The organism is Desulfovibrio sp. (assembly GCF_041907885.1).
In the GTDB taxonomy this organism is placed as follows: Bacteria; Desulfobacterota; Desulfovibrionia; order Desulfovibrionales; family Desulfovibrionaceae; genus Desulfovibrio.
On sequence record NZ_JAYRGM010000006.1, the window covers coordinates 57,672 to 115,342 of the forward strand.

Annotated in this window: 45 protein-coding genes (2 of these 45 cut by a window edge); 12 read left to right on the forward strand and 33 right to left on the reverse strand. The window is 56.6% G+C overall.

The window, feature by feature from the left end:
* From ACE3NW_RS05465 to ACE3NW_RS05525, 13 genes are all read right to left on the reverse strand, one after another.
* Positions 1 to 241: the 5' portion of a 3'-5' exonuclease gene (locus ACE3NW_RS05465; protein ID WP_374281195.1), read on the reverse strand. 290 nt of this gene lie to the left of the window's left edge; 241 of the gene's 531 nt are visible here — the first part of the coding sequence; its start codon is at positions 239 to 241; the stop codon falls past the left edge of the window.
* 2 nt (positions 242 to 243) lie between these two features.
* A complete protein-coding gene (locus ACE3NW_RS05470) occupies positions 244 to 666 on the reverse strand; it encodes a hypothetical protein (RefSeq protein ID WP_374281198.1) in 423 nt (140 codons plus the stop codon).
* A gap of 30 nt (positions 667 to 696) precedes the next feature.
* On the reverse strand, positions 697 to 1,185 hold the full coding sequence (locus tag ACE3NW_RS05475) for a thermonuclease family protein (protein ID WP_374281200.1): 489 nt from the start codon (positions 1,183 to 1,185) through the stop codon (positions 697 to 699).
* 124 nt (positions 1,186 to 1,309) lie between these two features.
* On the reverse strand, positions 1,310 to 3,541 hold the full coding sequence (gene feoB / locus ACE3NW_RS05480) for a ferrous iron transport protein B (protein ID WP_374281202.1): 2,232 nt from the start codon (positions 3,539 to 3,541) through the stop codon (positions 1,310 to 1,312).
* 488 nt (positions 3,542 to 4,029) lie between these two features.
* A complete protein-coding gene (locus ACE3NW_RS05485) occupies positions 4,030 to 4,305 on the reverse strand; it encodes a DUF2325 domain-containing protein (protein ID WP_374281204.1) in 276 nt (91 codons plus the stop codon).
* Positions 4,306 to 4,559: 254 nt separating this feature from the next.
* Positions 4,560 to 5,327 (reverse strand): tryptophan synthase subunit alpha, encoded by a 768-nt coding sequence (gene trpA, locus ACE3NW_RS05490; protein ID WP_374281206.1) that lies wholly within the window; start codon positions 5,325 to 5,327, stop codon positions 4,560 to 4,562.
* Between the two features lie 2 nt (positions 5,328 to 5,329).
* Entirely contained in the window at positions 5,330 to 6,523 is a 1,194-nt protein-coding gene (gene trpB, locus ACE3NW_RS05495; protein WP_374281208.1) for a tryptophan synthase subunit beta, read from the reverse strand.
* Positions 6,520 to 7,152 (reverse strand): phosphoribosylanthranilate isomerase, encoded by a 633-nt coding sequence (locus ACE3NW_RS05500; RefSeq protein WP_374281210.1) that lies wholly within the window; start codon positions 7,150 to 7,152, stop codon positions 6,520 to 6,522. The genes trpB and ACE3NW_RS05500 overlap by 4 nt, the downstream gene beginning before the upstream one ends.
* Positions 7,146 to 7,979 (reverse strand): indole-3-glycerol-phosphate synthase, encoded by an 834-nt coding sequence (locus ACE3NW_RS05505; RefSeq protein WP_374281212.1) that lies wholly within the window; start codon positions 7,977 to 7,979, stop codon positions 7,146 to 7,148. Before ACE3NW_RS05505 ends, ACE3NW_RS05500 begins: the two co-directional genes overlap by 7 nt.
* On the reverse strand, positions 7,969 to 9,561 hold the full coding sequence (trpD, locus tag ACE3NW_RS05510; protein ID WP_374281214.1) for an anthranilate phosphoribosyltransferase: 1,593 nt from the start codon (positions 9,559 to 9,561) through the stop codon (positions 7,969 to 7,971). The genes ACE3NW_RS05505 and trpD overlap by 11 nt, the downstream gene beginning before the upstream one ends.
* Positions 9,542 to 10,999: an anthranilate synthase component I family protein gene (locus ACE3NW_RS05515; RefSeq protein WP_374281216.1), complete on the reverse strand. Its 1,458-nt coding sequence runs from the start codon at positions 10,997 to 10,999 to the stop codon at positions 9,542 to 9,544. Before ACE3NW_RS05515 ends, trpD begins: the two co-directional genes overlap by 20 nt.
* Positions 11,000 to 11,356: 357 nt before the next feature.
* Positions 11,357 to 13,549 carry a glutamine synthetase III gene (locus ACE3NW_RS05520; protein WP_374281219.1) on the reverse strand — a complete coding sequence of 731 codons (2,193 nt, stop codon included), beginning with the start codon at positions 13,547 to 13,549 and terminating at the stop codon, positions 11,357 to 11,359.
* 321 nt (positions 13,550 to 13,870) lie between these two features.
* Positions 13,871 to 14,293, reverse strand: coding sequence for a peptidylprolyl isomerase (locus ACE3NW_RS05525; RefSeq protein ID WP_374281221.1), 423 nt, complete (start codon positions 14,291 to 14,293; stop codon positions 13,871 to 13,873).
* A gap of 408 nt (positions 14,294 to 14,701) precedes the next feature.
* On the opposite strand from ACE3NW_RS05525, the gene lysA reads away from it, so the two are divergent.
* The 3 genes from lysA to ACE3NW_RS05540 all read left to right on the forward strand — a co-directional run bounded on the left by lysA (position 14,702) and on the right by ACE3NW_RS05540 (position 18,365).
* Positions 14,702 to 15,970, forward strand: a complete 1,269-nt coding sequence (gene lysA, locus ACE3NW_RS05530; RefSeq protein ID WP_374281223.1) for a diaminopimelate decarboxylase — start codon at positions 14,702 to 14,704, stop codon at positions 15,968 to 15,970.
* A 1-nt stretch (position 15,971) separates the two neighbouring features.
* Positions 15,972 to 17,384 carry an MATE family efflux transporter gene (locus ACE3NW_RS05535; protein ID WP_374281225.1) on the forward strand — a complete coding sequence of 471 codons (1,413 nt, stop codon included), beginning with the start codon at positions 15,972 to 15,974 and terminating at the stop codon, positions 17,382 to 17,384.
* Positions 17,385 to 17,471: 87 nt separating this feature from the next.
* Positions 17,472 to 18,365, forward strand: coding sequence for a DUF2156 domain-containing protein (locus ACE3NW_RS05540; RefSeq protein ID WP_374281227.1), 894 nt, complete (start codon positions 17,472 to 17,474; stop codon positions 18,363 to 18,365).
* 88 nt (positions 18,366 to 18,453) lie between these two features.
* Here ACE3NW_RS05540 and ACE3NW_RS05545 read toward each other — a convergent pair whose 3' ends face one another.
* Together ACE3NW_RS05545 and ACE3NW_RS05550 are read right to left on the reverse strand one after the other, a co-directional pair.
* A complete protein-coding gene (locus tag ACE3NW_RS05545) occupies positions 18,454 to 19,473 on the reverse strand; it encodes a DUF563 domain-containing protein (RefSeq protein WP_374281229.1) in 1,020 nt (339 codons plus the stop codon).
* Between the two features lie 531 nt (positions 19,474 to 20,004).
* On the reverse strand, positions 20,005 to 23,511 hold the full coding sequence (locus tag ACE3NW_RS05550) for an alpha/beta fold hydrolase (protein ID WP_374281231.1): 3,507 nt from the start codon (positions 23,509 to 23,511) through the stop codon (positions 20,005 to 20,007).
* 819 nt (positions 23,512 to 24,330) lie between these two features.
* Between ACE3NW_RS05550 and ACE3NW_RS05555 the strand changes: the two genes are divergently transcribed.
* The 6 genes from ACE3NW_RS05555 to ACE3NW_RS05580 all read left to right on the forward strand — a co-directional run bounded on the left by ACE3NW_RS05555 (position 24,331) and on the right by ACE3NW_RS05580 (position 32,815).
* Positions 24,331 to 25,044, forward strand: a complete 714-nt coding sequence (locus ACE3NW_RS05555; protein ID WP_374281233.1) for a FadR/GntR family transcriptional regulator — start codon at positions 24,331 to 24,333, stop codon at positions 25,042 to 25,044.
* 81 nt (positions 25,045 to 25,125) lie between these two features.
* Positions 25,126 to 26,460 (forward strand): MFS transporter, encoded by a 1,335-nt coding sequence (locus tag ACE3NW_RS05560; RefSeq protein WP_374281235.1) that lies wholly within the window; start codon positions 25,126 to 25,128, stop codon positions 26,458 to 26,460.
* 86 nt (positions 26,461 to 26,546) lie between these two features.
* Positions 26,547 to 27,761 (forward strand): mandelate racemase/muconate lactonizing enzyme family protein, encoded by a 1,215-nt coding sequence (locus tag ACE3NW_RS05565; RefSeq protein WP_374281237.1) that lies wholly within the window; start codon positions 26,547 to 26,549, stop codon positions 27,759 to 27,761.
* A 203-nt stretch (positions 27,762 to 27,964) separates the two neighbouring features.
* A complete protein-coding gene (locus ACE3NW_RS05570; protein ID WP_374281239.1) occupies positions 27,965 to 29,254 on the forward strand; it encodes an MFS transporter in 1,290 nt (429 codons plus the stop codon).
* A 286-nt stretch (positions 29,255 to 29,540) separates the two neighbouring features.
* Positions 29,541 to 30,824: a gephyrin-like molybdotransferase Glp gene (gene glp, locus ACE3NW_RS05575; protein WP_374281241.1), complete on the forward strand. Its 1,284-nt coding sequence runs from the start codon at positions 29,541 to 29,543 to the stop codon at positions 30,822 to 30,824.
* Positions 30,825 to 30,856: 32 nt separating this feature from the next.
* Positions 30,857 to 32,815, forward strand: coding sequence for a molybdopterin biosynthesis protein (locus ACE3NW_RS05580; protein ID WP_374281243.1), 1,959 nt, complete (start codon positions 30,857 to 30,859; stop codon positions 32,813 to 32,815).
* Between the two features lie 22 nt (positions 32,816 to 32,837).
* Here the strand turns inward: ACE3NW_RS05580 and ACE3NW_RS05585 are convergent, their stop codons facing one another.
* The 7 genes from ACE3NW_RS05585 to ACE3NW_RS05615 form a co-directional block, all read right to left on the reverse strand.
* Complete coding sequence (locus tag ACE3NW_RS05585) at positions 32,838 to 33,713, reverse strand: ThiF family adenylyltransferase (RefSeq protein WP_374281245.1); 876 nt, start codon at positions 33,711 to 33,713, stop codon at positions 32,838 to 32,840.
* A gap of 11 nt (positions 33,714 to 33,724) precedes the next feature.
* Positions 33,725 to 33,964, reverse strand: a complete 240-nt coding sequence (locus tag ACE3NW_RS05590; RefSeq protein WP_374281247.1) for a MoaD/ThiS family protein — start codon at positions 33,962 to 33,964, stop codon at positions 33,725 to 33,727.
* 151 nt (positions 33,965 to 34,115) lie between these two features.
* Positions 34,116 to 35,864, reverse strand: a complete 1,749-nt coding sequence (locus ACE3NW_RS05595) for an aldehyde ferredoxin oxidoreductase C-terminal domain-containing protein (RefSeq protein ID WP_374281249.1) — start codon at positions 35,862 to 35,864, stop codon at positions 34,116 to 34,118.
* A gap of 332 nt (positions 35,865 to 36,196) precedes the next feature.
* Entirely contained in the window at positions 36,197 to 36,841 is a 645-nt protein-coding gene (locus ACE3NW_RS05600; RefSeq protein ID WP_374281251.1) for an ATP-binding cassette domain-containing protein, read from the reverse strand.
* The gene (locus ACE3NW_RS05605) at positions 36,838 to 37,533 is read right to left on the reverse strand and encodes an ABC transporter permease (RefSeq protein ID WP_374281253.1); all 696 of its coding nucleotides are present in this window, start codon (positions 37,531 to 37,533) and stop codon (positions 36,838 to 36,840) included. The genes ACE3NW_RS05600 and ACE3NW_RS05605 overlap by 4 nt, the downstream gene beginning before the upstream one ends.
* A 116-nt stretch (positions 37,534 to 37,649) precedes the next feature.
* Positions 37,650 to 38,477 carry a substrate-binding domain-containing protein gene (locus ACE3NW_RS05610; protein WP_374281255.1) on the reverse strand — a complete coding sequence of 276 codons (828 nt, stop codon included), beginning with the start codon at positions 38,475 to 38,477 and terminating at the stop codon, positions 37,650 to 37,652.
* A 169-nt stretch (positions 38,478 to 38,646) separates the two neighbouring features.
* On the reverse strand, positions 38,647 to 39,654 hold the full coding sequence (locus ACE3NW_RS05615) for a transporter (protein ID WP_374281257.1): 1,008 nt from the start codon (positions 39,652 to 39,654) through the stop codon (positions 38,647 to 38,649).
* 554 nt (positions 39,655 to 40,208) lie between these two features.
* On the opposite strand from ACE3NW_RS05615, the gene ACE3NW_RS05620 reads away from it, so the two are divergent.
* Positions 40,209 to 41,969: a methyl-accepting chemotaxis protein gene (locus tag ACE3NW_RS05620; protein ID WP_374281259.1), complete on the forward strand. Its 1,761-nt coding sequence runs from the start codon at positions 40,209 to 40,211 to the stop codon at positions 41,967 to 41,969.
* A gap of 230 nt (positions 41,970 to 42,199) precedes the next feature.
* Positions 42,200 to 42,682, forward strand: a complete 483-nt coding sequence (locus ACE3NW_RS05625; RefSeq protein ID WP_374281260.1) for a heme-binding protein — start codon at positions 42,200 to 42,202, stop codon at positions 42,680 to 42,682.
* A 177-nt stretch (positions 42,683 to 42,859) separates the two neighbouring features.
* Here the strand turns inward: ACE3NW_RS05625 and ACE3NW_RS05630 are convergent, their stop codons facing one another.
* The 9 genes from ACE3NW_RS05630 to ACE3NW_RS05670 all read right to left on the reverse strand — a co-directional run bounded on the left by ACE3NW_RS05630 (position 42,860) and on the right by ACE3NW_RS05670 (position 54,291).
* The gene (locus ACE3NW_RS05630) at positions 42,860 to 43,714 is read right to left on the reverse strand and encodes an NAD(P)-dependent oxidoreductase (protein WP_374281262.1); all 855 of its coding nucleotides are present in this window, start codon (positions 43,712 to 43,714) and stop codon (positions 42,860 to 42,862) included.
* A 2-nt stretch (positions 43,715 to 43,716) separates the two neighbouring features.
* Positions 43,717 to 44,310 carry a DUF4125 family protein gene (locus ACE3NW_RS05635; RefSeq protein ID WP_374281264.1) on the reverse strand — a complete coding sequence of 198 codons (594 nt, stop codon included), beginning with the start codon at positions 44,308 to 44,310 and terminating at the stop codon, positions 43,717 to 43,719.
* Positions 44,311 to 44,327: 17 nt separating this feature from the next.
* Positions 44,328 to 45,149, reverse strand: coding sequence for a tetratricopeptide repeat protein (locus ACE3NW_RS05640; protein WP_374281266.1), 822 nt, complete (start codon positions 45,147 to 45,149; stop codon positions 44,328 to 44,330).
* Between the two features lie 13 nt (positions 45,150 to 45,162).
* Entirely contained in the window at positions 45,163 to 46,098 is a 936-nt protein-coding gene (locus ACE3NW_RS05645; protein ID WP_374281268.1) for a DUF4037 domain-containing protein, read from the reverse strand.
* 153 nt (positions 46,099 to 46,251) lie between these two features.
* On the reverse strand, positions 46,252 to 47,649 hold the full coding sequence (locus ACE3NW_RS05650) for a sigma-54 interaction domain-containing protein (protein ID WP_374281270.1): 1,398 nt from the start codon (positions 47,647 to 47,649) through the stop codon (positions 46,252 to 46,254).
* A 102-nt stretch (positions 47,650 to 47,751) separates the two neighbouring features.
* Positions 47,752 to 49,134 carry an MFS transporter gene (locus ACE3NW_RS05655; RefSeq protein WP_374281272.1) on the reverse strand — a complete coding sequence of 461 codons (1,383 nt, stop codon included), beginning with the start codon at positions 49,132 to 49,134 and terminating at the stop codon, positions 47,752 to 47,754.
* A 172-nt stretch (positions 49,135 to 49,306) separates the two neighbouring features.
* Positions 49,307 to 50,137: an amidohydrolase family protein gene (locus ACE3NW_RS05660; protein ID WP_374281274.1), complete on the reverse strand. Its 831-nt coding sequence runs from the start codon at positions 50,135 to 50,137 to the stop codon at positions 49,307 to 49,309.
* 563 nt (positions 50,138 to 50,700) lie between these two features.
* Positions 50,701 to 51,597 carry a glycyl-radical enzyme activating protein gene (locus tag ACE3NW_RS05665; protein WP_374281276.1) on the reverse strand — a complete coding sequence of 299 codons (897 nt, stop codon included), beginning with the start codon at positions 51,595 to 51,597 and terminating at the stop codon, positions 50,701 to 50,703.
* 219 nt (positions 51,598 to 51,816) lie between these two features.
* Positions 51,817 to 54,291: a pyruvate formate lyase family protein gene (locus ACE3NW_RS05670; protein WP_374281278.1), complete on the reverse strand. Its 2,475-nt coding sequence runs from the start codon at positions 54,289 to 54,291 to the stop codon at positions 51,817 to 51,819.
* A gap of 596 nt (positions 54,292 to 54,887) precedes the next feature.
* On the opposite strand from ACE3NW_RS05670, the gene ACE3NW_RS05675 reads away from it, so the two are divergent.
* Entirely contained in the window at positions 54,888 to 56,087 is a 1,200-nt protein-coding gene (locus ACE3NW_RS05675) for a GGDEF domain-containing protein (protein ID WP_374281280.1), read from the forward strand.
* A 90-nt stretch (positions 56,088 to 56,177) separates the two neighbouring features.
* Here ACE3NW_RS05675 and ACE3NW_RS05680 read toward each other — a convergent pair whose 3' ends face one another.
* Both ACE3NW_RS05680 and ACE3NW_RS05685 read right to left on the reverse strand, forming a co-directional pair.
* On the reverse strand, positions 56,178 to 57,317 hold the full coding sequence (locus ACE3NW_RS05680) for a double-cubane-cluster-containing anaerobic reductase (RefSeq protein WP_374281282.1): 1,140 nt from the start codon (positions 57,315 to 57,317) through the stop codon (positions 56,178 to 56,180).
* Between the two features lie 41 nt (positions 57,318 to 57,358).
* On the reverse strand, positions 57,359 to 57,671 hold the final stretch of the coding sequence (locus ACE3NW_RS05685) for an acyl-CoA dehydratase activase (protein WP_374281284.1). Its footprint extends 575 nt past the window's final position; 313 of the gene's 888 nt are visible here — the last part of the coding sequence; its start codon lies beyond the right edge, outside the window; its stop codon occupies positions 57,359 to 57,361.

The following is a 57,671-nucleotide window of genomic DNA, read 5'->3' on the forward strand; positions in this document are numbered from 1 at the left end:
AGGCTTCCATCTGGGGCCACACCTCGGCAAAGGTTGGCGCGTCTTTAAGCATGGCCCAGGTGAGGCCGTGTATTTCTGTAAACATCACCCGCGACGAGGGCGGCCTGATAAGGCTGTAAAAAACATCGGTCACGCTACCCCGCTCAATACGAGCAAGGCCCACGGCGCAAGCGCTGTGGGCCGAATAGCCTGAAGTTTCAAAATCGATGGCTACACTGCGGCAAATATCTGAATAAACCACACTTACTCTTTTGCGGCTTTGCGGGCGGCCTCGGCCATACGCGCCTTGATATAGTCGCGCATGACGGCATCGTCGTCCTCAAGGTTAAAGCAGCGGGCGTCTTCGCCCATGAGGCCGCCGGGCACAAAATCGCCCTTGTCAGCCGGGTCGGACACCATGTCGTCGTAAAAGCACACAGAAAGCCAGCGGCTTGCGGGTTCATCGTCAACCACGTCGATCAGCACAAAAAGCACGCGCTGGGTCTGCACGCTGTGGCGGGCACGCAGTGAATAACTCACGCCGGGCCGGGCCTTGAACGTAAAGGACATATTGCTGTGCGCGGCCAAAAATTCCATGTATTCCGTAAATGATTTCTTGATATTCAGCGGGTCATCCTGCCAGGAATCAAGAAATTCGCGCAATTCTTCGGAACCTGTAACATCCATAAGTGCTCCTTTTGGGGTTACGGCGGCGTGTCAGCGGCCCCATTGCCAGGGGGGGGTGCTCATATTCAAGCTCCAAATACCGCGTCTGTCCACTACCGCCTGGTGTTCCTGAATAAGCCAACGCCGACAAAAAATGGCCCTGCACTTCTGCCTGTCTACCCATGCCAGGCCTTCCATCACCAGCTTGTAATTGACCGAATCGCCGCCCACCTGCACAAGGGCCGAAATGGGGCCAGCCTCAAGCTGCCCAACAGATTCCACGCCAACCTTTGAGCCCACGGGCATCATGCGCTGCAAATAGGCCATGGCTTCTCGTCCAAAGGGCTGGCTTTGGGTTGGGGCCTCAATGCCATAAAAAAGCAGCACATATTCTGGCTCTTTACTGCCATACTTGGTGCTGACCGTAACGGTATTGCCGTCCTCCACACTTACCACGTAGGCATCCCATACAGACTCTGCAAACGCAGAAACCGCCGAGAAAAGAACAAAAAAGATAAGTGCCGAAAAACGGATGAGCATACCAAATCTCCCGCAAAAGCCTACACTTTGCATAAACCAATAATGCCTGCGCCGCCCGACCTTTGTCAAGGCAGGCGGCACAGGCATAAAAAGGGGTAACTGTAATCAGCAAGCCGAATCGCTGCTAGCCCCAGACAACCCGCCCGATCTGGTAGGCTGCCGTGGCAACGGCATAGGCAAGGGCCGTATTGAACAGAATGCTGAAGGCCACCCAGCCCCAGCTGCCAGCCTCTTGCCGAATGACCACAAGGGCCACAAAGCAGGGAGAATACAGCAGAACAAAGAGCATAAGCGAGAGTGCGGTGGCCTTTGACCAGGCTTCGTCACCCTTGAGGCGCTCTGCCAGAGGGGCCGGGTCTTCGGCATCCTGCTCGCCCATGGCATAGGCAGTACCCATGGTGGCCACCACGGCCTCCTTGGCGGCCACACCGGCCAGCAGGGCTATATCTGTGCGCCAGTCAAAACCCATGGGACGGGTGGCGGGCTCCACGGCCTTGCCAAGACGCCCAGCCACAGAGTAGGCCAGCTGTTCTTCCTTAAGCTCGTTGCGCACATTGCCAAGTTCTTCTTCAATGGGGGCGCGGGCTTCGTCACCTTCGGCAAAGGCGGCCAGCTTTTCTTCGAGCTGAGAAATCTGGGTATCAAAGGGGGCAGACTTGTCTTCCGGCAGACCGGGAAAGGTCATGGCGGCCCAGATCAGCACCGATATGGCCACAAGCACCGTACCGGCCTTTTTAAGGTACATCCAGCCGCGTTCCCAGCAGTGCAGCAAGAGGCTCATGAGGGTAGGCATGCGGTAGGGGGGCAGCTCCATGACAAAGGGGGTGGATTCGCCCTTTACGATGGAGGACCGCAACAGCCGCGCCACCAGCAGGGCCATTACCCAGCCAACTACGGTAAGCAGGAACATGACCGTGGGGGCGTTGTCGGGAAAGAAAGCCCCGGCCAGCAGCAGAAATACGGGCAGCTTTGCGCCGCATGTCATGTAGGGCAGCGTGAGCAGGGTTGCCAGTTTTTCCTTGGGGCTGCGCAGGGTACGGGTGGCCATGACGCCGGGGATGGCGCAACCGCCCGCAATACCGCCAGCAATGATATAGGGCATGACCGAAGCGCCGTGCAGGCCAAAAAAGCGGAAGATACGGTCCATCATGTAGGCCACGCGGGCCATGTAGCCGCTGTCTTCCATAAAGGAGATAAGCACAAACATGATGAGAATCAGCGGCACAAAGCTGACCACGCCGCCAACGCCCGCAATGATGCCATCAACAATAAGCGATTGCGCGAGGCCTTCTGGCAACAGGCTTGTGCACACATCGCCAAGCAGTTTGAAGCCGTCTTCAACCAAGCCCTGCGGATACGCGCCAATCGTAAAGGTCACCTGAAACATCAGGTACAGCACGCCAATCATGATGATCGGCCCAAGCAGGGCATTGGTGAGCACCCGGTCGAGCTTGTCTGAAATGGCCAGACGGTCCTTGCCCGCATCCTGTGTGATAATGCCGTCGCGCAGCAGACTGCGGATAAAACCGTAACGGTAGTCTGTGATAATGGATTCAAGATTGGTGTTGAGCGTGCTGCGCACATGGTTCATGGCCTTTTTGCGCATGGCGTCCAGTTCTTCTGCCAGTTCGGCATTGGCGGCGCGCACTTCGCTCAAAATTTCGCTGTCGCCTTCAAGCATCTTGAGGGCCACCCAGTGGGGCATGTACTTGCTGGCAAGCAGACCTGCGTCTTCAATGCGTTTTTCCATGTCCAGCAGCACAGGGTCGATATCGCTGCCGTAAGAAATACGCAGGGCATTGCGCTTGCCCTCTCTGGCAAGCTGCACAGCCACCTTCATGGCCTCGTTGAGGCCCTCGCCAGTGCGGGCCACCATGGGCAGCACGGGAATACCCATCAGCGAGGTAAGGCGCTCCATATCAATATGGATGCCAGCGGCACGGGCTTCGTCCATCATGTTGCAGCACAGCACCACAGGTGCGCCCATTTCAAGCATCTGCACGGTAAGCAGCATGTTGCGCTCAAGTGCAGAGGCGTCCACAACATCAATAACGGCCTGCACATTGCCAGCCGCCAGTTCACGCCGGGCCACCAGCTCTTCCATGGAATAGGCGGTGAGCGAATACGTGCCGGGCAGATCAACCAGTGTCACCTGGGCATCGCCCACGGTGATGTTGCCTTCCTTGCGGTCTACCGTAACGCCGGGGTAGTTGCCCACGTGCTGGCGTGCTCCAGTATAGCCGTTAAACACCGTGGTCTTGCCACAGTTGGGATTGCCCGCAAGAGCTATCCGCAGTTTGCCGTCTGCATTAAAATTGGCATCATCGGTATTATTGAACTGCCGAACAGCGCTCATGCACGTACCTCCCCCAAGCTATGGACAGACTGACGCCGCATCTGCGACAAACCAGCCATTACCGTGAACAAAAATTCGCTCATATCAGCCTACCTAGAACATTTTGCAGCATGCCTGGCATGGCTGCGCCCAATCATCACAACACCCATAAGCTGGGCCGAGTGTGGCGCGCTGCTCAAAAAATTGAAATTCAATTCCAAAGTCCTGATTGATTTAGCCACCTGCCCTGCAAATGTCAAGCTATGGATAACAATTTTCCATAACTTTAAATATTTCCCTGCAATCCAATGTGTCCACAGGCACACATTGCAACATCAGCAACATCAGCAACACCAGCAGCGCCTGTTACGCCTGCAAATCACCCCACACCGCCACGGGCCTCAACCGCCCGCATACCGCAAAAAGCAGAAGGCCGCTGACACTGTCAACGGCCTTCATTCCCGTCACCGGGCTGGCAGTTCTGCATGTGAGAACGCTCCTTCAGCAATCTATGCGCCCTTGAGGCATTCACGCAGAGAAGAAACGCCGCACGAATGAACCATCTGCAAGGGAATGTTGCGCGAACGCGCCACCTGTACAGCCTTGCGCTTGGCCTCGTGAGAAATCTTGTTGGTGAACACAATCATGGCATCGGGGTTGCCGATCTTGTCGATAAAATTGCGCTCGTTCCGCGTGATGAACTTGAGGGAATGCCCGTCCTCTTCCGCCGCTGCCATGTAATCTTTTTTAAGTCGGTCCATGCCGCCAATGAGTGTTACGCACATACCTTGCTCCATGTTGCCTGCCGCATTTGCGGGTTTGGTGTTGCTCTGTGACCTCCTTATAATTGAAATCGGTTTTCAAAGTCAACAGGAATTGCCCAGTTTTTGAAAATAAATTTCATTCCAGATAACGAGGGCGCTCTCCCCTGCGGAAAAGCGCCCTCGTTTTGAACACAAGCGTAAAAATCGCCTTGTTTTCTTGCCGGTTATTTCCGGCTTCTGCTTCCGGCTTCTGCTTCCGGGCTGCGTCCAGCGCGCTACTTCCAGCGGGCCAAAAATTCAGCCGCGCTGTTGCCAGCATCAATATGTTTGAGCAAGGCACTGCCAAATACCACGGCATCGGGCTGTGCATCGGGCGAAAGAGCCTCAAGCTGCGAGGGTTCGCGCAGGCCAAAGCCAAGCGCCAGCGGCAGCTTGAATACCGAACGCGCCCGCCGCATGGTTACTGCCACCTGCGGGGCAATGTCGGTGCGCTCGCCGGTAATGCCCATGACAGAAACCACATACACATAGCCCTCGCCCACGCTGTTGTAGAGCGCCATGCGCTCCTCTGAGGTGTTGGGGCCCACCAGGGGTATCAGGGCAATACCCTCTTTTTTCAGCGCTTCACGCATTGGCCCGGCTTCTTCATAGGGCAGATCGGGCACGATAAAACCGTGTACGCCGCCACGGGCTGCGTCGCGGGCCAGCTTTTCGTAGCCGTACTGCAAGAAGGGGTTGAGGTAGCCCATAAGCACCACACCCGACTGAATAAGCCCCTTGCGCTCGATAAGTTCTTCAAGAATGCCGCGCAGGCTCACGCCGTCGCTCAGGGCACGGCGCGAGGCATCTTCCACCACCGGGCCGTCGGCCACCGGGTCGGAAAAAGGCACGCCGATTTCAATAATATCCGCCCCGCTCTCGTCCAGCTCCATCAGCGTGGGCCAGAAGGTGGACTGGTCGGGAAAGCCTGCGGTCAGAAAGGGGATGAGCGCCGGACGACCGGCGGCCTTGGCATCGCGTATTTTTTGTTCAAGAAAATTCATGATTACACCTCTTCCTGATCCTGCGCCGCAACGCCCAGCGCCTTGTTGACTATGCCCAGATCCTTGTCGCCACGGCCAGAGAGGTTCACCACCACCTGATCGCCTTCCTTGAATTCGTGCGGATGGTCAAACACCCAGGCCAGAGCGTGCGAGGATTCAAGCGCGGGCAAGATGCCCTCGGCGCGGCACAAACGCTGAAAAGCGTTGAGGGCGTTGGCGTCCCTGACCATGCCATAGTGGACGCGCCCTGTTTTTTGTAGCCACGAATGTTCCGGCCCCACACCGGGATAATCCAGCCCGGCAGAAATGGAATGCGAGGGTTCCACCTGACCATCGTCGTTTTGCAGCAGCATGCTGTACGCACCGTGCAGTACGCCGGGCGTGCCAAGATTGAGCGGGGCGGAATTGAAGCAGCCGGGTTCGCCCGTGCCTGCCGCCTCCACGCCGATAATGCGCACGCTGGCATCGTCCACAAAGGGGTGGAACATGCCAATGGCGTTGGAGCCGCCGCCCACGCAGGCCACCACCGCATCGGGCAGCCGCCCGGTTTTTTCCAGCATCTGGGCGCGGGTTTCGCGACCGATGACGCTTTGCAGCATGCGCACCAGCAAGGGGAAGGGGTGCGGCCCGGCAGCCGTGCCAAAGCAGTAGTGGGTTGTTTTCTGGCTGCCAATCCAGGCGCGCAGGGCCTCGTTGATGGCATCCTTGAGGGTACGGGTTCCGCTTTCCACCGCATGCACGGTGGCGCCCAGCAGCTTCATGCGCATGACGTTGGGAGCCTGGCGCTCAACATCTTCCGCACCCATATAAATGGTACATTCAAGCCCCAGGCGGGCCGCCGCCGCTGCCGTGGCCACGCCGTGCTGTCCCGCGCCGGTTTCGGCCACCAGGGCGGTTTTGCCCATGTACTTGGCAAGCAGGGCCTGACCAAGGGTGTTGTTGACCTTGTGCGCGCCGGTGTGCAGCAGATCCTCGCGCTTGAGCCACAGGTCAAAGCCCAGCTCACGCGAGAGCGTGGGGCAATGGGTCAGGGGCGTTTCGCGCCCGGCGTAGTTGAACAGCAGATCATGGAGCTCTGCCTGAAATTTCTCTGTGGGATAAATGTCGCGCATGGCCGCTTCCACTTCCATAAGGGGCGGCATAAGCAGTTCGGGAACAAAACAGCCGCCGAACTCACCAAAGTAACTGTCTTTCATGATGAATACCCATTGCCTTTGGAGTTTGCGGCCAAAAAGGCGGCCGCCATTTTTTCCCTGTTTTTACGCCCCGGCGCGTCTTCCACACCGGAATTGAAATCCACCCCGGCAGGCCCGCACATGCCCAGAGCCCTGGCCACGTTGGCGGCGCTCAACCCCCCGGCCAGCAGCCAGGGCTGCGGTGGACGCAGGCTGCCCAGATCAGACCAGTCGAGCTTGAAACCGCTGCCGCCGCCTTTCAGACCGGCATCCAGCAGATAATAGGCGCACGCCTGCCCGTGGCGCTGTAAATCATTGTACAATAAAGCACGGTGGGTGTAACGGTCGGGCCAGAGCACCCGAATGACGCGCTCTGCGCCGATGGCCTGCGCGCACTCCACACTCTGGTGGCCGTGCAGCTGGGCAAAATCAAGCCGGGCCTCATCCATGATGCGCCGTATCTCGTCCGCCCCCTGGTTCACAAACACGCCCACCCGCAGCAGCTTGCCGCTGTCGAGGGCGGCGGCCTGCTCCACCGTCAAGCCGCGCGGGCTGCGGGGATGAAAGATAAAACCGCACATGGCAGCACCCAGCCGGGCCGCCTGATCCACATCTTCCTGCCTGGTGAGGCCGCAAAACTTGATCAGCATGTGCAATCTCCCGCTGTTTTTGCCGTAGCGCAAAGCAGTGCCGCCAGTGCCTCGCCCGGAGTACCGTTTTCCATCAGTGCGCTGCCCACCAGGGCGGCGTGGTAGCCCGCCTCTGCCGCCGCCTTGAGGTGCTGCGGGCTGCTCATGCCGCTGGCCGCTATCCACTGCTCGTCCGGGGCGGGCGGGAAGGCCCGCACCAGTTGCTGGCAGGCATCGCGGTCGATGGCCAGCGTTTCCAGATCACGGGCGTTTACCTGTATGATGCGCGCCCCGCTCTCGCGGGCAAGGCGCAGATCTTCTGCATCGAATATCTCAACAACTGCCTGAATGCCGTAACTTTCGGCCTGCTCGCGCAGGGCGCGCAGGGTTGCGGCATGGGGTGTCAGCCGCACAATCAGCAGCAGGGCCGAGGCTGGCGTGGCCGCCGTGGCCCGCACCTGCAAGGGATCAAAAATAAAGTCCTTGCGCAGCAGGGGCACACGAGGCCCGGTGTAGAGCGCCGGGTCTGCGGCGCGGGCCAGATATTCGAGCCGCCCGCGAAAAAAGGTTTCCTCCGTCAGCACAGATACGGCGCTGGCCCCGGCCGCGGCGTACTGCCGGGCTACGTCTTCCACCTCCAGGCTCTCGCAGATCACGCCGCGCGAGGGCGAGGCCCGCTTGTACTCTGCCACCACCGCCAGAGGGCTGCCCTTTGCCGGGCGGGCCAGCGCCGCCGCAAAGTCTGGCCGCTGCCCTTCATACACTGGGGGCAGCGCGCCCTGGGCTTGCAGAGCTTGCAGGCCCTCTACCTCGGCCTGTTTGGCCTTGCGAAAACGCTCAAGCAGCATGCAGCACCTTCCTGCCCACACCGGCGCTTACGGCCTCGCGGGCTTTGGCCATGCACAGGGCCATGTCCATCTTTTCTTCCAGCAGATAGATGGCAAGGCCCACGTTGAGCACCACCATATCCATCATGGCGCGCGGCCCCTGCCCGTCGAGAATATCGTTGAGCACTGCCACGGCCTCTTCCTTGCCGCCTACGGCCAGATCATCCACCGAGCAGGAGGGAATGCCGAATTCCTGCGGGTCGAGCATCATGGAAGTAATCGTGCCATTCTGAAGCAGGGCCATCTTGGTGGGCCCGATGGGCGTTACCTCGTCATAGTTGCCCGAACCGCAGACCACGGCGGCGCGTTGCAGGGGCGACTGCAACAGGGTTTCTGCCACCAGATCAACCAGTTCGGGCCGCGCCACACCCATGAGCAGATGGCTGGGCCGGGCAGGATTGATCATGGGGCCGAGGATGTTGAACAGGGTGCGCACGCCCATCTCCTTGCGCACCGGGCCGATGTTGGCAAAGGAGGGATGGAAGTACGGGGCAAAAATAAAGGCAAAGTTGCGTTTTTTGACCATTTCGGCCACGGAGGCGGGGTCTTTTTCCAGCGTGATGCCAAGGGCCTCAAGCGCGTCGGCGCTGCCGCACTTGGACGAAACAGCCCGGTTGCCGTGCTTTACCACCCTGTAGCCCATGCCTGCCAGCGTGAGGGAAGAGGCCGTAGAGCAGTTGAAGGAATTGCGCCCGTCGCCGCCGGTTCCCACCACATCGATGGTGGTTCCCGAAATGCCGTCCACGCGCACGGCGCGGGCCAGCGCGGCGCGGGTGGCGTGGGCCAGCTCAAGAGCGCTTTCGCCCTTCATGCGCAGGCCCATGAGAAAGCCCCCCGCCTGCGCCGGGGTCATCTTGCCGTCCATAAGGGCAGCAAAGCCAGCGGCGGCCATCTCGGCAGTAAGGTTTTCCCTGCGGGCCAGACGTTCGAGAATGCCCGAAAAGTCGGATGTTTCCGCGCCCGTGCCCAGAATGCTCTGGGGGAAGTTGCCCAGCAGACGCAGCCCGTCGGGGGTCAGCACCGATTCGGGGTGGAACTGCACGCCCACCCACGGGCGGTCGTTATAGCGCAGGGCCATGACTTCGCCTTCGGGCGCGCGGGCAGTAACCGTAAACCGGGGGTTTTCCGCGTCTTCGTCGGCGCGCACCACAAGGGAGTGGTAGCGGCCCACACGCATGGGGTTGGGCAGGCCCAAAAACATGCCCGTGCCGTCGTGGACGATCTCAGACTGTTTGCCGTGCATGATGCACGGCCCCACCTCTACCTTGGCCCCGGCGTGCAGCCCCAGCAGCTGATGCCCAAGGCACACCCCAAGAACGGGGATGCGCGGGCTGAGCCGCTTGAGGAATTCGGGGCACAGCCCCGCATCGGCAGGATGCCCCGGCCCTGGCGAAATGCAGACCATGGCAAGTTCGGGGTTCACTGCCATGTTCAGCACGGCGGGGTCATCGTTGCGCAGCACCAGGGGCTTGTGGCCCAGGGCGTAAAAGGCCTGCACAAGATTGTAGGTGAATGAGTCGTAATTATCGATGAGCAGAAACATATTCTTCGTCCTCCGCACGCAGGGCCAGGCGCATGATGGCTGATTTGTTGCACACTTCCTTCCATTCCAGATCGGGGTCGGAGTCATGCACGATGCCTCCGCCCGCCTGCCAGAAGAGCTTGCCGTCACGCATCCACATGCTGCGGATGGTGATGCCCGTATCCAGATTCACGCAGTCCTTGTCCAGACCAAGCCAGCCGATGCAGCCCGCGTAGGGGCCGCGCGCGCGGCCTTCGACCTCGCGGATGATTTCCATGGCCCGCACCTTGGGCGCACCCGAAACCGTACCCGCAGGGAAGGTGGCCGCCAGCACGTCCAGGGCGTCCAGCCCTTCCTCAAGGCGGGCGCTGACCCGGCTGGTGAGGTGCATGACGTGCGAATACCGCTCAACTTCCATGTAGCGCTCAAGATTCACCGAACCAGGCTGGGCCACGCGGCCAAGGTCGTTGCGGCCAAGGTCTACCAGCATGACGTGTTCGGCGCGTTCCTTGGGATCGTCGCGCAGCTCGGCGGCAAGGCGGGCATCTTCAAGGTCGTCGGCCCCGCGTTTGCGCGTGCCAGCAATGGGCGAAAGCTGCAAATGCCCCGCCGTGCAGCGCACCATGACTTCGGGCGACGAGCCGAAAAGCGTCAGTTCGGGAAAACTCATGTAAAACATGTAGGGTGATGCGTTGAACCGGCGCATGCGACGGTACAGCTCAAAGGGGTTGCCCTCAAAAGGCGTGGAAAAACGCACCGAGGGAACCACCTGAATGGCCTCGCCCTGCCGCAGCATTTCCTTGATGCGGCGCACGTAGTCCTTGTAGCCCTGCTCGCCGGGTTCGGCGCACACGTTGTCGGGGTTGATGCGCACGGCCCCGGCCTGACCAGAGGCGCGGCCCTCAAGCGATTCGCGCGAGCTTTGCAAGGGGCGGTGCTCGCCCAGGCTCACCTGGCACAGCCGGTTGTACAGGTGGTCAAACACCAGCACGGTCGAGGGCAGCATGAGCAGGCAGTCGGCCTCGCTCTGCGGCATGACAGATGCCAGCTTGGGATTGAACAGGCCAGCCATGCCAAACCCAAGGTAACCGTAAAGGGCGCGGGTGATGGGCGGCAGATTCTTGATATTTGCGGGGGTTTCGATGCTCAGCCCGGCCATGAGGGCCCGCAGGCCATCCACAAAGGGCTGACCCTCAAACCGGCGCAGCACTTCAAGCCTGGCATCGCGCACATCCAGCGCAAGTTTGCCATCCTGGCAATTGATGAACATGGCGGCATCGCAGGCCAAAATGCTGTAACGGCCCCAGCGGCCATCCACCTCGGCGCTTTCAAGCAAGATGCCGTTACCAGCGCCCACCATGCCCATAAACAGGCTGATGGGCGTATCCATATCCGCTGGCAACCAGCGGGCGGACTGTTGCAGCGTCAGCATGTGCTGCGCATCCCCGTTTGTGTTCATCTGCCGCATCCTTTGGGTTTTTGTGCCTGGAAAAATAAAAAACGCCGCCTCCCAGGGGGAGACGGCGCTTACTTACGACAATGCCAACGTACCGGAACTTTTTAAGCCCGCACGTCTCCCCCACGCAGTTGGATGCGCCACCACCAGCCTTTGAAGCTGTTAGAAATGGTGTTGGAGAAAGAGTTCATGCGATAGCCTTGTTCCTTATGTTTGAAGCGACATTACACGCCCGCAGGCGGGCTGTCAACAGTTCTGAACGGTTTTTTGCTGCCAGATGGGCAGACACGCAGGCATGGCGCAGGGAGAGGGCCGCAACCCGCAGGCGGGCCGCTTCCCTCTCCACACGCCTTCCCTGAACTACTTGCCGAACAGAATTTCCTGATAATTGGGCAGAGCCCACAAATCGTCGGCCACGCGCACTTCAAGCAAATCCGCATAGCGGCGCACTTCAAGCATGCGGGGCAGCACGTTGTCGCGATAGCTCTGGGCAGCCTCAAAGCCGTAGCCCATATTGTCGGCCTTGGTCAGCACGTCTTCAAGCTGGCCGCAGGCATCCTGCATGAGCCGCAGATTGGAGGTAATCTCGGCCAGGGTGACAGTTTTGGGGTCTTTGCCAATGGCGCGCATGTTGGCTGCGGTGGCGGCCAGTTCGCCCTGATAGCGCATGCCCGCAGGGTAGATAACGGTGTGCGCCATGCGGATAACCAGATTGGCCTCGGTGCGCACGGTTTTGCAATACTGTTCGAGATAGATTTCCTGCCGCGCCTTGAGCTCGGCCCTGTTGAGCACGCCAGCCTTTTCGTAGAGGTTCACAACCTCTGGCTTGGTGAGCTCGGCCAAGGCTTCGGGGGTGGTGCGCAGGTTGGGCAGGCCACGGCGCTCGGCTTCCTTGTGCCACACTTCGGAGTACCCGTCGCCGTTAAAGATAACAGCGCTGTGCTCGTCGATAACGTGGGTGATAAAGGATTCCAGAGCCTGATTGAAGGTCTTGCCCTGGGCCAGTTCCTTTTCAAGCCAGTCGGCGGCAAAGCCCAGCGAATCGGCCATCATGGTATTGAGCGCGGTGATGGAACCGGCGGCAGACTGGCTGGAACCAAGGGCGCGGAATTCAAAACGGTTGCCCGTAAAGGCCACGGGGCTGGTACGGTTGCGGTCGCCCGGATCGGCGGGCAGCGGGGGCAGCGTGTCCACACCCAGATTGAGGGCGCGGCCCGTGCGGCCACCACCGGCGTTTTCAACACGGCCAGCGCGGAAGGCTTCAAACACTTCCGTAAGCTGATCGCCAAGGAAGATGGACATGATGGCCGGCGGGGCCTCGTTGGCACCCAGGCGGTGGTCGTTGCTGGCGCTGGCAACCGTGGCACGCAGCAGGCCGCCAAACTTGTGTACGGCGCGGATCATGGCAGCGCAGAACACCAGGAACTTGGCGTTGGCGTGCGGGGTTTCGCCGGGATCAAACAGGGTTCCCAGCTCTGCATTGCCGATGGAATAGTTCAGGTGCTTGCCCGAACCGTTCACTCCGGCAAAGGGCTTTTCGTGCAGCAGGCACTTGAGGCCGTAGCGCTTGGCCACGTTGCGCAGCATGGACATGATGATGTGGTTGTGGTCAACGGCCAGATTGCTCACCTCAAACAGGGGGGCAATTTCGTACTGGCTGGGGGCCACCTCGTTGTGGCGGGTGCGCACGGGCACGCCCAGCTTGTACAGCTCGCGTTCCACTTCCATCATGTACGAAAGCACGCGCTGCGGAATAACGCCAAAATACTGGTCGCTGAATTCCTGCCCCTTGGCAGGACGCGCGCCAAACAGCGAACGGCCCGCGATCTGGAGGTCGGGACGGGCAAAATTGAAATTGTGGTCGATGCAGAAATATTCCTGCTCAAGACCAGCGTACGAAACGATGGGCAGGTCAGTGTCTTCACCAAACAGTGCCAGCACGCGGTGCGCTTCGCGGTTCAGGGCCTGGCCAGACCGCAGCATGGGGGTTTTTTTGTCCAGCGCAACGCCCGTCCACGAAAGAAACATGGTGGGAATGCACAAAAACGTGCCGTTGCGGTTTTCCATGATGTAGGCGGGGCTGGTCACGTCCCACGCGGTGTAGCCGCGCGCTTCAAAGGTAGAGCGCAGGCCGCCGGAGGGGAAGGACGAAGCGTCGGGTTCGCCACGAATAAGCATGGAGCCCGAAAATTCTGCAATAACGCCACCTGAGCCGTCGGGCATCAGAAAACTGTCGTGCTTTTCGGCGGTCTGCCCGGTGAGGGGATAAAAAATGTGGGTAAAATGGGTGGCCCCCTGCTCGATGGCCCAGTCTTTCATGACTGCGGCAACGGTATCGGCAATGGCGGGGTCCATGCGTTCACCGAATTCGATGGTCTTGCGCAGCGCCTTGTACACGCTCTTGGGCAGGCGCTCGCGCATGACGCGGTCGTTGAACACGTTGCAGCCGAAAATATCGGTGGGTTTGGTATCCACGAAGTTGAGGGGGGCTGCTTCGGGCTTGTAGGTGGTAATGGCCTCGATGGCGCTCTGTCTGGCGGATTTACTGCTCATGGACGAACCTCGCGCTCAGGGCGGGCGCTGTGTTGTGGGTGCGATAATCCCGCTTATGGCGGTTGGATATATGCCTCTGCAAACAGCCGCTGTACGCCCGCGCCCGTGCTGCCCTGAAGCACGCGGACAAGGGGAGCCGCCGCAAAAACTCGCGAACGCGCAAGCGTCCGCTCCAAAGCCATGTCATCCGGGCCCGCGCACAATAACGCAGGCCAAAAACAGCACAAAACCGTAGTGTCAAAAAGGTGCGCCGTGCGCGCCGCCCAGCGGCAGCGTGTTGTGCCAGGCGCACCCCCTCAACATATCTGGCAGAATTACAGGCTAGGCAACGCTCACGATTTCAATTTCAAAGGTCAGCGTTTTGCCAGCCAGAGGATGGTTGGCATCAAGCGTGATTTCGTCGGCGCCCACTTCGGTAATGGTCACGTCCATCTGACCCTGCTCGTTGGAGAGCTGCAAGGGCACGCCCACATTCAGGGGAATGTGGTCCGGCACCTGGGCGCGGGGAACGGTGAACAGAAGTTCGGGATCGGCCTCGCCGTAGGCGTCTTCAGGCGCGATGGTGACGGTAACGGTTTCACCCGCTTCGCGACCTTCAACGGCGGACTCAAAACCCGGAATCAGCATGCCCTTGCCCAGCACAAATTCGAGGGGTTCGCGTTCACGCGAAGAATCGAACACCGTGCCGTCTTCAAGGGTACCCGTGTAGTGCGCACGCACCGTATCGCCTTTTTTGATAGGCATAACTACTCCATATAGTGTGTATGGGCGGTCTGCGGCATCTCCTGGCCACATTGGCGGCAGGTTCTGCGCAGGCAGAAGCCCGCCCGCGAAAAGAATAACGCCCATAATAAAGTACAAGCAAAACATGCCGGGGGGCTTCTGTCAATGTTGTACTGCGCAAAGTGCCCGTCAGCCCCTTGTGTGCGCGGGTTTGCGGATGCGGGCCACCTACCGTTGCAGGCTCGGCCCAACAGTTTTCGCCCAGCCCTATTTTGTACTGCCGCTGGCTGTGCAAAGGGCGGCACCCCCTGCCAGCGCACTTGACAGAGCAGGAAACCGAACAGATAATCAACAATTGCTCTCAACGGGAAAATTCCGCTCTGGTCTGGGCGGTTCACGCAATCTTTCAGAGGTCTCTCAGAGGTATTTATGTCCGACATCCGCTCCACGTACACCGACGAATGCAATTTTTATGGCCGCCACACCCCCCGCGAGCTGGCTGAAACCTTTGGCACGCCTCTGTATGTTTACAACGAGAACGTGCTGCGGCAACGTTGCCGCGATCTTATGGGGCTTTCAAAACACCCCGGTTTCGGCGTCAACTATTCTGTAAAGGCCAACGCCACCCCTGCCCTGCTGCGCATTGTGCGCGAGGAAGGCCTGGTGGTGGACGCCATGAGCCCCGGCGAACTCTACATGGACGAGCTGGCCGGTTTTACCCCCGCTGAAATTCTGTACATTTCCAACAACAACTCTGAAGCCGAGCTCAAAAACGCCGTTTCGCGCGGCCTGCTCATCAGCGTTGATTCGCTCTCGCAGCTCGATACCATTGGCCGCATCAACAGGGGCGGCAAGGTTATGGTGCGCTTTAACCCCGGCATTGGCGCTGGTCACCACGCCAAGGTTATCACCGCTGGCAAGGAAACCAAGTTTGGCGTTACCCCCGACAAGCTGGACGAAGTGTTTGCCCTGCTTGAAAAGCACGACCTCACCCTTGCAGGCATCAACCAGCACATCGGCTCGCTCTTTATGGAGCCCGATGGCTACCTGGACGCCGCCGAAGTGCTGCTGCACCTTGCCGACCGCCTGCCCGCCAGCATGCTCGCCAAGCTCGAAGTCATCGACTTTGGCGGCGGTTTTGGCATTCCCTACCACAAGTACGAGGGTCAGGCCCGCCTGAGCATGGAAGATCTGGGCAGCCGCCTGCACGCGCTCATCAGCGGCTGGTCTGAAAAATCTGGCTACACTGGCCGCTTTCTTGTGGAACCGGGCCGCTATGTGGCCGCCGAATGCTGCGTGTTGCTGGGCTCTGTGTACGCCGTGAAAAACAACGGCGACAAGCGCTATGTGGGCACAAATCTGGGCTTCAACGTGCTGGTGCGTCCGGCCATGTATGATTCATTCCATGATGTGGAAATCTACGGCGCTGACACTCAGGCGCGTAAAACAATGGTGCAGACCATTGTGGGCAATATTTGTGAAAGTGGCGACATCCTTGCAAAAGAGCGCGAACTGCCCGTTATTTGCGAAGGAGATGTGCTTGGGGTACTTGACGCCGGAGCTTATGGATTTACTATGGGTTCCAACTACAACCAGCGTCGTCGCCCTGCTGAAGTTCTCATTAAAAGCGACGGCACTGCCAAACTTATCCGCCGCCGCGAAACCCTTGAGGATCTTGCGCGCTGCCTGATGGACTAATGTGACACAATCTCGCGGCATCCCCGCGCAGCAGGCCCGGCCCGCGCCCGACCTGAGCACTTCACCCCGCGCCATCTGGCGGCTCACATGGCCCCAGATGCTCATGATGTACCTTATGTTCTTCATGGGCTTTGTGGCGGTGTGGGTTGCGGGTCAGATAAGCGCGGACGTGCAGGCGGCGCTGGGCATGGTGAACCAGTGCGGCATTCTGCTGATGGTGGTCGCCATGGCCATATCGAGCGGTGCAACGGCGGCTGTGAGCCAGTCACTGGGCGCGCTCAAGGTCATGCGCGCGCAACGTTATATCGGTACGACAATTGTCGGCTGCCTGGGCCTGGGTTTTATTGTGGCCCTGGCAGCCGCCTTTTTCAGCGACGGCATACTGCGCATGCTCATGGTGCCCCACAGTATCATGCCGCAGACCAGCGAAATGTGGGCCGTCAGCATGCTTGGCCTGCCCGCGCAGTATCTGTACGCCTCAACCGGGGTCATGTTTCGCGCCACGCGTCAGGTGCTGCCCCCCCTGTGGGTTGCCACGGGCGTGTGCCTGTGCAATCTGCTGGCCTGCCTGGGCCTTGGCCTTGGCTGGTTTGGCATGCCCAACATGGGCTACATGGGCCTGATCTGGGCCAACGTGGGTGCGCAGTATCTTGGGGCGGTGTGCAACTGCGCCCTGCTGGCGCATTCCGGCTATCTGAACCGCAAATCCCTGCCTTCGTTGCGCTGGCTCAAGGCTGGTCTGCCCTATCTGCTTAAAGTGGCCCTGCCTGCGGGTGCTGCGCAGATTGTGTGGCAATCTGGCTACATGACCCTGTTTGTTCTGGTGGCTTCGCTGCCTGCCGACAGCGTACACGCCCTTGCCGGGCTCAATGCCGGCCTGCGGGTCGAAGCCCTGCTTTTTTTGCCGGGCATGGCCTTTAACATGAGCGTGGCCGTGCTGGTGGGCAACAGCCTGGGTGCGGGCAATGCCGCCGAGGCGCGGCGCGTGGCCCTCAACATGGTAAACCTTGCGGCCATAACCATGAGCTTTATGGCTGCCCTGCTCTGGCCATTTCGGCAAGAGATAGCCCAGCTGCTCTCGCAAGAGCCGGGCACGCAGGCGCAGATTGTCAGCTACCTTACCTACAATCTGCTCTCCACGCCATTTTCCATCGCCAGTACGGTCATGGGCGGCGTGATGACGGGGGCCGGGGCCACCAGGTACAATCTCATGATATTTGGCGGCAGCTTCTGGGTGGTGCGCCTGCCCCTTGGCTGGCTGCTGGGCCATATTCTTTGGGGCACAGCCTCTGGCGTATTTCTGGCCATGCTCGTATCCCAGATTCTGCAAACCTGCATCATGCTCTATGTGGTGCTGTTCCACGACTGGACGCGCTTTGCCATGAGCCGCTGCCGCCAGCCGCAAACCCCATAAATACCGCCTGAGAGGCCGCATGTCGGCCACCGTGGCATGCGCCCGCGCACTGGCTGCATCTGCGCATTTGGACGCGAGGAGATAACCGTGAGCAAAACCTTTACGCCTGTCAGCCTGGACGGACGCCAACAATACTACGAGCTTTGGGAGCGCACGCCCCAGCGTTCGCTGGACTACACCCTGGCAAACCTCTGGGGCTGGCAGGATTATTACGGGCTTGAATGGTGCTTTGAAGATAACCTGTGCTGGATCCGGCAAACCCGCCCCTATCAGGTATGCTGGGCCCCCGTGGGCGACTGGAATGCCGTGTCGTGGAAAGATCTGCTGCCCTGCGGCTTTAATCCAGAGGCCCACAACATCACCCGCGTGCCCGAAAAGCTGCTCGAAATCTGGCAGCGCGAACTGCCCGGCCTTGTGGAAGCGCAGGAAGACCGTGGGCAGTGGGAATACCTGTACAAGCAGGAAGAACTGGCAGAACTGCCGGGCAACCGTTTTCACAAAAAGCGCAACCATTTCAACAGCTACGCAAAAACCTACGGCGAGCCGGACTACCACACGCTGGATGACGCCATGGTTGAGGACGTGCTGGCCGTGCAGGACGACTGGTGCCAGTGGCACGAATGCGAGCAATCGCCGTCGCTGCGGGCAGAAAACGAGGCCATCAACCGCGTGCTCAGCCACTGGAACTGTTTTACCGGGCTTGTGGGCGGCTCGTTGTATGTGGACGGCAAGATGGTGGCCTTCAGCGTGGGCGAAAATCTGGACGGCGCAAACCTTGGCGTTCACTACGAAAAAGGCCTCAACGGCTTCAAGGGCGTGTACCAGACCATCAACTGCCTGTTCTCACGCAATGCGGGTGCGGGTTTTACCTACATCAACCGGGCGCAGGATCTGGACGAAGAAGGTTTGCGGCAGGCCAAGATGACCTATCTGCCCGCCGACTTTTTACGCAAGTACAAGGTATGCATTCGTAAAAACTGATAATAATCGGGAGCCGCCAGATGAACGGATACAAGATTCCGTTTTTCTGCGCGGCGGCCTGTATGTATTTAAAAATTCCGCGTAGCCGTCAGCTGTGATCTGAACGGTCTACGCGGTTTTTTATTGTATTACGCAGAATGGCATCAAGCATTTCCACAGGAACAGTCATATCTGCCTTGCAGCCGCGCTCTGCTCCATACAGATCAATGGGTAACTTGTCACTGTTTCTATACTCCACCAGAGGAATATAATTTATATTTATGAACTTGATAAACGGAAGCATCGTGTAATTGACGTATTCTGGAGAAAAAAATTCAATCACAGTTGCATTTTTTGGCATAAACCAGGCATGCAGCATGCCTGCCCCATGCGGCCCCACCAGAATTTCGGCATTAGCCACAGCAGCAACCTGCTCAAAAAACGTCAGCTTTTCAAAATCCAGAAATGTGAAACCATACTGGGCACATACCTCGCAAACAGCCTCCAGATTCAGCACACGGCGGGTGTGCTCCCGATGGCAATAAATCCGTTTTCCTCCATAAGAACCGTGGCTGGCCGCGCGCATTTTGGCCCGCACATAAAAAAAGGCATCCGAGTGGTGCTGCAAGGCGGTGAAAGGCGTTTTTTCAAAAACCACAAGATTTTTTGCTATGGTATCGGGCTGATATACAGCCATACGGGCCTGGCTGACACCCATGGCCACCATGGATTCCACAATAAACCGTATCTTCTTGGGAATAATGTACATGCCGCCAAAATTCATTGCCTCCAGATAGGCCACACGGGGCAGGCACTCGGACATCCAGTGAAAAAAATTGTCGCTCCAGTGGTTTGCCAGAAAGGCGCAATTGGCTGCAAAGCCCTGTGGGGCAAAGGTGTACTCGGTTTCGCTCGACTCTGCCACCAGCCTGGCTGTGTCTCCATAATTGGACGACTCATCAATGGCCGTTTCTACCAGATGCGCAGGGTGCATAGAAATAATGGGTTTTATTCCCCACATATATGCTCTTTCTAGCTTTGCAAACTGCAACTGCTGCGAGCTTGAATTGCGCACCTTTACTATATGAGTCTGGCAACCAGCATCAACACAATCAAAGACACTCAGCATGTGCGTTTCCCCTAAACACGACGGTACTGCCTATTTATCATGAGAATAATAATCATATGATTACCTGTGGCACAGAGTGCAAAAAAACGATGTTACAACCACACTCGGGCTGTTGTTTCACGCACAGAGCGCCTATGTGCAGAATTAATCGCAAACCAATACCACCACGGCTATCAAAGTCAAAGTTTGCGCGGCTGGCGGCAGCAACCACAACAAACATGCTCCGCGCCTTGCCCTGTTGCGATAACCCACCGGTTCTACAGGCAAAAAAATGCAAAAAAGCCCTACTGGTGGCGTGCGTATAAAATGCGAAACCCCGGCCAGAGCCGGGGTATCGCAAAAAATAAAACAGTTGAGGTGACAAGATCATGCCACATCTGGTATTCTTGTCAACATAAGATACCAGTTTGAAAAATCAAACAGTGCTCGTCGGCGCGTCAACTGCCGCGCATCATGCACGTAAAAAAAATTATCTGCAATACCAGAATGATGGAGAGTTAACCCCACCAGGGGCACAAAAAAATTATGGCCTTACTGGGCCAAATACCCGCTGATGATGCTGGCCACATTTTCGACAAGCCCGGCAGAGAGCATGCTTTCGTGCGTGCCCCCTGTCCAGCGCAGGGTAATATTGCCCTCTGGCAAAAAGCGGCTCCAGCCCTGATACATATCATCAAACCGGATATAGGGATTGCTGGCAAAATCCAGCGCCCGCACGTACAGAAGGCGCAGATTTGAAGGAGTGGGATTATCGTAACGCGCTGCGGCAATGGCGTTGAGCCTGTAGGTCTGCAACAGGTTTTCCATCTGCGCGGGGCTAAAATTGGGCGGCAGCAGCCCGGCTTTTTCACCACATTCCACCAGGTACACCAGCCGGTCGGCCCTATTCATGGCGCGCAACTTGTCTTCATCAAAGGCCAGCGCCTCATGCAGCTGGTTTTTCAGCAATTCTACGTCATCCTTTGCGGCAAGCTGCCTGGCTCTGGTGTTGTCCAGCACGGTATCCAGAATCAGGACAGGGCCAGGATCGCCCCCCCGCGCGGCGTACAGGCATGCAGCCTCATAGGCCAGCAGCCCGCCAAAGCTCCAACCGCCAAAAATGATGTTGTCCGTGGTCACCTTGAGAATTTCATCCAGATACAGAGCCGCCAGATCCTGCACGCGCAGCAGCTCGGTATTCAGGACATTTTTTTCTGCCTGAAAACCCGCTGGCTCAACGGCATAGAGGGAATAGCGACTTTGCAGCAGCCGCGCCAGCTCGCTGTAGCAATACACGCTGCCGCCAACGGGATGGAACATGAAAAGATTTTTGCCGTTTGGGCAGTGGCAAAGCGGAATGACGGGGCCGCTGTGCGAACCGGCCTTGCCCTGCACAAGATTGGCCAGCCGGGCAATGCTTGGATGCGCCACAAGCTCGTTTACAGTCAAATGCGCGTGCAGTTCTTTTTCTACCATGGCAATAAGCCGCACGGCCATGATGCTGTGGCCCCCAAGGCTAAAAAAACTGGCATCGGCATCGGTTATCTCAAAACCAAGCAGCCGCTTCCACATGGCGGCCAGGGTCTGCTCCACCGCTCCCTGCGGGCTGCGCCCTGGGCACGCCTCCGCCCTGCCCAGGGGTGAGGGCAAGGCTTTTTTGTCCACCTTGCGGTTGGGCGACAAGGGCAGCTCTACCATGGGCACAATAAAATCGGGCACGCAAAAAGAGGGCAACTGCTGCTCAAGGAAACTGCGCAGATCAGCCGCATTCACATCGCCCACCACGTAGGCGGCGAGGCTTTTTTCACTGCCAGATTGATAAAAATCTGCAACCACAACAGCCTGCCGCACCCCGGGAAAAGCCCCCACGGCCTTTTCCACCTCGCCGGTCTCAACACGGTTGCCCCGAATCTTGATCTGCTGGTCTTCCCTCCCACGGTAAAAGGCAAGGCCGTTCTGGATAAAGCCGTTGTCACCGGTGCGGTAACAGCGCCTCCCCGCGTATTCGGTAAAAGCGCCGGGGCTCGCGCCGTCAAGGTAACCCCGCGAAACCCCCGCGCCAGTAATCCACAGCTCGCCGGTGACGGATTCGGGCACTGGGCGCTGCTGCTTGTCGAGCACAAAAACAGCCACGCCATCAAGCGGCCTGCCAATGGGAAAGGCAGAAAAATCCTTGTGATTTTGAAAGTCTATGCAGAAAAACGTACTGTCTACCGTGCATTCTGTAGGGCCATAGATATTAAACAGCACCACACGCTCATTGCCGGGAATTTCATAGAACTTCTGGATAACATCGGGCCGCAGCACCTCGCCTGCCAGTAAAATACGCTTGAGCGGCAAAGGTTTGTGGTGTTGCTGCAAATAATCAACAAGTACGTTGAAAAAAGCCGGAGTCATGTCGCAGAGGTCAATACCCTTTTGCAGGATACAGTTGCAGAATGCCGCAGGATTTTTGCGTTCTTCGTCAGACATGACATAGAGGCTTTTGCCGCAGAACACCGAAACCGCCAATTGCTGGATCGACGCATCAAACGACAGGGGCGCTACCAGCCCCACCGTGGCGCAGCCCTCCGAAAAATCACGCAGCGCATGCGCAATGTGCAAAAGGTGGCGGTGCTCCACCACCACACCCTTGGGCTGCCCTGTAGAGCCGCTGGTGTAGACAATGTAGGCTGCCGCATCTGCCCCTGCCGCCGCCAAAGGAGCTGGCTGGCTGGCCTCGACATCCCGCAGGTCAAAATGCCCGCGCGGGCTGGCCGTGCGGCTGGTACTTTGCACAATGCGCACGTCATAACGAAAGGCATCGGCCTGACCGCCAGAAACAAAGGGCGAAAAAAGCACTTCAACAGGCTGCGGGCATTCTGCCGCCCAGGCTGTAAAAAAACGCCGGGGTACAAACAGCTCTGCCGAGCCCTCAAACCGCAGCAGGGCCCCCTGGTTTCCAGAGGTCAGAGCCTGCTGCCAGATGGCGGCCCGCAGATCGTCCTTGCGATCCATGTCGCGCACGGCCCCCACAAATATGCTGCCACCGGGGGCAAGGCGTTCTACGGCATGGTCAAGAACCCTGCGCAGATAATTGTAGCCGGGAAAACTCTCCACCACGCCGTTGAGAACCACAAGGTCAAAACATTCATCGTCAAAAAAACAGATGTCCACAGCTTCCATGCGGTGGGCGGTTATGCAGGCTGGGCCGGACAAGTCCAACACCCTGTCCAGCTCGTTTCTTGCAATATCTACCGCCGTATAGCGGCTGGCGGCAGCGGCAAGAGACTGGGCCACCAGACCCGATCCACTGCCCACATCAAGCACACTTTTGCCGCTCCCCTTGTTTGCGCCCAGCACAATATCTGTGGAAAGCCCTGTTTTTTGCAACACGCTGTCAGCCATACGCGCAAGAATTTCAGGGGCGAGGGGCTGCGCATCCAGATCATCCAGCCAGCCACGGTCGCAACCGGGCTCGGCAATGTGCTCCCAGTATTCGGTGCTGCTCAGGCCGCCGCTTTCCAGCACATCGGTAAACACTGGCGCATCAAGGCAAAGCACGTGGGCAATATTGGTGTTGCGGTAACGGTGGTACTCGGCCTCGGCCAGCGTGGCCCTGTCTGTCACAAGCAGCCGCACGGGCCTGAGCATGGTTTCCTGCCGTGTACGCGGCAATTCGCGTTCTACCGGCACGTACACGGCGCTGGCACGCATAATGCCGATGGCGGCGGCAAGATACACGGCCCCGCGCCCGCACAGCACCCCAACGGGTGTTTCAGGCCCGTAGTTTTGCGACTGTATAAAGCCAGCAATGCGCGCAGAAAAATCTTTCAACTCTGCAAACGTGAGGCTGCTGTCACCACCGGCAAGGGCCGTAAGATTCGGATTTTTTTCCGCAACAGCACAAATCAGTGCTTCAAAGCTGCTCCATGCCGCAACGGTTGCGGGGGCACTGGCAGCAGAGGCAGACAGATACGAGGGTTGCGCGCAAGACAAACCGGCGGCAGAAGCCCCGGAAGATTTTTTGTCCAAACCATTCTTTGCGGAAGCGCCAAAAGTGATGTCAGCAATCTTCATCGTACCATTCCCTGAGCTCATTAAAACTCAACATTACACAGAAGCAAGAACACACCAATGCAATAGATATGCAAAAAATAAATTTTCTATATACATATTATAAATAAAATTTATCATAGACATGTATTTGTATAAAAAAAATGTTTTCAACATATCCACAAAAATAAACTTTATCACAAATACATTGTTAGCGACAATTTTCTGTAAACATTACCCACAACAGAAGCTATACATCCATTGCTATATCTGATTACACCGATGAGCGGGCGCTGGCAATCGATGAAAAACGGGCCAATCTGCATATACAATTGCGAATATTAACAAAAACAAAGACATAAAACTCGCAATATAACGATATATCACAATGCATAAACAATACATTTCGAGATTAATAATAAAAAAATTTAAACACATTTCCGCTTAAACAAAACAGCAATATCAACCACATTAAAGAAAAATCCAATATATAACACAAAACTAATGATAAGCATGAGAAATAAAAACAAGACAATCATAAAATTTGTTATGATACGTCTGAAATAAAACAGCCCAGAACAACTCCCGCACGCATCCGCACAAATCCCATCGCAGACAATCTTTGCCAGGGGGGGGCAAAAGCAGGCAGGTCCAACGCCCCCTCGCGACGAAATAATGCCAGCAAAACCCGCAGACAAGGTCAGCACGCCATATACCGCTATAAATTTATGCTATTCAATAAGTAGGCTGTAAAAAACATTCGGTCACTGGAATTCCAGAATTCTGGAATTCTACTTGACGGATTTGCCCAGAAACCATACCTTGAAAAAAAAGGCCAGGTGCATGATCACAATTCCCGAAGATTGCCGCAAGCTGAACAAGGGCTCGGACGAGAACTCCAATGTTCTGTACATCCAGGTTCTTGAAAAAATCCGCCTGTGGATTTTAAAAGGCTACATCAAGGAAGGCGAATATCTACCTTCTGAAAGAGAGATCGCAGCCCTGTTTGACGTAAGCCGCATGCCCGTCACCCAGGCGCTCAAGATTCTCGAATTTCTTGGTGTGGTGCGGTTTATTCGGGGCAAGGGCTTTTGTGTAAAAAGCATTAATCTGCACCATATCATCAAGTGCATCGGCTTTATGGTTATGTCTGAAGAAAACGACATAACCGACATTCAGGAAGCGCGCGAGGGCATTGAAGTTCAGGCCGCAACCCTGGCCGCCCAACGCCGCACGGACGAAGACATTACGCGGGCCACTGCTGCTCTGGCAGAGATGGAAGCACGCAGAGTGCATGGCAAAAGCCCGGCGCAGGCCTCGCTGAGCTTTCACGAAGAGCTCGTCAAGGCCTCGCACAACGACATACTTGTCAAGGTCAACGACTTTCTGCTTGAAATGCTCAAAAGCTCCCGGCAGGAAACATTGCGTGACCCCGCACAGCTTACCCTTGCAGTGCAGCAGCACCGCGAGATTTTGCAGGCAGTCATAGAGCGCGACAGCGAAAAGGCCGGTCAGCTCATGCGTGAACATCTGCGGATACTGCCAACCCATCATTAAAAAGGCGTTGTAATGGCGCCAATTTTTAAAAACTAAACTGGAATTCCAACATTCCAACACTGCGATTTTAGGAGCAAGTTCATGAATAATTTGTCAAAATTGGAATTCCAGAATTCCAACACCTGCGAAACTGCCGCTCCTTCGTGCAGTGACAAGATGCATCGGTACCGAATGCTCATATTTGTGGTCATTTCGCTGAGCTATGTTGTTTCGTATTTTCACAGGTCTTCCTCGGCTGTTGTTGGACCGGTCTTGATGGATGACCTGAACATTTCGCCCACAGATCTTGGGTTTATCGGCTCCATGTACTTTTGGGCCTATGCCGTTGCCTGCCTGCCCTCAGGCCTGCTGACAGATGCCATTGGCGCGCGCAAAACCATTACTTTTTGCCTTGGCATTGCCGCTGCGGGAACAATGCTTTTCGCCGTTTCTTCCTCTGTGCCGTTGCTTGGCGCGGCAAGGGCCATGATCGGTTTTGGCGTCAGCTCTGTGTACATTGCCGCCATGAAGATATTTTCGGACTGGTACAAAAAGAACGAACTGGCCACCTGCTCCGGGGCCCTGCTGGCCGTGGGCAATGTGGGCGCGCTGCTTTCAACCGCCCCGCTTGTTGTGCTTATCGGGGGTTTTGGCTGGCGCCCAACATTTGTGGGTCTTGGCTGGTACACGGTTGTGGTTGCGGTCATATCGTATCTGCTTATCCGCAATTCGCCCACAGAGCTTGGTTTCAGCCCTGTTGAAACAGCTGTGCCAGAGCCTGTGGCAAACACAGAGCCGCAGCCATCGGTAATGACCGCGCTGCTTCAGCTGCTCTCCACAAGAAACTTTTACCTTCTGAGCGTTCTTTCATTCATGTATTACGGCACATTCATGGGTGTGGGCGCCCTGTGGGCCGGGCCTTACCTTCAGGATGTTTACGGCCTGTCGCGCCAGGGAGCGGCCTCGGTGCTCATGTTCTTTCCCATTGGCATGACCGTGGGCTGCCCGCTCAGCGGATACCTTTCGGATAAAGTGCTGCGCTCACGCAGGCTGGTTCTGCTCTACGGCAGCATCCTGCACCTGTTGGCGTATATTCCCTTTATCTTTTTTACAGACCAGATTCCTTCTCTTGGGTTGTACTGCCTGTTCTTCTACTTCGGCATATCCGGCGGATTCTTTGTTTCATGCTTTGCCTGCGCCAAAGAAATTGCCCATCCGGCCTATTCTGGCACTGCAATAGGCACGCTGAACATGCTTCTTGCCTTTGGTGCTGCATTTTACCAATACGTTCTTGGGATCATTCTTGGCAGTTATGGCAGAGCAAGCAATGGCAGTTACGGACATGATGCCTACAGAATGATATTTATTGCCGCAGCCGTTGGCTTGCTGATAGGCTGTATTTCCATTTACAAATTCAAAGAACACAAACGCTTATAAGCTCTTAAAATGCTATCGGAGCATACAATAGACGTCTTGTTGGGCTTTTAACATGTTACCTCACACCGTGAGAAAGGATGTTTGCCATGAAGATTGTTAGTGTAGACGTAATGCAGGTTCCCAGCGGCAATGCCGGTGCGTCACGCGGCGACTGGTGCCCCGTTATTGTGCGTATCAACACGGATGAAGGCATCAGCGGCTTTGGCGAAGTGGGCCTTGCCTATGGCAAGGGCTGGCGCGCAGGCATGGGCATGGTGCAGGACTTTGCCGAAGTGATCATGGGCGAAGACCCCATGCAGATCGAACGCATCTGGGAAATGATCTTCCGCACCACCTTCTGGGGCATGGGCGGCGGTACGGTTGTAAGCGCAGCCATGAGCGGTATCGACATTGCCCTGTGGGACATCAAGGGTAAGGCTCTTGGCCTGCCGGTGTGGCAGCTCATGGGCGGCAAAACCAACGACAATCTGCGCACCTACGCCAGCCAGTTGCAGTTTAACTGGGGCAGCAACCTCAGCAAGCAGCGCCTTATCGAGCCCGAAGAATACGCCGAAGTAACGCGCGTTGCCATGGCCGAGGGCTACGATTCCATCAAGGTTGACCCCCTGATTTTCAGCAACCAGCCCGATGGCAAAGGCCCCTGGAAGATCACCGGCCCGCTCGAACACAAGGTCATCAAAACCGTTTATGACCGCATTGCAGCCATGCGCAAGGCCGGTGGCGACGATCTCGACATCATCATTGAAAACCACTCCAACACCGACACCATTTCTGCCATCCAGATTGGCCGCGCCCTCGAAGACCTGCGCATTTTCTACTACGAGGAACCCTGCCACCCCCTCAACGTGGAATCCATGGTAGAAATCAAGAACAAGGTGAACATTCCCATCGCCTCTGGCGAACGCATTTACACCCGCTATGGCTACAGGCCTTTTCTTGAAAAGCGCGCCCTGCACGTTATCCAGCCCGATATCTGCCTGTGCGGCGGCCTGACCGAAGCCAAAAAAATCTGCGACATGGCCCACACCTATGATTGCGCCGTGCAGATCCATGTTTGCGGCAGCCCCATTTCAAAGGCTGCGGCCCTTCAGATTGAAGCGGTCATTCCCAACTTCATCATCCACGAACACCACCAGCGCGCTCTCAACCCCGAAAGCCGCGAAACCTGCCTGTACGACTACCAGCCCGTCAATGGCCGCTACGCCGTGCCGGACAAGCCCGGTATCGGCCAGGAACTGACGCCCGAAACCATCAAGAAGTGCAATATCGTCACCGTTACCCGCGCCAAAAAATACATGTAGCGGAAAACGCACCTGCGGAGCCGCACTGGCTCCGCAGGGCATACGCAAACTTGCAGCCGACGAGGTTTTTAGGTTGCCCCGGCAACCAGAGCTGAAAAAGCAGACTCACAATTCATATGAATGGCAGCAATACCCTTGTTTGATCTGCATGCCGCCAGATATGCCTGCTGTTCATTGATGCACACGTTTTGAAAGGGGTTTTTATGTCAATAGCTATCGATAAAGAAGCAGTTCAGGAAGAAAAACCAACGCGCCAACGCCACCTTCTTGCAGCAATTCTGCTGGCAGTTGTGTTTTTTTCGTACATCGACCGGGTAAACGTATCCATTCTTGTGGTTGACCCAGAATTTCTCAAGACCATGGGAATCGCCGGTGATTCAGTGCAAAAGGGCCTGTTGATGACCCTTTTCCTGGCTGCCTACGGCGTGGGCAACGTGGTGCTGAGCCCCCTGGGTGATATTCTTGGACCCCGCAAAGCCATGGCGCTTTCCATTTTGATGTGGGGCGTTTCATTGGTAATCGGCGGGCTGGCCAGCGTGTTTACCACCATGCTTGTTTCGCGCGTGCTGCTGGGCCTGGGCGAAGGCATGCACTTTCCCATGCAGAGCAAATTTATCAAGGAATGGTTTCCGCCCACAGAACGCGGCAAGGCCAATGCCGTCTGGCAGACCGGCATGGCCCTTGCGCCTGCCATTGCCATGCCCTTCTTTACCTGGATCATCCACGTCTCTGGCTGGCGCGAAAGCTTCTTTGTGCTGCTCGCCATGGGCATGATTCCCCTTTATCTTGTGTGGTTTCACACTTCGGACACCCCGCAGACCAACAAGCGCATCAACAAGGCAGAACTGGACCACATTGAAAAGGGTCTGGCTGGCGAAAAATCGGCTCAATCCCTTGGCAAAGCCACATTCTCTGAAGGTCTCAAGTCTTTTGCCGGCAACTACCAGTTCTGGCTCATTGTTGTGTACTACATCGTTCACACCTCTGTGCTGTGGGGTTCCATGACCTGGCTGCCCTCGTACCTCAAAGAAGCGCGTGGCTTCTCTTGGGCGGCCATGGGCGCGCTTTCTTCCCTGCCGTGGATTCTCGGCGTGGTGACCAAGATCATGTCGGGTATTCTGGCCGACAAAATGGGACGCCGGGCCCCCATCATTCTGGTGGCCATGATCGGCGTGGCCGTGGGCGTGTACTTTGGTGCCAATGCTGAAGACAACATGACCTCCGCCATATTCCTGGCCATTGGCATCGGTTCCATCGGCCTTGGCGGGCCCACCGCCTGGACGCTGATGCAGGACATCGTTCCCGCCAAGGGCATTTCCACGGCTGCTGGCGTCATGAACGGTGTTGGCAACGGTTTTTCTGCCCTTGCCCCCCTTGCCATCGGCTTTCTCATCTCTGTGACGGGCAGCTATGTGGGCGGCCTGCTGTACCTTGTGGGCTGCGCCTGCGTGGGCGGCGTTGCCATGCTTATTCTGACCATCAAGGGCCGCTAACCCTCGGCAGCCACATGTGCGTAAGCGGATAAATATAACCCTGGTCGGCCCTGCAAGGTTCTGGCCGTGCGCAGATTCATGGCGCACAGTTCACTGTTAAGCCTGCTTTCGCAAACCACACAAAGCCATATGTGCAGCACGTACATATGGCTTTGTTGTTTTACATGTGTCCGCATGTATCTGTGCCGAAGCCGCCAAACCCTGTGCCATCATATTGCCCTTTACTTTTATTTGCGCCACTATACACACAGTTAACATCCGTCGCGCACATGAACCGGAGGGCCGGGTGAAGCCTTTTTTAACGCTGCAATCTGTAGAATCCGTAATTGGGCACATGGGGGCCTTTCCCCTGCTGGAGACTGAGCTCTGCACGCTGGACGAAGCGGCAGGGCGGTTTTTGGCGCAAAATTTTTTTGCCACAGAAGATTTGCCCGGCTTTGACCGCTCTACCGTGGACGGCTTTGCCCTGCGAGCGCGCGATGTTTTTGGCGCGCAAGAGGGCAACCCCGCACTGGTGGAATGCGTGGCCGAGTGCCGCATGGGCGAAGTGCCAGATATTAGCCTTGCAGAGGGACAGACCGCGCGCATTCTCACCGGCGGCATGCTGCCGCAGGGCGCTGATTGCGTTGTAATGGTTGAATATTCCCGCCCTGCCGGGGCAGACCTCATCGAAATTACCCGCAGCCAGGCCCCTGGCGACAATGTGATCTTTCGCGATGACGATGCCGCCGCAGGAAGCCTGCTGCTCAAGGCTGGTCACCGTTTGCGCCCGCAGGATATAGGCCTGCTGGCGGCCTTTGGCGTTGTGGATGTGGAGGTGCGCCGCAAACCGCTGGTTGCAGTGCTCTCTACAGGTGACGAGGTAGTTCCCGCCTCGCAAATGCCGCCGCCGGGAAAAATCCGCGACATCAACGCCCACAGCATTGCCGCCCTGTGCCGCGAGGCTGGTGCGCGGGCTGTGCGGGCCGGGATAGTCAACGATGACGCCGCAAGGCTTAAGGCCGCCATTGCCCAGCTGGCAGAAACGCACGATGTGGTGGTGGTTTCCGGCGGATCATCTGCCGGCATGCGCGACCATACTGTGGAGATTTTTGAATCCCTTCCCCAGGCGCAACTGCTGGTACACGGGGTTGCCATCAGCCCCGGCAAGCCATTCATTCTGGCCACGGCCATCGTAAATGGCCGCCATGTGTGCCTTGTCGGTCTGCCCGGCCACGTGACCAGCGCCCTTGTCTGCGCGCGTGTTTTTCTTGTTCCCCTGCTGCAACACCTTCAGGGCCATGCCGGTTCGGCAAAACCGCCGCAGGTTACGGCAGTGCTCACCCGCTCCATTGCTTCAGCCCAGGGCAGGCGCGACTATCTGCGCGTAAGGCTACGCCCCCTGCCCGTCCCACAAGGCCAGCGGCCACAGGCGGGCGCTGCGCTTCAGCCACAGTATGAGGCAGAGCCAATCATGGGCGCATCGGGCCTTATTTCTGGCATTGCGGCGGCAGACGGGCTTATGATCTGCCCGGAAAACCGCGAGGGCTATGATGCCGGTGATACGGTTTTTGTGGAACTTTTTCGTTAGCCTGCCTGCATAAAATATCTGGGAGAAATAGCGTGAAGCGCAACACCTACCTGACCCTGCTGCCCCCTGATGAAGCCCGCGCCAACTGGTTTTCGTGCCTTGCTGCCAAGGCCTTTGCCCTGGGCGAAGAGCGTATTCCCCTGGCGCAGGCCCTGCGCCGCGTTCTGAGCAGGCCTGTGGCTGCCCTGCGCTCGTCCCCCGCATTCCACGGTGCGGCCATGGACGGCATTGCCGTGCATGCCGAGGACACATTCAGCGCCTCTGCACGCACGCCCCTGCGCCTCAAAATCGGCACGCAGGCCCACTGGATCAATACCGGGCATCCCCTGCCAGATGGCTGCAATGCTGTGGTGATGATGGAAAACATCAATACCGAAACCGAGCAGGATGCGCAGGGCGAATCGCAGTGGGCCGTGATTGAAAAAGCCGCCTTTCCCTGGCAGCACGTGCGCAAAATGGGCGAAGACATGGTGGCAACAGAAATTATATTGCCCCCCGGTACGAGCATCGGCCCCTACGACCTTGGCGCGCTGGCAGCGGGCGGAGCGCTTGAAGTGCCAGTTTTCCGTCGGCCCCGCGTTTCCATTATTCCCAGCGGTTCAGAGATTGTTCCGCTTATGGACGCGCGCGAGGAAGATCTGCGTGCAGGACGCGTGCTGCCCGAATTCAATTCGCTGATTTTTTCGGCCATGATTACCGAAGCCGGGGGCGAAGCCGCCACCCTGCCCGTGGTTCCAGATGACCCAGAAGCCATACGGGCCGCCATTGCCAGCGCCATTGCAACCGCAGACATGGTCATACTCAACGCCGGTTCTTCGGCGGGCAGCCACGACTTTACGGCCCATGTGCTGGAACAGATGGGCACGGTGGTGACACACGGCATTTCTGTTATGCCGGGCAAGCCCACGGTGCTGGCGGTTGTGAATGGCAAGCCTGTGGTGGGCGTGCCGGGGTATCCCGTTTCTGCGGGCATATCCATGGAGGAATTTGTTCTGCCCCTGCTGGCCCTGTGGCAAAAACGCGCCATGAGCGAAAGGCAAAAAATAACCGCTGTGCCCTGCAATCCCCTGCCCTCACGCCCCGGCATGGAAGAAAGGCTGCGGGTCAAACTGGGCTGTGTGGGTGATACGGTTGTGGCCGTGCCCCTGCCTCGCGGCGCAGGAACCATAACCAGCCTCAGCCGGGCTGACGGCATTATCCGCATTCCGCGCGACAGCGAGGGCTGCAATGCCGGTGAACCCGTTACTGTAGAGCTGCTGCGCCCGGCCACGGCTCTGGCCGGAGCCCTGCTGGCCATTGGCAGTCACGACAATACGCTTGATCTGCTCGATAGCATGCTGCGCAAGGCGCACCCGCAATTTCGCCTCACCTCGGCCCATGTGGGTTCGCTGGGCGGGCTGATGGCTCTCAAACGCGGGCAGTGCCATCTGGCTGGCAGCCATCTGCTAGATGCGGCAACAGGCGTCTACAACCGCAAAGCCATTGAAGAAAATCTGGACGAACCCACCGTGCTGCTGCGTCTGGTGGACAGGGAACAGGGCATTCTGACCGCGCCCGGCAATCCCCTTGGTGTGAACAGCATCGAAGACCTCGCCAGGCCGGGGGTACGCTTTATCAACCGCCAACGCGGCAGCGGAACACGCGTGCTGCTCGACTACCGGCTGAGCGGCCTTGGCATTGCCCCCACAAATATCAACGGCTACCGCGATGAGGAATACACCCACATGAACGTGGCCGCAGCGGTACTTTCGGGCCGGGTGGATGCCGGTCTTGCGGTGCGGGCGGCGGCCAATGCGCTGGGGCTGCCCTTCATGCCCATTGGTGTGGAAGAATACGACCTTGTCATTCCTCGCCGTTTTTTTGAAACAGATGCGGTTCAGGCACTGCTGGAAGTAATACGCAGCGAGGCCTTTCGCCAGACAGTGGAAGGCATGGGCGGTTACGGCACGCAAAAGACCGGGCAGATTATCTGGGAATATGCGGGCAAATAGAAAGGGATAACAGGACGTGCCGTCAGGCTTTTTCTGCCCAGTCAAACCTCTCCATCTCCGGCACGGAGAGGTCAAGGTGATACAGGGCGCTGCTGGCGGTACGTCTTTGTATGGCTCTTAGAGCGAGTTTTACCATAAGGCAGGCCACCGAGGCCGGGGCCAGTGCCCCTACACCCTCACGCCGCGCGTGCTCAAGCTCGCTTTCGCTCTGCCCATGAGGATACAGCTCCTCAAGCCGGGCCTGCGGGCCTGAGCTGGCGTAGCAAAAACCTTCTTCGCGCAGCACAGAACCGTGTACAAAGGGTACGCCCGCAGCAAGGGCCGCCCGCTCCAGGGCTGTTTTTGCGCCGATGTTGTCCAGGCAGTCCAGCGCAACATCCATACCCGCCACCAGGCAGGAAAGGTTGCTGCTGTCGGCCCGCATTTCCAGCGCTTCAGCTTCCACATGGCTGGCAATGTCGGCCAGGGCATCGCGCACCACGCGAACCTTGGGCTGGCCGATCACCCTTTCTGTACAGAACCGCTGACGGTTGAGATTGCTCTCGTCAAACACGTCGTTATCCACAAGGCGTATGCAACCTACCCCGGAACGGGCCAGCAGTTCGGCCACATGGCCCCCCAGCCCGCCGCAGCCCAGAACCAGCACGCTGCTCTGCAACCGCTGCGCCAGGTTTTGCGCCGTAACCAGCCCGCAATTGCGCCTGAAACGCTCTGGCCAGATACGCTGCTCAAGCAGGCTGCTCATGGCCGTGCGCAGGGGCATATTGTGCAGCGCAGCCCAGGCCCGCAGACCCGCAAGACTCACAAACAGCGTTTCCTGCCTACCGTCGGCGGTTTCTGTAAGGTAGGTCGCCCGCACATACGGGCGCAAAAAAGTGCGCGGATCGGGATTTGTCATGGTCAACGGGCCTAGCCTCCTCCGACAGCCGGAAAATAGGCAATACGGTCACCGTCGCGCATGGGATCGTCCACCTGATGCTGGCGTCCGTTGACCATGACAATCTTGATGTCTTGCAGCGGCAAACCCAGGTGCTGGGCCAGCTGGGCCACGTTGCTACCTTGCGGCATTTCCACCTGCAAACCCGTTTCCGGCACATAGTCCGGCACATGGTCGCGCAGCGTGGTGCTCAACTTAACGGTCAGTTTCATGGACACTCCTTGCCCTCTGGGGCTCATACGGTTATGCCCGCCCTGCCCGAAAACAGTCAAGCCCGCCGGGGCGCACAAGCTGCGCCGCCGTAAGACAAAATTTGAAGGCCGCTGCCCCGATCAGGACGGAGCAGCGGCCAAGTACTGCTGTCTACTTCTTTTCATCAATCCAGTTGAAGACCGTATTGAGTTCTTCGTGGGTGATGTCAAAGGTAGTGTTGTGCGGGGGCAGCTTTTCGTCGGTGAAGAAATCGGGCAGCACGTCCGCAGCCTGGGTGATACCCGCGCGGCGGTTGAAGTCGATTTCTGTCGAAAGAATACGCTGACCCAGGGTTACCACATCGTCGCCGGTGAGCTGCCAGCCAAACTTGGCGTTGAGCATGTCCACAATGGCGGGCAGGGCGTCCGGCACGTCAAGAATGGCAAAGGCCGTGAACAGGCACAGGCCCACGGAATCCACAGAGGCCGTGGCCACCTGAAGATTGCGCGAAAGCTCGATCTGGCCTTCCTTCTTGAGCGGGTCAACAGAGCCGCCACAGTTAAGGATGTTGGCCGTAACGGCATAGCCAGCCGTGTGGTCGGCGCCCATGGGCGAGGTGGCGTAGGTAACGCCCTGGCCCTTGACGGCACGCGGGTCATACGCGGGCAGGCTCTGGCCCTTGACGGCAGGCACGCGCCGCACGCCAAACACCCGGCCTGTGGTGGCCGCGCCGCAGCCAACAACACGTCCCAGAGCAGAGCCCTCGCTGATGCCGTTCATGACATCAAGCACGGCCTTGGCATCGCCGTAGGGAATGGCCCCGCCAGCCATGGCAACGCCCACGGCAACGCCCACGTCAATGGTATCCACGCCGATGTCGTCGCACATGTAGTCGTACTTTGAGATGGCATCGAGATCGCCAATGCCGGAATGGGGGCCAAAGCACCACAGGGTTTCGTATTCAGGCCACTTGCTCTGAAACTTGCCCTTTTTGTCGGGCAAAATACCGCTGCAACGGATCATGCAGCCGCTCATGCAGCCGTGGGCCACAATACCCTCGCCGCCGCGTTCCTTGGTGAGCTGGTTCAACAGCTCGCCCGACACGGCTTCGTGCTTGTCAAACTGACCAACAGTAAAGTTGGCTGTGGGCAGGCCGCCCGCTTCGTGCAGAATATTGACCAGCACGGCAGTACCGTATTCGGCAAGACCCTTGCTGGTGATGGGGTGCTCCGAAAGGGCCTTGGCAAAACGCTTGGAAGCCTCGCGAAAGGCCTTTTCGTCGGTCAGGGGCTGGCTTTTGCCGCCTTCGGGATTCACAATGATGGCCTTGAGGCCCTTGGAACCCATGACAGCGCCCACGCCGCCGCGACCGGCATGGCGCATGGGGCGCAGCTCGCGGTCGGTGCAGGCAATGGAAGCCGCAGTAAGCTTGAATTCGCCCGCGCGGCCAATGGTGATGTAGCTGCAATCCTTGCCGTACTTTTCCACCAGTTTGGCCACGGCATCAAAGTTGTTGAGCCCTGCCACTTCTGCGGGAATCAGCTTGGCGTGGTCCTTGCTTATTTCAAGCTGCCACCATTCGCCTTCCTTGGCCATGTCTTCCACAATAACAGCCAGAATACCCAGGCGGCCCAAATGCCCACCGGGCTGACCGCCAGCGTTGGATTCCTTGATGCCTTCGGTAAGCGGACTTTTGCAGCCCACAGAAATGCGGTTGGCGTTGGGGCTGTTGGTGGCACCCAGCAGGCCGGGAGCAAATACAAGCTTGTTGTGTGGGCCGATGGGGGTACAGGTGGGCGGAACCTCACGGGCCACAATGGTAGAGGTCAACGCACGGCCACCAAGGCCAGCGTATTCCTGGGGTATTTCTTCAAAAACACAGGTCTTGGTTGCCATATTGACGCGCAAAAAACGGAACATGGAGCCTCCTTAAACAAGGCGGGGATACGCCTGTTTGTGTTTATCATTTGATACCCCCCTCAAAGAAAAAAGCGCAAGTTCCAAAAAAAATTGACGCGCTTTTTCTAAATAGAGGCAAAAAACAATCATAAAGAGGGTATTTTTTCTGCAAAATGCTGATTTTTTTAAAAAAATATGCATAGAACGGCAAATCGCCGCATGTGGGGCGGGCTGTGGCAAAAAATGGAGGGAAATCAGGCAAAGATAATCGACCAGAAAAAACAGAAGAGAGAGAGAGAGAGAGGGAGAGAGAGAGAGAGAAAAGCGGAAGGGGAAAAAGCGTCTGACGAGAATCAGTCGGGGCTGTCCATGTCCCATGCAGTGCCAAGCCTGATTTCATGGGCATCAACGGCACGCAGCAAGGCGGGGTCGTGTGTGGCGCAGACAACGGTTATGCCTTCGATCTTGCAGTTTTTTACGGCCTGGGCCAAGGCGCGGGCGCTTGCCGCATCCACATTGGCCGTTGGCTCATCAAGCAGCAGCACTCTGGGCCGCAGGGCCAGGCGCGATGCCAAGGCAACCCTCTGGCGCTCGCCGCCAGAAAGTTCGCGGGGGCCACGTTCGGGAAAATTCCAGGGGTCGTCAAAGCCTGCGGCCCGCATGCAGCTTTCAAAAACCTGCCGCAGCCCTGCTTTCTGGTTTCGTAACTTCAGCCCAAGCACCACATTATCAAAAACACTCATGTGCAACAGGTAAGGATCCTGCAACAGCAGGGTGGCCTCCTTGCGGCCTTCTGCCGCACCGGCATAGCGCAGCACGCCGCCAGCAGGGCGCTCCAGAAATGCCAGCAGCCGCAGCAGGGTTGATTTGCCGCAGCCATTGGGGCCAGTAAGAAATACGGTTTCACCCTGCCCTATGGCAAGGTGCGGCACATTGAGGGCCTCTCGCCCGTTGTAGCGCTGCACAAGGTTGTGCGCTTCATACAGGTTGGTGCTCATGCCCGCCCCCTGTGCCGAAAAAACGCAAGCGCCAGATTGACCACAAAGGCCATGAGCAGCAGCACAAGGCCAAGGGCAATGCCCTGCGCAAAATCGCCCTTGCTTGTTTCAAGAGCAATGGCCGTTGTCATGGTGCGGGTGGCATAGCGGATGTTTCCCCCCAGCATCATGGCCACGCCCACCTCGGTGATAACGCGCCCAAAAGCCGTAACGCATACCATGCCCACGGCATAGCGGCACTCCCACAGCGAATACACGGCAAGCTGCCTGCCGCTGGCCCCAAGCGTGAGCAAGGTTTCCCGGCAACGGGGGTCGAGATCTTCCATGGCCTGGGCTGTCCACGAAACAACGATGGGCAGGGCCAGCACCGCCTGACCAATGGCCATACCAGGCAGGGTAAAGAGCAGGCCGTATTCGCCAAGGGGGCCGCGTGCGGTAATAAAGGCATAGACCAGCAGGCCGATCAGCACGGTGGGAAAGGCCAGCAGCGTGTCTGAAACAAGCCTGAGAGCCCTTTTACCGGGAAAGGAGCAATGCCCAAGCAGGAAACCCAGCGGCACACCCAGCACCAGAGCTGCTGCCATGGCATAGCAGGTGGACGCAATGGTTGCATAAATGGCCGAAAGCGTGGCCGCATCCATGTGCGTGAGCAGATAAAGGGCGCTGCTGAAGCCGTTGACAAGGTAGTCCATTGAACCGCTCGTTAATATTCAAATAACAAGGCATTCGCCCGAAGCCGGGGCACACCACCGGCCCCGGACGAATGCACATTATCTGCCCGGCCTACAAATTTACGCCACCGTTGGCGCTACTTGCCAGCATTGGGAAAGAAGAGCTGCTTGCCCTTGAGGGTGTAGCCCGCAATCTTCTTCTGGGTAGACGGGGCAACCCACCAGTCTTCAAACTTTTGGGCCAGGGCCGTGTTGACCTTGGGGCACTGGGCGGGGTTTACCATAATGACGCTGTACTGGTTAAACAGTGCCTTGTCGCCCTCAACCGCGATTGCCAGCGGGTTTTTGTCGCCCATCTTGTCGGCAAAGGTGATCCAGGTTCCACGATCTGTGAGGGCATAGGCCTGCTTTTCTGCGGCCATGTTCAGGGTGGATATCATGCCCTGCCCGGCAGAAAAATACTTGGGATCCTTGTCGGGAACAATGTTGCTTTGCTGCCACAGCTTCTGCTCGGCCTTGTGTGTGCCCGACTGATCGCCACGGCTCACAAAGCCCGCCTTGGTATCCAGAATACGCTTGAGCGCCTCGGCGGTGGTTTGCCCTTTCACGCCAGCGGGGTCGGCCACGGGGCCCACAATCACAAAGTCATTGTACATGACCTGGCGGCGGTCTACGCCATGCCCGGCCTTTACAAATTCCATTTCCGCCCCAGGGGCATGCACCAAAAGCACGTCGGCATCGCAATTTTTTGCGATTTCAAGCGCCTTGCCTGTGCCCACCGCTACCCACTTGAGCTCAATGCCGGTTTCCTGCCTGAAGGCAGGCTCAAGATATTCAAGCAGGCCGGAATCCTGTGTGCTGGTGGTGGTTGCCATCATGAGGGTGTCGGCGGCCAGTGCGGGCGCTGCGCAGGCCATGTAGCCCGCAGCGCAGGCCGTGAGCAAAAAACGGGAAAAACGAGACATGAATCAGACTCCTTTTGTAAAAGGCAATCATAGTAAACAGCCCAGATGAACGCGACAATAATCACGCTATCATGAAAAAGCGGGACATAAAAGATTGCAAAAGAAGGTGCAAAACAGACTCGGCCCCAATATTTTCAGCGCATTTCCGCCGCAGCCATACAAGAAAGGTTTAGTCGGCCACCAAACGTACCGCGCTTGATGCAAAGTGGGCATAGATTTTTTTGCCATCGCGCAGATGTGTGCCGGACAGGGTGCATGTGTCCACCGTGGCCCGCAGGGTTGTGCCATCTGACAGGCCAACGCAGACAAAGGTTTCCACCATGTCGGAATGCAGACTTTCAACCACGCCCTTTACACAGTTGGCAAGACTCATGGACGATTTTTCGGGGGTCAGCACTATACGCTCTGGGTCTACCCGCGCGCTCAGCACCTGGTTTTCGTGTACTTCATGCAGGGCGGCCTCTTCTGGGGTACACGCCGCCGCAAGCCTGAAATCTGAAAACGTGGTTATTTCCACATATACCTTGCGCATACCAGTATGGATGCGGGTAACAATGCCCCAAAAAAGATTGGTTCCGTCATCGGCCTCGCCGCCGTGACAGGCAGATCCCGTGCTGTCCTTGCCGTGGGCCTGACTGGTGAGCAGTTTGCGCGCTTCGCCGTCTGAAAAATTCAAAAATGCAAGCAGCTGATCCGCATCCTGCTGCCCCAAAAACTTGAGCACCAGGGGCATGGGCACGTGCAGCTCAAGCAGCTCCAGCCCTCTCGAATAACGGATGGCACGCGGCCCCACAGAGGCCGAAGACAACCCCATAATGCTGCCCACAGCGTAAAATTTCTTTCGCAAAAAACTTTGGTCAAACTGCAAAAAATCGGGTTCTGCCGCCTGCGGCAAACCCAGAATACGGCGGATATTGCGCATGGCGCTGACAGGCAGCAGTATCTCGCGCGCGTTTGAACCAGAAACACGCAGCATGCCGGTGACAGTATCAATGGAAGAACGTGGATCAAGTGCGAGAACTTCACCCAATCGCAGACCGCCGTAGCGCATCAGCAAAAAGATCAAGTGCAGCCGCGCCCGCAAATTTTTTTGTGTGCGGGTTACGGCCTCGGCCTCCCACTGTTCCCAGCACAGAGTGAGGCTTTCCAGTTGTTGTCGGGTCAGATGGTTACGCATGCTTTTACCTTGCAATCGCTATAACAGCTTGCACCGTGGCTGTCAGCTACCCCGCATTGGCCTGTCATGCTTTTGCCTAACACCGCAGAAGCACAAAAATTGTTTCCATAGCCCGATGCTGCCCACGCCTTACGTTGCGCTGTACGCGTTGAATACGACCAACATTGCTGCAAATCACAGACAAATGTTCCATGGACTGTTTTTTTTTGAAACAGCACTCCGCTGAAGCACACCGATGATTGTTCGCCACCTAATGTGTGCAGCTCTACTGAAATTCATTTTCTATTGCTTTAAAAAATCAAGGGCTTACCCCAAATGGGAAAAATAATAATTTTTATTTAAAATATTTTTATAATTCACATAGTTATTGTAAAATATCTGATATCACAATTGGGTATCAGCATTGAATACCATAATGTTTTATGATTTTACAACGAACAGCAATTACAGTGGCAAATCATGCCGAATGGATGTTGCGCAAATGCAACACAGTGTAGAGAATATACTCTACCGAATACATACAATACCATTTACCGTAACTCTGGAGATATACAATGAAGTTATCAGCAAAACTGATTACTTTAGCAGCAGTTCTTTCGTCATTTTCTGTAATAATCGGACTTCTGGCGATGTTTGGCATGTCAAGCATGAACAAGGACACGCAAGATCTTTCCAAAAACTGGCTTCCGACTATAAAAGTTGTCGGAGAGCTCAACGGATTTGTGAATGAATACAGGCGCAACGAGCTTGTTCACATTCTTTCAACGGACGAAGCCCTGACCAAGGAATACGAGAACAGGCTGCTTAAAACACAATCTGATATTAACAAAAAAATAAAAGAATACGAACCGTTAATCAGCGAACCTGAAGAAAAGATGGCCTTTCCGCAGTTTATGGCTGCATGGAACAGCTACCTTGAGAATCACAAGATGGTTGAAACGCTGTCGCAGCAGGGTAAAAAAGAAGAGGCAACAAAACGGGTGCTTGGCGATGCCCGCGAACAGTACAACAAGGCCCTTGCGCACCTTGCCACCATCATTGAAGTCAACACCAAGGGCAGCCAGCAATCGGCACTTGATGCCGACACCGCATACAGCAACAGCAAAATATTAACTATCAGCCTACTGATTTTTGCGATTTCAGCAGCCACAATCATTTCCATATTAATCATTACTGGTGTGCTGAAGCAGCTTGGTGCAGACCCCGGCTATCTGCATGCCATAGCCAGCGAAATTGCTTCTGGTAATCTGGACGTACCATTCAGGTCTTTCAAGGGAGACGGCGGCGTATACGGTGTTATCATCAAGATGGTCGCCAAGCTGAAAGAAGAAATAGCCCTGGCCGAAACCAAGTCGAAGCAGGCCGAGCAGCAAGCGCTGGCCGCCAGCGAGGCAAAGGCCCTGGCCGACGAAGCGACAAAGCGTGCAGAAAGGGCCAAGGCCGAGGGCATGTTCCATGCTGCCACCCAGCTTGAACGCGTTGTTGAAGTTGTTTCTTCTGCCTCCGAATCGCTTTCTGCCCAGATTGTTCAGTCGAGCCGTGGTGCGGATGAGCAGTCGAACCGGGTACACGAAACAGCCACAGCCATGGAAGAAATGAATGCCACTGTGCTTGAGGTGGCGCGCAATGCACAGCAGGCCGCCACAGCCTCCAACCAGACCAAGGAGCAGGCTGCGGAAGGGTCGGGAATTCTCAGCGAGGCTGTAAAAGGCATTGAAACCGTTCAAGCCCAGTCGCTGGCAATCAAGGAAGACATGTCCCTGCTGGGCAAGCAGGCCGAGGGTATTGGACAGGTACTTGATGTTATTGCCGATATTGCAGATCAAACCAATCTGCTGGCCCTTAACGCCGCCATCGAGGCAGCCCGCGCGGGCGAAGCCGGGCGTGGATTTGCAGTAGTGGCCGACGAAGTGCGCAAACTGGCAGAAAAAACCATGACCGCCACCCAGGAAGTGGGCAAGGCCATTGCCGAAATACAGACCGGCACACGTAAAAATATTGAAAATGTGGAGCAGGTGGCCGCTTCCATTGAGCATGCCACTACCCTTTCGGTAAGGTCGGGCCAGTCGCTCACGCAGATACTGGCCTTTGTTGACCAGGTCAACGATCAGGTGCGCTCCATTGCCACAGCCAGTGAGCAGCAATCTGCCGCCAGCGAAGAAATCAACCAGTCTGTGGAACAGGTGGCTACCATTTCTGCCGAAACAGCGCAGGCCATGGGCCATGCTACCCACGCCGTTGCAGAACTGATGCAGCAGGCCCAGGTGCTGAAGCAGCTTATTCAGGAAATGAAATCCCAGGGTGCAGCGGCCTAGCACGCAAGGCAGATGCGCACCCAGAACGGCCACCCGGCACACCGGGTGGCTTTTTTTGTTGTTACGACAGGCGAAACGATTTGGCCGCTGGGGCGGAGCCCAAAATCCATATTGTACTTTTTTGCACAAGAGCTATACTCAACCCAAACAGGAGGCCGAACCCGCAGTAGCGCGTTATCCCCAACCACGGTTGAAGCCTTACCCCCCTAACATCAGCCAAGGAGTAGCCCGTGCGTCGCATCCTTCCCTTCTTATTGGTTCTTGTGCTGTTTGCCTTCAATGTTTACGCATCACCGCCTGCCAAGCAGCTCCCTGGTGATCTCACCCTGGCCGAGGCCCAAACAGTGCTCACCGCTGCCCAGGCCTTTTCGGTAAAACAGGGTATCCCCATGAATATTGCTGTCGTGGATGCCGGGGGTAACCTCAAGGCCTTTGCCCGCGAGGACGGAGCATTCCTTGGCAGCATCGACATTGCACAAAAAAAGGCCATCACGGCCCGTTATTTCAACATGTCCACCGCCGATCTTGGTGCTGCCGCCCAACCGGGCAAGGAACTTTTTGGCATTGAAGTCACCAACCGGGGCCTGGTCATCTTTGGCGGCGGCGAGCTGCTGATCCGCAACGGTGTTATTGTGGGGGCCATTGGCGTAAGCGGCGGCAGCGTGGCTGAAGACACCGCCGTTTCCAAGGCTGGCGCTGCGGCGCTGAAGTAGCCACCCTTCAATAATGCAGGCGGTAATACTGTCTGATATTGCAAGGCGGCACACGCAGAATTTCTGTGTGCCCTGCAAATAAACCACCCCCGTCGGACAGGCAGGTTTCCTTTCGGTTAATCTGCCCGTTCGTCGGGGGTTTTATTATTCGTGACGCCAGTGATTATGGCATCAGCCCTACACTTCGTGTACGGCGGCGCAGTCCCTGTTGCCCAGCCCGGCGGCAGAGCCACGTCCAAAGCGTTCCAGAACCATATCCAGCAGGGGCGCATCCACGTTCATGGCATGGGCCATACCGCAGCCCAGACGCAAATCCTTGAGGGCAAGATCAAGCGCAAAGCGCGGGGGATCATATTCGCCCTCGGCCATGGATTTTCCACGCGCGCCAAGCTGAAAACTGTCTGCCCCGGTTTCGGCCAGCAGGCGCAGCAGCAGATTTTTATCAACCCCCGCCGCCTCGCCGATACGCAGCCCTTCGCTCAACACGGCAAGGTTGGCCATGCCCACAAGGTTGCTGACCAGCTTTACCGCACAGGCAGCCTCTATCGTGCCAACGTTGTTGAACACGCCAAGAATGGGCCACACCTCGCCCAGCGCTGCCATGGCCTGCTGGTCGCCGCCCACAAACAGCGGGGCTTCGCCACGCTCGGCATGTACCGGGGTTTTGCCCAGGGTACACTGAATGTAGGCAATGCCCTGCCCGCGTGCTGCCTCTGCAAGGGCGAGAGCCGTCTGGGAATCAATGGTCGAAAGTTCCACATGCACAGCCCCCGGCTGCATGTGTGCATACAGGCCCTCCGGCCCAAGGGTTTTCTCCCTGATATGTTCCGGCTGGGCAAGACAGGTAAAAACCACATCGCACGAGGCCATATCCGCCATGCTCATGGCGGGCAGGCCGCTTGTACCGGCGGCAAGGGTTTTATCCCTCCCCGCTGCGCTGCGGTTGTAGACACGAACCTTTTTGCCAGCACGCACAAGATTCCGGGCCAAAGGACCGCCCATGGCCCCCACGCCGATAAAGCCAAATTCCATGTCTAGTTCTCCTGCGCCCTGCCCTGAGCTGCGGCATGCATGGATGCCTCGCAGGAGGCATTACAGGCATCAATGCCGCCCTTGCCCAGCAGGCGCATCAGATAATCGTGCCGTTCCACCACAAGGTTGCGTCCCTCACGCCGCGCACGGTCGATCTGCGCCGCGTAGAGTGCAAGGGTGCGGGGTGACAGCGTTTCGAGCTCGCAGCGCAGATAGCGCCGGAACATGCCCTGCCCGTTGCTTTTGATAACATTGGGATAAAGCCTTTGGGCTTCGTGCAAAAAAGCCTCTTCGGCATCGGCGATCTGGTCCAGCAACGGGCTTGTGCTCAGGGGGGGCAGGCGGTCATCCATGCGCGCGTATTTTTCAACCATAACATTGCGCCCATCAGCTTCGGCCTGACGCAAATCGGCCAGATACGACTCCAGCAGTGCATCATCGTGTGCAGAATGAGCCATTTTGCGCATGGCGCGAAAGGTATCGGGGCGTGTCTGGCAGACAGAAACGCCGCCCTCGTTGCTGGTGGCCAAAAACATGGCCAGCTCGCGCTCCACAATTTCTGCAAGCGCGGCATTCCGGCCCGTGGTGTCATGCATTGCCGCTCTCCCTCTGCCTAGGCCTGGGACGGGGTTTCCGCCATGGCCTGAAGGCAGAGCTCAAGATTCTTTTTATAGCCCTGGGCTTCATCGCCATTGCCAAGGCCGAGGCGGTCGTACATCTCAACTGCTGCCTGTAGGGATGCGACGGCCTCGCCCCACTGCCCGTCAGAGGCCAGGGCCACACCAAGGTTGCCCAGTGAAAAGGCCGTTTCGTCGTGCTCGCCCAGCAGCTCGCGCCGCAAGGCCAAGGCCTGCCGGTGCAGGGCAATGCCCTCGCTGATCTGGCCGCGTTCTTCGCAGATGCGGCCAAGATTATTGAGGCACACCCCCAACTGGGGCACGCAAAAACCCTGTTTTTCCCATATTTCCTTGGCCTTGCGCATGAGGGATTCGGCGCGGTCAAAGTCGCGCTTGCGGTAGTATGCGGCAGAAAGCCGCAACTGCGCCTCCGCAACCTGAGGTGAATCGGGGCCGCATACCTCAACGGTCAGGTGCAGTGATTCGCGCCCAATGGCAAGGCTTTCTTCCACCTTTCCCATGCCAAGCATGGCATGAGCAAGATTCTGCATGGCCCCAAGAGTCATGGGCGCGTTTGCCCCAAGGGTGGAACGCAACAGATCAACGCTGTCCTCGAGGGCCCTGATGGCTGCCTCTGGCTGTTGTAGGGCAAAATTCGCCCGCCCCACGCCGTCCAGCACAAGGGCGCGGCACAGGGGGTCTTCCGGGTAACGTGCGGCAAGTTTTTCGAGAGCGTCAATGCAGGCTTGCGGCAGGCCCTGCTTCATCAGGTCAAGCGCAGAGCGCAAATCTCCCAGCCATTGGCGTTGCTGTGCCATAGGGCTACTCCTTTCAGCCTTGCAGCATATCCATACGCAGCAGGGCCGGTTCTTCAACATGCCGCATGATCTGCGGCCCGTGCTCCCAAAGCCAGTTTCCCTGGGCAGTGCTCAAACCCACAGCGCGCAAATGATTTGCCGCATGGGTGCAAAAGTCTTCCACTGCGTCCACGGCGCGGTTGCCGTGCTCGCCCTGCATGGGTGCAAGCGCCAGCAGGCGCAGGGTTTGCGCAATCTGCGGGCCAAGTATCGCCAGATCACCAGCCATCTTGCCCGCCCATTTATAAAAGGGCATGTAGCGCCGGTTGCACAAAAAAACAAATGAAAGCGCCGCCTCGGCAAAACGCGCTGCTGCCAGCATTGCCGCCCCCGGGTCGTCGCGCTGAAGGCTGCGGGGCAGATTATATTGGCCGGTCTGCGCCATGACCATGCAGCGGGCGGCCATTTTTTTGAGCAGCACGTCGCGCGGGTAGCAGCGCTGCAACGCAGAGCGCCAGCGCGTGAACGCACCACTCGGATCTTCAAATACCTCGCCGTTGGTGCAGGCCGCAAGCTGGTGCTCAGGAATTGCCAGCCACTCCTGCCATGTGGCCGGGGCGTGATCGAGCGCGGTAAAAAATGCGTAAAAATCTTCCAGAGGCAGCGGCCCCACCCTGCCCTGCCTGCGCTGCGGCGCAAGCCTGCTTTCAAACCCCTGAAACGTCTGCGGCAGCATGGCAAAAGCAGCCTCTATGCGTTGCTGGTGCGCTTGCAGCACCTGGCGCGGCAGCCAGAGGCAAAAGGCCGGGCCAAAATCATGGTCCTGCGAATGCGTATCGTCGCAGCCAAAACATTCCGAGCCCTCGCCCACCAGCCCCGCAGCCGCCGTATCCATGATATCAGCAAGCTCTGCCCGCAAAATGGGCTGGCAGACCTGATAAAATTCACGGGCAAGCTTCAGCCCCTGCATGTATGCTCCTGATTCTTTTTCGCGCTGGCCCTGCCCGTGCAAACCACGGCAGCCAGCCCTGCGCCGAAAGGCGCGCACCGTAACGGGCGCACGGCGTTGCCGAGCTGGGCTGATGCGATGGGGATTGTAGGGCTGACGGCGAACAAACCTGGGCTAGCCTTGCTTGATGGCTTCAATTTCCTTGACCTTGCGGAAGATGGTGCTGCGGTCCATCTGAAAATGACGCGAGAGTTCGCTGATGGAGCCGTAACGCTGCATGCCTTTTTCAATGACTGCGGTTTCCACTTCCTTCATGATGCTTTTGAGCGACCGGCCTTCAATGGAAGGCAAGGCGTACTGCCCCTCGCTTGTTTCGCACGCCGGCAATGGGCGAATGCCCGCCAGATCGCGCACGCCCACAAGCCCGTGTTTGCACGTAACCACAAGGCCCTGCACAAGATTTTCGAGCTCGCGCACGTTGCCGGGCCAGGTATGGTTTTGCAGCACCTGTTTGGCTTCATCTGAAAGATTGACCGACTTGCGGTATTTTTTGCCATAAAAGGTCAAAAAACTCTGCGCCAGCGGCAAGATATCCACCCGCCGTGAACGCAGGGGGGGAATATTGAGCACCGCGACCTTGAGGCGGTAGTAGAGGTCTGAACGGAATGTCCCCTTGGCAACCTCGCGCTCCAGTTCCTTGTTGGTGGCGGCCACCACGCGCACGTCCACTTTTTTGGGCACGGTGGCTCCCACGCGCAGCACCTCCCAGTCTTGCAACACGCGCAGCAGGCGCGATTGCATGGTCATGGGCAGCTCGCCTATTTCATCAAGAAACAGCGTGCCGCTGGAGGCCGCCTCCACAAGCCCGGCCTTGCCGTGCTTGCTGGCCCCAGAAAAACTGCCCGGCACATAGCCAAACAGCTCGGTTTCGATGAGATTTTCTGGTATGCTGCCGCAGTCAACCTTGATAAAGGGCGCTTCGGCCCGCAGGCTGTTGCGGTGGATGTGCCGGGCCACAACGTCCTTGCCCACGCCGGTTTCGCCCAGCAGCAGCACGGTGGCGTCAGTTTCAGCAATGGCCGAGGCCTCGGCATACAGCCGCTGCATGACAGGGCTTTGCACCACGCGCGGGTACTGGTTGCCGCTGGCCCCTTCGCTGCTGAGATTCTGAAAAGTTTCGAGCAGTTCGCGCTGGGCGGTGATTTCTTCACGCAGTTCGGTGAGGGCGGTGATGTCGCGTATGACAGTAACCACGTAGGCAACCTTGCCGGTGGCGTCCTTTACAGGATGCCCGTCGAGCAGCAACGTGCGCCCGTTGTACAGGTTCTGCACGCTTGAAACCTTCTGGCCCGTTTCCACAATGCGCGGATTGAGCACCACGTCAAAAATGCCGTTCTGCACCATATCCTGAATGCGGCTGCCCATCATCTTTTCGCGGGCGATGCCGGTGAGCTCGGCATGACGCTTGTTGACGAGCGTAACAATGCCCTCACGGTCGGTCACGCAAATGGCATCACGAAAGGTATCGCACAGTTGTTCTACGTATTCTGCTAGCATGTGAGGATTGTACATGCATTGACTCCCAGGGCGCAAGTGTGCCCCCACGCCCGGTTTACGGGCATGGGAGCAGATGAAAGGCGCTGCCGTCCGGCAAAAGCCGACAGCGTTTCCATTTTAGAACCCTTCGGCGCTTGTGGCCTGGGCCATCGCACCCTGAGGGGCTTGGGTAGCAGAAGCTTGCGCAGCCTGGGCAATGCGACGGGCGCGGGCCATGCGGCTCAGCCACAGGGTAGAGAGCGCGCTGAGTACGCCGATGCCGGCCAGATAGCCGCAGAGATACCACGGGGCGCCATCGGCATAGCCGGTGAGCATGGCGGCAACCATGGGGGTCATGCCTGAGGCAAAGATGGCCGTAAACTGGTACACAAAGGAGATGCCAGAGTACCGCACCGAAGCGTCGAAGCTTTCGGAAAACACACTGGACATGGTACCGAACACGGCGGCGTGCAGAATACCAAAGGGCAGGGCCAGGGCCAGCACCACGCACAGATAGTTGCCAGAGAAATTGTGCAGCACCCAGAAAGCCGGGAAGCTTGAGATACCAAGCAACACAGCGCAGACGCCGTAAATTTTGGCCTTGCCGTGCTTGTCGGCCATATGGCCCCAGAAGGGAATAAAGCACGACATGACAAGCGAGGAAATCATGACTGCGGTAAGGGCGGCAGAGCGGCCAATGCCGTGCTGCTGCGTAAGGTAGGTGAGCGAATACACACCAAAGACGTTGAACGAAACGCCGTCGATAAAACGCGCGCCCATGCAGGCCAGCATCATCTTGGGATAGCGCTTGAAAGCATCCAGCAGGGGGTACTTGGCTTCGGGCATCTGTTGCTTGGCTTCAGAAAAGTCCTTGGTTTCCTGCACGGTGCTGCGCATGTAACCGCCCACGGCAAGCAGCACGGCAGATAGCAGAAAGGCCACGCGCCAGCCCCAGTTAAGAAAGGCCTCGTCAGAAAGAATCACAGAGAAAAAGCCCACGATACCAGAGGCAAGCAGCAGGCCAAGCGACATACCGATCTGCGGCAGGCTGGCGTAAAAGGCGCGCTTGTCTGCCGGTGCGGATTCGTAAGACATGAGCACAGCACCGCCCCACTCGCCGCCCAGGCCAATGCCCTGAGCCAGGCGGCAAATAATAAGCAGAATGGGCGCCCAGATGCCGATGGTGTGGTAGGTGGGGATAAGGCCAATGCACACCGTGGCGATACCCATGATTTCAAGGGTAAGGATGAGCATTTTTTTACGGCCCAGCTTGTCGCCAAAATGGCCAAAAATCACGCCGCCAAGGGGACGCGCCACAAAGCCCACCGCAAAGGTGGCAAAAGCAAGCATGGTACCTATGCGCGCATCAAAATCGGGAAAATACAGCTTGTTGAAGAAAAGCCCGGCCACAACGCCGTACAGAAAAAAGTCGTACCACTCAATGACGGCGCCAATAATGGACGAGGCCACAACGCGGCGCAGATTCTTCTGCTGCTCTTTGGTCATTTGTTCGCTATGCATGGTTTTCCTTTAGATCCTTTTGCCTGGAAGTTCATACTGGCCTTTGCGCCAAAGCGCCAGAGCCATGGGGGGAACATTCCCGATATGCCACTCGGCTATTTTTGCCAGGACACGAAGACGATCATCCGCTCCCGGTCAAAGCTCTCAATATATCTATATTGTACTGTAATAATTACAGGTTAAGCAGACGCGCCGCGTTGTTGTACATAACGTTTTCAAGCGTTTGCGGGGTAAAGGGCAGGCGCTTGTACAGCTCGATCTGTTCCTGAAAATCCATAAAGGGCGCGGCGCTGGCAAAAAGCACCTTGTCACCGATGAGGCTGTTGGCAGCCTTGATGTAGCCCTCGGAAAAAGGCTGTTCTTCGTATTCCGCAAGGTCGATGTACACGTTGCGGTTGCGGTGTACTGTCATGATGACCTCGCTCACCCAGGGGTAGCAGCCGTGGCTGATAACGATCTTGAGCTGAGGAAAATCGGCGGCGATGCGGTCGATGTGCCGGGGGTGGGCGTCGTCCATCACCGCGCCGTCAACCAGAGTGGCCGGGCCGGTGGTGATGACGATGGGCACATCAAGCTCGCAGCATTTGGCGTAGATGGGGTAATACTTGGCGTGGCTTGCTGGTATGCGCGCAAGATATGGATCAATGGCAGCACCCTTCATGCCAAGCGCCACCATGCGGGTAAGCTCTGCGGTGGCTTCCATGCCCTTGTGCGGATCAAGGCCCGCAAAACCAATGAACTTGTCGGGGTACTGGCGCATGAGTTCGAGAATACCGGGGTTGGCAGAGCCAAGACCGTAGGTGGTTTCTGCATCGCGGCCAGTCACAACGCCCTTGACCACGCCCTGCTTTTCCATGTCGGCAACGATTTTTTCAATGGGTTCCGGCTTGGCGCGGTCCGCATACCTGAAAAGCTCAAACATGCCGCCAAATACCTTGTTGGCAAGCATTCCCTTGACGGCGTCAGGGGTGCTGGGGCGAAAACGAAAATCAATGATGTTCATGAAGCATTCCTTTAGGAATAAAAAATTGTGCCTCACGGCTGTGCATCCCTAAAGGCAAGAAGCGTGCCTATTGTGAAATTGAGTGCAAAAACAGCACACCTACTGCTGTTGACTATTGATATTGATAAATAAACTAAGTTATTTCAGTATATTAATGAAATAACTTCTATATTTTGAAAGCCCAAAGTTTTTGCACGCCCTCGTAGGTTCAGCGGTGCGCAGATTTGCACGGCATAGTGGAAGAAATTTGATAGGCCGACACACTTTTTTAAAATATAACTAACTGTTTTAATTATATTATTTTATTGATAATAAAAATTATTTAGTCCATATGTAATCAGGAATAAAATTGTTGCAAAAATGCAACAATTGAAGATTTTCAAAAAAAATGTTATATTTTAGCATATTAGATAAAATAATCCCCTGTAACCTGTGCAAAAAAACACACCCAACTCCACGCTCTGTGCATTTTTACACAACCATTGTTTATGGGCCAAAAAACCGAAACGCCAGGGCTTCAATGCCCTGGCGTTTCAATAAAAAATTTAAATTAAATAGCCATGTTACAACGCTATATCCCGCAGGCGCTGCATTTTTTCTTCATCCAGCTTTGCGCCTTCCAGCTCATATTCCCGCCCAAGGTAGGCGTACTTGGGCTGCCCCATGCGGTGGTAGGCCAGCAACTCAAATTCGATGTTGGGACGACGGGGAATGGATTCGCGAATGGCCAGGATGTCATCTTCCGTATCGTTGAAGCCCGGTATCACGGGGGTGCGTGCCAGTATGGGCAAGTGGGGAAAATCCTCGCACACTCGTGCAAAATTGCGCATAATCAGCATATTATCCACACCGGTATGCTGCTTGTGCAGCACTGGATCAAGGCTTTTGATATCAAAAATCAGCTTGTCCAGGTATTTGCAGGCCTCGTGCAAATGCTCGTAGGGGTAACAGCCACAGGTTTCTATAGTGGTGTTGATGTGGTGTTTGTGGGCCTCGCGCAGCAGGGCCGTGGCAAATTCGTGCTGCATCATGGCTTCGCCGCCAGACAGGGTCATGCCGCCGCCGGAGCGGTGATAAAACACGCCGTCTTCCTCAACCTTATCAAGCACCTGCTTAACAGACATGGTTTCGCCGTACACGCTCTGCGCACCAGAGGGACAGGCCCGCACGCAGTCAAAGCATTCGCTGCACTTGCTGCGGTCGTGCATTATCAGGCCATTTATCAGCGCCAGCGCCCCAGTTTTGCAGGCCTTGAGGCAGCGCCCACACACTTCGGCTGTGAGGCAGCGCGAGGGATTAAAGGCATGCTCTGGTTGCAGATGCTGCGATTCGGGGTTGCTGCACCAGCGGCAACGCAAAGGGCAACCCTTGAGAAATACCAGGGTGCGGATGCCTTCGCCATCGTGAACGCTGAACTTCTGGATATTAAAAACAATACCTTGCACTTGTGCGTCAGTCATGGGGTATCCTTTGTGTGCGGCCAGCACCGGCCCACTGGTTGAATACGTATCAGGCGCTGCCTGAGAGAAACACAAAGGGGAGGGGCGCCCCCCTCCCCTTCTGGTGTGTTTGCCTGCCTGTGGGCTCAAGGCTTGGAGAGAACTGCGGGGGCGGCGGCTGTTATCCGGCAAGGAGAGTCTACAGCCGGAGGGGGCAACCGCCGCCCGCCACAGAGGGTTTTAGAACTGGGCGTGTTCGGTACGGTCGATGATGTCGTTTTGCAGATCGCGCGAAAGATCGCAGAAGTACGCGCTGTACCCTGCAATGCGCACCAGCAGGCTGCGGTAGTTATCGGGGTCTTTCTGCGCGTTGACCAGGGTCTGCTTGTTCACGATGTTGAACTGCAAGTGCCACAGCTTGAGGTCGCACCAGGTGCGGATAAGGTTCACGATCTTCTGCGTGCCGTCGTCACCAGAAACGCACTTGGGCGAAAGCTTGATGTTCAGCAGGCGCGAAGCGCGGTTGGTCATGCCGTAGTTCTTGGAGTGATAGTTGGAGAGCAGCACGGCGGTGGGGCCGTTTTTGTCTGCTCCGTGCGAGGCGGAAGAACCGTCGGAAAGCGCAGTCCAGGCATGGCGGCCATTGGGAGTGGCCGAAACCACCTTGCCAAAGGGCACGTGCGAGGTGATGGGCACGTAGCGCACGTCCACATGCACGCCACGGTCACGCGAGCTCTTTTCGGCTTCCACCTGGGTAAAGCGGTCCACGTCCTTGGCAATGCTGTCCACATAGGGATCGTTGTTGCCGTAGCAGGGGGCGTTGCGCAGCATTTCGCGCACGGGTTCAAATCCCTTGAAGTCGGCCTTGCAGGCTTCCACAACTTCCTGCATGGAGAGGCGCTTTTCTTCAAACACGAGCTTTTTGATGGCGGCAAGCGAATCCACCACCGTGCCGTAGCCCAGGAATTCAAAGTACGAGTAGTCCACACCGCCGGGGATCTTTTCGCAGTGCAGATCCATGAGGTTTTCCATGCACAGGTTGTGCAGCACGGAAGAAAGCGGCGCGGCAAAGTGCTGCGGGCGCAGTTTGTCCACCACATGCTGCTGCTGGAAGGCCTTGCGCAGCAGGTTAAGGTGCTGGGCCTGATAGGCGGCGTAGAATTCATCCCAGTTCTTGAAGCTGGTGGCTTCGCCCGTTTCCATACCCACAACTTCGTCGCCGTAGTGCTGCATGCGGCCATTGTACATGGTCATTTCAAGCGCAGTGGCAAAGTTCACGTACACGCAGCCAGAGGTGTAGGTATCGCGGTTGGGCATGCGGGTTTCGGTGCAGCCCGAAACGGCGTAGTCCAGAGCCTCGTTGACCGGGCAGCCCTTGATGGTGTTGAGGAAGACAACTTCTTCGTCGTTGATCAGTTTGGGGAAACCAGAGCCGTCCTTGATGGTCAGCGCCACTTCGCGCAGGAAGCGTTCGGGCGAACGGGAATGGATGCGCGCGGCAAGGTCGGGGTAGTTGAGCGGGAATTCGCGCTTGGATTCAAGGAACAGATAGGTCAGGTCATTGGTGGCGTCTTCGCCTTCGGGGGTCTGGCCGCCGATGGTCACGGCTTCCCAGTGGGCGTAACCTTCCTGAAATTCAACGCCCGTGGGGTTGATGTACAGGTCGATGAACTGAGCCATGTCCACCCACATGCATTCCAGCAGTTCCTTGGCTTCTTCGCGGGTGATGTTGCCTTCTTCAATGTCCTTTTTGTACAGGGGGTACAGGTACTGGTCCATGCGGCCATTGGAAATGATGGCGCTGGCCTTCTGCTCGATACGCGAAAACATCTGCACAAACCACTGGCACTGCATGGCTTCGCGGAAGCTGCGGGCGGGGTGTGCGGGCACGTGATCGCAGGTTTCGGCGATCTGGAGCAGCTCGGCCTTGCGCTTGGCGTTGCCTTCCTTGGCGGCCAGCTCGCGGGCCAGATCGGCGTGGCGCTTGGCCCAGATCATGATGGCGTCGCACACCATGATCATGGCTTCGAGGAAGGGCTTTTTGTCCCACAGATCAACAGAGTTGGTCAGGTCAAGGGTGCCAAGCTTTTCACGGGCTTCTTTCTGAATATCAAGAAAGCCGCGCTTGATGACCTTTTCGTAGTCCGGCACCCACTGAAGGGCAGAACGGTACGAAGAGGTTTCGCTCACCACAAACTTGGACTTGAGGCCGCGTTCGTCCACATAGGTGACGTTGCGGATCTCGGCGGGCAGGGTTTTGTTGAGGTGTTCGTGGTAGGTCTTGCCTTCCCAGTAGGGGGCAATCTCTTCCATAACAACCTTGATGTCTTCTTGCGAAATCTGGAAGGGGCTCTTGTCGCGGTGTTCCAGGTCGGCCAGCACTTCGCGGTAAAAGTCGCCGTCGATTTCGGGGTACAGAATGCCGTAACGACCAAACTTGCCCACGCGGCCTGCGATAAGCTGGTTGGGGGTGATGTAGACGGTCATCTTTTCGGCAATGTTTTTGAGGGCCTTGGCCCAGCGCAGGGTCAGCAGTTCGCCTTCGGTTTCACGCATGGATTCGGTGAAATACTTGGCGCGCTCAACGTCCACGTGGGGCAGTGTAAACTGGTTCTGCTCCAGAATACCATAAACGCGTTCGCGGCCATTCCGGTCTACGCTTTTGTTAACAACGCGATCTTCCTGGGGGGACATGCAGCAACCGCACTGACTCATGATGAAACTCCTGAAGGGTGATTATTTTCAAGCGAGATGCTTGTGATATTCATCTCAATAGCCACCTATGAGCATCATCCGTGCCATTATGATTAAACATATGTTTTTATTATATTTTTATGAAATGTCCCCAATTTTTCAAGAATGCTCGGCAGTAGAATTTGTTGTAAATTTGCAACATTATTTTCATAAATATTTTAAATTGATTAATAAAATAAAAAAGTGTTTTTTTGCAACAGTGCAAAAAAACACTTTTCACAAGCAGCGCAGCCATATCGGCCGCTACTCTTGCACCAAGCCGACGCCCCCGCTTTATGCTTGGGTTAGCTGCCTGCAAGCGTGAACCTTTGGTACGATAGTAATTTATAGAAATTGAAGACTGCGAAAAGCAACATTAATAAATAATATCACTATTGCAATTCATATACCGTAACGTATACACCAGTTAATGCTCTCATATATAAACAATACAAATTTATTATCCACTACAGTATAAAGCTATCATTTCTTTAGCTTGTGCATATTGATAAAAAAAATCGTTTGCTGTAGCTTAAAAATAAATATCTCACAGCGCCTTTTATTCTGGAGCTTTTACCATGCTAAAAAAGTACTACTCTGATTCAATTTCAAGAAATAAATTTGATAAAACTTTTTCTCGCGCTGAACTAAATTTTTTAATTCTTGTTGTTATTGCTATAGCCATAACAACGGCATCTCTTATTTCTATTTTTAATTACTACAGAAATACGGAACTAAAACTCATAACAATAATGCGCACAGATTCAATTTTTTCTCTTTTGCTTGAAAGAATACCGCCAGACAGTCTAACTGACATCAACAATGACAATTATGCTGACTCTCTCATGTATAAATCAGTTCAAAGCGATCTTGACAATGTAAGAAAAATTGCTGCTGTTCGTTATCTTTATACTGCAAAACGTATAGACAATGACAATGCAATATACGTTGTTGATGGTCTACCACCTACTGACGATGATTTTCGCGCCTATGGTTCACCAATAGAACGTGAGACAATGCCAATTCTGAATAAATGCTTTGACGGAAACATTGTTCACGGCACAGATATTATTGATACGTCATGGGGCATGGTTATACCCGCCTGCGAACCCATAAAAAAGGATGGCGTAACAATTGGCACGCTGGTTATTGAATTTGACGGCAGTTATTTTTCAGAAAACACCATAAACTCAAAAAGATATGGGATTATTGTTTCCATAGGCGTTGCTGCTATGGTGGGTTTGGTGGCTGTTATGCTCATTCGCAGCTTTTCCATCCCTCTTTACAGATGGCTTGCCTATACAGATCTGCTGACCGGCGCACTCAACCGCAATGCTTTTGAACTTGCCGTACACACACTGTGCGATACAGCCCCGCACAGCGACCTTACAGTTCTGAACTGTGACATTAACAAGCTCAAGGCCATCAACGATCAGATGGGGCACACGGCGGGTGATCAATACATTCGATCCTTGGCCCAGCTGCTGCTGAATAAATTCAAGGATAGCGGCGAAACATACAGGGTTGGGGGAGACGAATTCGTAACATTGCTGCACGGGCTGACACCCGAAACTGTGGAAAAAAACGTGCAGGATCTTTACGCAGAAGCCCAAAAGTGTACCTTTGGGGAATTTTCCCTCTCGTTTTCTTATGGCATTGCGGCCTTTGACCCCCAAACGGATACCTGTATTAAGGATACAATTGCACGAGCAGATGCCAGCATGTACAAACAGAAATATGGCCGCCGCGCAACTGATTCACCATCGCAGGACAGCTGACAGCAGGCGGCCAGCCCCCCGGTTACGGATAAGCCAGCCGCCTGATCTGTCTGCCATGGATGCGGATGCCACGGGGCACCCGCTCAGCCCTTACAACATTTCAATAAAGGCCTCTATGCGCACCTTGAGCTGTTCGGTGTCGGTTTCAGAGTAGTCTGTTTCAATTTGCAAAAAGGGCAACCGCAAGGAATCCTGCACAAATTTTTTCAGCGATGAAGATTCCACCGCATAGGTCTGGCAGCCCTGCCAGGTCAGATCTACCACGGCATCAACCGAGAAATCTGCCGCCAGTTCCCTGATGGCCTCATAACGGCGCGGGTTGGGCGACATGACGGCACAGGGCACATCCAGATAGCGCCGCGCCATCTCGGTAAGCGGGTCGGCCTGCTCTTCCATCATGACGCGGTTTTTTTTGTAGCCAGAGCAGTTGTCGAGACACACCACGCTGCCGCCGCATTCTTCAATAAGCCGCACAACCTTGTGCGAGCCCATGCCAACGGGAACACCCGTAAGCAGAATGCGCGGCGCGGTGGCAGAAACACCCGTCTCGCCCGCATCGGCCATTTTGCCCAGCTCGTCGGCCAGTTCCAGCATCATGCTGATGCCTTTTTCTTTGTCAGGGAAAAAGGACGTTTTGAAGCCGATTTCCAGCAGTTCCATGCCCGTAATGGGCGAGGGCTTGCGCTTGGCAAGATCCATCACCGCCTTGAGGGCCATGCGCTCGCGGTTCATCAGCTTGATGGCGTCGCGCAGTTTTTCTTCTGTAATGGATACGTTAAATTCTTTTTCCAGATAGGCGATGAGCAGCTCAAACTGGTGCCGCCAGTAAGCAAGGGCATCGTCGTTCTGCACTTGCGGCAGTTGCAGCAAAAACACGGGCTTGTAGGCGGCAAGCAGCTCGTACATTTTCTTTTTGCCGTCACAGGTGGTGTCGGCCACCACCACATCAGCGGCGCTGAGGTAGGGGCAGCTATCCTTAAGGGCAAAGCCAAAGCTACTCTTGATAAGCGGGCAAAGCGCGCGGGGCAGCACTTCTTCTGCCGCAGGAATGGAATCGTTGCGCGTGCCGCACAGTGAAACGGGAATGGCCCCGGCGGCCACGGCTATCTCTGAGGGACTGTACAGACAGTACTGCCCAACAACCTTTTTCCCCCCATTTTTGGCCTCTTGTACGGCCAGGGCATTTTTTTCAAATACGGTAACAATGCGGTCAAAGCTGGCACACTTCATTGGCTTCCTTCCTGTTGGTTTAGGCTGCTGGTTCTGGACAGTTATAAGGTATCAGCGGATGCAGCCGCAGTGCGGCCGCACTTTTCAAGCCAGTCTGCGGCAATCAGGGCAGCGCCCAGCGCGCCCACGGTTTGGGGGTCGTCTGGCACGTTTACTGTCATGCCCAGCTCATCCGCCAATATGCCGGCAAAGGCGGGGCTGGTTGCCAGACCGCCCGTAAACACGCACTGCCCCTGCATGGGTATACGGCGGGCCAGGGCGCACATTCTGCGGGCAATGGCGCGAAACACTCCGGCGGCGATGTCTTGCGGCGGCGTGCTGCGCGCCAGCAGGCCCACAATCTCTGTTTCTGCA

Bases quoted from the DNA above. Each gene is read 5' to 3' on its own strand.
- ACE3NW_RS05470 (WP_374281198.1), bottom strand. From the start codon at position 666: ATGGATGTTACAGGTTCCGAAGAATTGCGCGAATTTCTTGATTCCTGG.
- ACE3NW_RS05475 (WP_374281200.1), bottom strand. From the start codon at position 1,185: ATGCTCATCCGTTTTTCGGCACTTATCTTTTTTGTTCTTTTCTCGGCG.
- feoB (WP_374281202.1), bottom strand. From the start codon at position 3,541: ATGAGCGCTGTTCGGCAGTTCAATAATACCGATGATGCCAATTTTAAT.
- ACE3NW_RS05485 (WP_374281204.1), bottom strand. From the start codon at position 4,305: ATGTGCGTAACACTCATTGGCGGCATGGACCGACTTAAAAAAGATTAC.
- trpA (WP_374281206.1), bottom strand. From the start codon at position 5,327: ATGAATTTTCTTGAACAAAAAATACGCGATGCCAAGGCCGCCGGTCGT.
- trpB (WP_374281208.1), bottom strand. From the start codon at position 6,523: ATGAAAGACAGTTACTTTGGTGAGTTCGGCGGCTGTTTTGTTCCCGAA.
- ACE3NW_RS05500 (WP_374281210.1), bottom strand. From the start codon at position 7,152: ATGCTGATCAAGTTTTGCGGCCTCACCAGGCAGGAAGATGTGGATCAG.
- ACE3NW_RS05505 (WP_374281212.1), bottom strand. From the start codon at position 7,979: ATGCTGCTTGAGCGTTTTCGCAAGGCCAAACAGGCCGAGGTAGAGGGC.
- trpD (WP_374281214.1), bottom strand. From the start codon at position 9,561: ATGTTTCTGCTCATCGATAATTACGACTCATTCACCTACAATCTTGTG.
- ACE3NW_RS05515 (WP_374281216.1), bottom strand. From the start codon at position 10,999: ATGAACACAAACGGGGATGCGCAGCACATGCTGACGCTGCAACAGTCC.
- ACE3NW_RS05520 (WP_374281219.1), bottom strand. From the start codon at position 13,549: ATGAGCAGTAAATCCGCCAGACAGAGCGCCATCGAGGCCATTACCACC.
- ACE3NW_RS05525 (WP_374281221.1), bottom strand. From the start codon at position 14,293: ATGCCTATCAAAAAAGGCGATACGGTGCGTGCGCACTACACGGGTACC.
- lysA (WP_374281223.1), top strand. From the start codon at position 14,702: ATGTCCGACATCCGCTCCACGTACACCGACGAATGCAATTTTTATGGC.
- ACE3NW_RS05545 (WP_374281229.1), bottom strand. From the start codon at position 19,473: ATGCTGAGTGTCTTTGATTGTGTTGATGCTGGTTGCCAGACTCATATA.
- ACE3NW_RS05550 (WP_374281231.1), bottom strand. From the start codon at position 23,511: ATGAAGATTGCTGACATCACTTTTGGCGCTTCCGCAAAGAATGGTTTG.
- ACE3NW_RS05555 (WP_374281233.1), top strand. From the start codon at position 24,331: ATGATCACAATTCCCGAAGATTGCCGCAAGCTGAACAAGGGCTCGGAC.
- ACE3NW_RS05560 (WP_374281235.1), top strand. From the start codon at position 25,126: ATGAATAATTTGTCAAAATTGGAATTCCAGAATTCCAACACCTGCGAA.
- ACE3NW_RS05565 (WP_374281237.1), top strand. From the start codon at position 26,547: ATGAAGATTGTTAGTGTAGACGTAATGCAGGTTCCCAGCGGCAATGCC.
- ACE3NW_RS05570 (WP_374281239.1), top strand. From the start codon at position 27,965: ATGTCAATAGCTATCGATAAAGAAGCAGTTCAGGAAGAAAAACCAACG.
- ACE3NW_RS05585 (WP_374281245.1), bottom strand. From the start codon at position 33,713: ATGACAAATCCCGATCCGCGCACTTTTTTGCGCCCGTATGTGCGGGCG.
- ACE3NW_RS05590 (WP_374281247.1), bottom strand. From the start codon at position 33,964: ATGAAACTGACCGTTAAGTTGAGCACCACGCTGCGCGACCATGTGCCG.
- ACE3NW_RS05595 (WP_374281249.1), bottom strand. From the start codon at position 35,864: ATGTTCCGTTTTTTGCGCGTCAATATGGCAACCAAGACCTGTGTTTTT.
- ACE3NW_RS05600 (WP_374281251.1), bottom strand. From the start codon at position 36,841: ATGAGCACCAACCTGTATGAAGCGCACAACCTTGTGCAGCGCTACAAC.
- ACE3NW_RS05605 (WP_374281253.1), bottom strand. From the start codon at position 37,533: ATGGACTACCTTGTCAACGGCTTCAGCAGCGCCCTTTATCTGCTCACG.
- ACE3NW_RS05610 (WP_374281255.1), bottom strand. From the start codon at position 38,477: ATGTCTCGTTTTTCCCGTTTTTTGCTCACGGCCTGCGCTGCGGGCTAC.
- ACE3NW_RS05615 (WP_374281257.1), bottom strand. From the start codon at position 39,654: ATGCGTAACCATCTGACCCGACAACAACTGGAAAGCCTCACTCTGTGC.
- ACE3NW_RS05620 (WP_374281259.1), top strand. From the start codon at position 40,209: ATGAAGTTATCAGCAAAACTGATTACTTTAGCAGCAGTTCTTTCGTCA.
- ACE3NW_RS05630 (WP_374281262.1), bottom strand. From the start codon at position 43,714: ATGGAATTTGGCTTTATCGGCGTGGGGGCCATGGGCGGTCCTTTGGCC.
- ACE3NW_RS05635 (WP_374281264.1), bottom strand. From the start codon at position 44,310: ATGCATGACACCACGGGCCGGAATGCCGCGCTTGCAGAAATTGTGGAG.
- ACE3NW_RS05640 (WP_374281266.1), bottom strand. From the start codon at position 45,149: ATGGCACAGCAACGCCAATGGCTGGGAGATTTGCGCTCTGCGCTTGAC.
- ACE3NW_RS05645 (WP_374281268.1), bottom strand. From the start codon at position 46,098: ATGCAGGGGCTGAAGCTTGCCCGTGAATTTTATCAGGTCTGCCAGCCC.
- ACE3NW_RS05650 (WP_374281270.1), bottom strand. From the start codon at position 47,649: ATGTACAATCCTCACATGCTAGCAGAATACGTAGAACAACTGTGCGAT.
- ACE3NW_RS05655 (WP_374281272.1), bottom strand. From the start codon at position 49,134: ATGCATAGCGAACAAATGACCAAAGAGCAGCAGAAGAATCTGCGCCGC.
- ACE3NW_RS05660 (WP_374281274.1), bottom strand. From the start codon at position 50,137: ATGAACATCATTGATTTTCGTTTTCGCCCCAGCACCCCTGACGCCGTC.
- ACE3NW_RS05665 (WP_374281276.1), bottom strand. From the start codon at position 51,597: ATGACTGACGCACAAGTGCAAGGTATTGTTTTTAATATCCAGAAGTTC.
- ACE3NW_RS05670 (WP_374281278.1), bottom strand. From the start codon at position 54,291: ATGAGTCAGTGCGGTTGCTGCATGTCCCCCCAGGAAGATCGCGTTGTT.
- ACE3NW_RS05675 (WP_374281280.1), top strand. From the start codon at position 54,888: ATGCTAAAAAAGTACTACTCTGATTCAATTTCAAGAAATAAATTTGAT.
- ACE3NW_RS05680 (WP_374281282.1), bottom strand. From the start codon at position 57,317: ATGAAGTGTGCCAGCTTTGACCGCATTGTTACCGTATTTGAAAAAAAT.